The organism is Flavimaribacter sediminis (assembly GCF_019492055.1).
GTDB classification, from domain to species: domain Bacteria; phylum Pseudomonadota; class Alphaproteobacteria; order Rhizobiales; family Rhizobiaceae; genus Flavimaribacter; species Flavimaribacter sediminis.
The window spans coordinates 225,833-282,649 of sequence record NZ_JAICBX010000004.1 but is presented as its reverse complement, the minus strand read 5'-3'; the positions used below and the strand labels follow the sequence as shown (position 1 = coordinate 282,649).

The following is a 56,817-nucleotide window of genomic DNA, read 5'->3' as shown; positions in this document are numbered from 1 at the left end:
TCGACCCGCTTTTCGGAACGCCGGGCGCCCGCGTCGAGCATCATGGCCTGGTGGACCGGTTGTCCAAGGTTGCGAGAATCATCGATGAGCCCGACCTGATGTCCAATCTGAGGGTCTGCGATTATTCGGTCGACAATTGCGGAGTGTGCGAGGACTGCACCTTCATGCTGATGGCGCTCGACGTGCTCGATGGATTTGACCGCGCGCCCACCTTCAGCCGGGCGCCGGTCGATCCGGCGCGGGTGCGCGTAACGGGGGAAGGATCGATATCCGATCTGACCAAGCTCCGGCAGGCGTTCATCGCGCGAAAACCTTCCTCGCCCGCGGTGGACTATCTGACGAAGGCCTTTGCGCGATACGACCGGGAAAAGCTGACCCGGCGATGGGCGCCTTATGATGAATGGCGGAGAAAACTCAAACGCGTGAAGCGACAGCAGCGCTATCGTGCGGCCAGTCGCGGAGGAGACGGCAAGGCGTGACCCAGTCATCGGAATCAAGAATGCGGCGTATCTTCGGCGAGGACGTGTTCATCGCGCCGAGGCTTATGGAGGAGATGAGCGAGTGGGTGATCGATGATCTGAACACGATCGAGTTCATGACGGCGGGCCTTGTGGCCGTGGCGGGCGACATGCCGATGCTGGTTCATGAATCGACCATGTCGCCCGACAGCTTGTCCGCCATGAAAGACTGCGGTCTCAGCATCGGCGAGAACGTGATCACCTACAGGGACCGGCAGGACTATATCGGGCAGGTGACGGCGATGGCGGCTTCGGGACTGAAACCGGTTTTTCAGCACGCCAATCCGCCCGGACTGTTCGAGGATTGCGATCCGGCGATACGCGATGAAACCATCCGCTTTCTCAACGACAAATCCAATCTCGGTGAACTGGCGGGACCTCACAACGCGCCGGCGCGGAGAATCCTCGACCCATTCGACGAGGCGGCGGCGCTTGGCCTGAAGACGCCGACTGTTCTGAAAGTAGCGACAGACAAGCCGAATGGCGGCGCGACCGATGTCGCGATCTGCCGCAAGAAGCGCCACCTGCCCCGGGCCTACAAGAAATTTTCCAGCGCTGATCGCGTCATCGTCGAAGACTACATCCAGGCCTCTGCAAACTGGAGCGTGCGCTATGAAATCTTGCGCGCCGAACCGCCCCGATCCTCCGGCCACAGCACGCAGATCTGCATGAGGAACGGCGTCCATGTCGGCAATCTGGTTCGCGCCGAGGATGCTCCCCCGGCCACCGTTCTCGACCTTGCGCGCACCATCGCCGAGGCGGGCCGTGAACGCGGCTATTTCGGTTTGGCCGGTTTCGACATACTGGTCGATCGCAACAGTCGCGCCTGGGCGATCGACCTGAACTTCCGGATGACGTCGAGTTCGGCCTTCGGCTATCTTTTCGACGCGTTGGCCGAGCCGCGCGCCATGACCTGCGGCAGGCTCGCATTCTGTTTCATCGATCACGGTCTGTCGTCCTTTCTTGTCCGGTGCCGCCCGGCGTTCGAAGCCGGCTGGCTGGTTCCCGTCTCGACATTCGACCCGGAATTCGGAGTAGCTGATCCCGGCCAGGCGCGATGCCGGATGATGATCATGGGTCGCGACGAAGACGACCTGGTTCGCAACGAACGCCGGCTGGAAGCCCTGGGCGCCGAACTTCACCCGCTGCGAAAGCCGCCGTTCTGGCGCGCCTTTTTGCCCTCCTCCCTGTTCGGCGCAGCGTCTTTCTGATAGCCAAGTGACAATGCGACTCACCCTCGAAATCATCCGAAGCCAGCAAGCGCTGGAGGCGCTTCGTCCGGAATGGGACGCCCTCCACGCCCGCTGTGACGCCAAGGCGTTTTTCAACGATCACCGCGCGGTGATGCTGAACTGGGCGCGCCACCGGGAGGCGCGATCGAATTCGCTCCACATCGTCACCATGCGACAGTCGGGCGAACTCGTCTTTGCAGCCCCGATGATACAGCAGCGCGACCGGATCGGCACCTCGACGCTGAAATGGCTGACGTCTCTGACGCCGCTCTATGACGACGTGCTCATCGCGCCTGAGGCGGATGTCGACGTGATCGCCGGTCAGTTCGCCAGGCATGTTCGCTCCATACCGTTTGCACGCAAGCTGAAAGCCTCGATTGTTCGGGAAGATTCCAGTCTCAACGCGATCCTTTCCGGTATGGGGCCCGTCGATTCCAGCGAGCATCCGGCGCTTGAAGCCGATCTCACCGGATACGCCGACCGGGACGCCTATTTCGCCAGCAAACCGGCCAAAAGCCGCAAAAGATTCCGCCTGTATTTCAACAGGTTGTCTCAAATCGGCGAAACAAAATTCAACCTCATTGGCGCTGACTCCGACCTGAAACCGGAGATTTCCTGGATATTCGACGTCAAGCGCGACTGGGCCTTGGAACGCTCCGGAGACAAGGGCTGGATCTCCCAGCCTGAAACGGAGCAATGGTTTCAGTCCTTCAGCGAGGAACTGACCCAGAAGTCCAAGGTTCTGACGCTCACATGCGGCGACAAGCGGGTCGTTTCAGCGCTGTTCTTCATCCACCAGGATACGCTTTTCGGCTCGAAAATCGCCTATGATCCGGAGTTCTCCCATGCCTCGCCGGGCCTGCTTCTCATGGTCGAGCTCTGTCGCGTCGCGATCGATCTCGGAATGCGCCGCGTCGATATCATGACAGGCGATTCGAGCTGGAAGCGACGCTTTGCGACCTTTTCGGTTCCCATCAACAGCTATCGCCTGTCTCTTGATCCATGGCGGCTGCACGGCAAGAAATGGGTCTAGAACCCTTCCCCGCCTGCAGGACAGCAAGGAAATTTCGACCGATCAGACGAAGCGGCTGGTCGTGATGCTGAACCAGCCGAGAAACTGTTCCGGCGCCTTGCGGATGCCATCCAGCAGGCAGTCGCGGGCCTTCAGCGCCAGTATCGCCATCGCCTCATTGTCACGCCCTTTTCCGGGACGGGCCGGAGCCGCCAGTTCGTTCAGCGCCGGGCTGAAATCGACGCGATAGCTTTGAAAGGGCTCTGTCTCCACAATATTCATGACGTGAAGCGGCGTTCCGCGCCGCGTCGCCATGGAAAGCGCAGTCGTCGACATGCTCACATAGGTGTCTCCGGCTGCGGGAACTTCCACGAAACTACTGCCCGCAAACGTGTTGTTGCCGATAATGATCAGCGCGCCATCATCCAGCCGTTTCAGTACTTTCCGGGTGACCGCCGCGCCGTCGTCCTTCTCGAATATCAGGCGTTCGCCCAGATACCGGTCTTCCGCCGCCAGGACGACTTTGTTGACAGTGTTTATCCCAAAAGATGAGTTGGAGAAGCCGTGCTGCTCGACGCTGATCTGCACGGGCTTGAAGCCTTCGTTCCACAGCACGCGTTTGCCGAAAAGCGTCTGTGACGCGAACTGATTGGCCCATAGAATCGCTCCCTTGCCGGCCTTGAGCGACGATTTGACGTGTTCCAGCCCCTGTGCCGACAAGTCGACAGGTCGCTTGCCGCGGGTGTATTCTGCTGCAATTGTGAGCCGTCGGCGCATCTGATGGGCGCGCCAATCTTCATGAAGTTTCCTGACCTGATCCGCATCGCGCATTTCCAGGATCGCCGCCGCCCGTGTAGAGAGAGCCTCCAGTTGCTTGCGTCTCGCCTTTGCCAGGCGAAATCGCGCGGCGCCGTCGCAGTAGGCGCGCCAGGTGGATTGCGGAGCAAGGGCGGACACCGCGAATGCGCCGCCCATTGACAGAATTTCCCTGACGTCGCTTTCGGCGAAACGTCTGCGATGCGCTTCAGCCTCTGTCGTCCTGACAAAGAAATCTGCTTTCTCGCCATTCTCCCCCGCATCGACGGAAGCAATCTTTTTAAAACTGAAATAATCGGATTTCCGTGTTTCCTGCGTCACTCAAAATTTCCTTCGTGGTCAACAGGCGTGGCTAGTGGACAATTGGTCCGGCATTATTGCGGCAGTCGTCCAATAACCGACTTTCGCCAACCGGATTTAAGTCAGAATCGTTAAATTTGATAATTTGTTTCTTTCCAGTGGTCGTGAATCCGGGGATCGCCATGCGCTTCCCGCACGTTCAGACCATTCTGCTCCACCAAAGAGATGCGATATTCCAGATGGCTGTCGCTGCTTGTCGGTCAGTTGCCACAGCGTGATCATGACAACACATCGCGTCATGCTCGCCGGGCGAAGGGCCGGAAAAGCGTCTTTCCTTCGACACCACATTGCCGGGAAGCCGGATGTCGTTCGCGGCCGAACGGTTAATCCCTTCTATAGTATTGTTATATTTGAAAATTGTTGAAATTCCAGCGAATCTGGCTTCGTTTCGGGAATCGGCCTTTTCCGGCGCATTGGCGCTCTGGCTTTGTTTCGGGAATCCGGGATTTTGCGGCCCGTCGGGCGTGACCGGCGGCGGGGTTTCTGCTTCAGCGGGGCATTTGATCCAGGCGGCGAAGGCCTTTTTGCGCCGTGCGCGGGCCTCGTTGCGGTAGCGCCGGAGAAGCCGGGCGGGATCTTCCATGCGGCGCGCGGCCCGCGGGTCGAGGAGAGCGTTGAAAAGGCTCATCACCCTGCGGTCTTCCAATCGGGTGAGGCTTTCGCCGGCAAGCGCGCGCTTCATCAGCTCCGCATCGTCGCAATGGTCCGGACAGGGATCGTCCGTGTTCGCGCCGGCCTCGAAATTGGCGAGCGCCCGTTCGCAGGCTTCAAGCCGCGCCTCGGCCTCGGCGAGCGCCAGGGCGCGGAAGCTGCGCTCGTCGCAGGGGATGAACTCCACGAGGGTCAGATCGGGTCGGCCGAGAATGATGCGCAGCCACAGGCCGACGCGCGCCGGCTGAGGCTTCCCGGCCGCGCCGTGCTTGCGGGCGTTGCCTGCTGCGGCGGCCTTGCCGGCCGGCGTTCTGGGGCCTGTGCTTTTGCCGGCGTTCGCCCGGTTGCGCTGGATGATGTGGTCGGCTGTCACAGGGCTAGCCGATCAAGGCCGGGCGCCTGGTGTGACACGGTTTGAAGACTGCAAATCACTGTGTCGCCTTGTCGTGATTTTGGGGGCGCTTCATAGCACGGATAGCGCGAAAATGCAAGGATTTGTTCTTTTTTTGTTCCAATTTGGAAGCTTGGCCTTGGTAGGTTGATGTAGAAACGATGTCTGCAAACTCCACACCTTATAACCCACTTCCAACAGCAGCTTTCCATCTCTGCATATTTTTCTATTTCGTAAAATTGCCAATTTGATCATTTAATTCTTTTTGAGCCGCCAAAAAATATATTTTAAAAAGAATTAACTTTACATCTGCTTTCTCTTTTTTACTGCATGAATCTAGAAATCCAAGATTCTTAAACATATTGAATCTTAATTTATTTTCCTTTCCGGCTTTTTCTTCAATAATCACGTCGGGTTCAAACTGTTCACTAGCGGCATTGACAATCCCCAAATCCACGGCGTGTAAGTAATCTTCTTTGTCTATTGTCCCTCTATCTAGTTTAAGTTTGATGTAGGTGGTTTTATACGCCTTCCATCTGTTTGGTCCATACTTTCTGGCTCTTTCAATAAACTCGACTATGTCGCTATCTTTAAACCGAAATTCCAAACCTTGACGAGCAGCGTCCTCATTAGAATCCTTTGTCAACTGCGAGATAAACTCTTCCTCCGTCTGCATCTCCTCGGCCGTGAGGTTAGCTTCCACCCTGTCGAGGATTTTGGAACGAATAATTTCAGGGTCGAATGACGTCTCGGCTATTCGCTCCAGTGTTTCCACCGCTTCCGGTCTCTGAAAGGGTTCGAGTTTAAGCAACCGATCCATAAAATCGGATTTGAGCAGCGGGAATACGGTCTCCATCCCTGCTACCGTCAGGTATTCATCTGCTGCCGCTCTGGCAGAGGTGTCCTGCGCCGATGCGGGGAGAGAAAAAACACATACAAAAATCAAGAAAGCAGCAATGCGTTGAACCATGATTTTTGATGTCCTCGGTCAATTGATCTGATGGCAATCCTACTTGCTAATTTGAAGGTCTGTAGTGGCTCCGCAAAACGGCCGAACCGGATGGGACCGGCTTCGTGACTCTCTACTTGGAGGTTTTGTACGAAGTTTCAGGATCAAGGTCTGTCTGCGCGTAAACCTCAGTAAGGAACTCTTCCAGTTGCACGTTGGCAACCTCGTCTAGTGCGTTGTAAAAAACATCGGAAACCATGCGGTTTCCTTTCAGAATGTCCAAATATCTTTGCAAATCTTCAGTGGATGCGGAGCGATAGGTAAACAGGTAGTCTGCCAGCAATAGTTTGAGGAGGTTCGGCTGCTCCTTAGCAATTGCTTCATCTATCTTGGATGCAACCACATCCATAGGAGGGCGTTGTTCGGCAGGAACGCTTTTCATTCTGACGCCAATGACAGTCAGCGCCGCTGTCTTTGCTGTCTTTGTTGTCCTCTCAAGCGTCTCTGTAACATCCATGATTTCCAGCACAGCATCGGTTTTTTCAGGATCAGTGTCGTATTTCTCCAGAATTTGCTTCCAGTGTTGGGTCAGATACCGCCGAGTTTCCACAGTGCTTGCGGCCTTCTCCATCGCAACCATCTTTTGTCCGAACTCGGTTTTATTATCGTCGATAGCCGGCTGTATCTCCTCAGCCGTGAGGTCGGCTTCCACCCTGTCGAGGATTTTGGAACGAATAATTTCAGGGTCGAATGACGTCTCGGCTATTCGCTCCAGTGTATCCCTCGCTTCCGGTCTCTGAAAGGGTTCGAGTTGAAGCATCCGATCCAGAATTTCGGATTTGAGCCGCGGGAATACGGTCTCCGTTCCTACTACCGTCAGGTATTCATCTGCCGCCGCTCTGGCAGAGGTGTCCTGCGCGGATGCGGGAAGAGAAAAAACAAATACGACGATCAGTAAAGCAGCAATGCGTTGAACCATGATTATTGATATCCTCGGTCAATTGATCTGATGGCAATCCTACTCGCCAATTTAACGATCCAACTTTTTTCTACAACCGAGAGAATACTTTTGCAGATCACATCTGGATGCAAATCCGTGAGGTTTTTGCTGGCAAGGGCGCGCTTCATCAGCTCCGCATCGTCGCAATGGTCCGGACAAGGATCGTCCGTGTTCGCGCCGGCCTCGAAATTGGCGAGCGCCCGTTCGCAGGCTTCAAGCCGGGCCTCGGCTTCGGCCAGCGCCATGGCGCGGAAGCTGTGCTCATCGCAGGGGATGAAATCCGCGAGGGTCAAATCGGGTCGGCCGAGAATGATCCGGAGCCACAGGCCGACGCGCGCCCGATCGGGTTGCTGTTGCGCCATGACGACGCGCGTTGGCGGACGCGGCCGCCTTGCCGGCCGGCGTTTTGGGGCCCGTGCTTTTGCCGGCGTTCGCCCGGTTGCGCCGGATGATGTGGTCGGCTGTCACAGGGCTAGCCGATCACGGCCGGGCGCCTGGTGTGACAGGGTTTGAAGACTGCAAATCGCTGTGTCGCCTTGTCGTGATTTTGGGGGCGCTTCATAGCACGGATAGCGCGAAAATGCAAGGATTTGTTCTTTTTTTGTTCTCGTCGGCGAACCATCGGCTTGGAAAAACGAGGCCGATATGCCAACTTCAAAGCATCAAATTATCCCATTTGTAATATGTCGGGTAAGAACTATTGAAACGCATCACCAGTCCTGTGTCGAAGACTTAACCATTCAAGCAACAAATGGAACACAAAATGCTCAGTTACTTTAAAATTCTTGGCCTATTTTTGATCGCCGTGTTGATCGCATCGCCTGCGGCTGCGGAATTTCGTAAATGCACCGTGAAATTGATGGTGTCGGCAAGAGACATGCCTGAAAAGGAAGTGGACGGCGCACGGTTTGTCGCCTGGGGCAGATCGCAAAACTACGCATCAGCAGCATGGAACCGCGTCAACGATGCCGCCAAGGCATGCGCCCAGCAATTGATTGCGCGCGACACGAACTCGGCGCCAAGCGCCTGTGCCGCCAATCAGACGCAGCTTGATAACTCGGCATACTACGATGTCTCTGGCATAACCGGACTGCAGACGACGCATGTCAAGACTTTGCTGAAGCAGGCGATCTGCCGTCACCACCCCCGTCCGGTTTCCGGTAAGGAAGACTATTATAAAACCAGGGAAGTCCACGGTCTCTATGTCACCGTCAGACATACTGGCCCGGTCGGGGCCTGCAAGACGCAACGGGTCTCGGGACCCAATTACGTCAAAATCCGCTGCGCTCGCAGCGACGCGGCGGACACCGAAGCAATGTGGCATTTGAAATGAATGCCATTCCGGGTCGCCACTCTGTTGGCGGCCCGTGGCGTTGTTCAATTCTCAAAGCGCAGGCCTGACAACAACCCACGCAATGCCGACCGGGGGAAGTCCCGGAAAAGCCTCTCTTTCGTCAACGCATCGCGGGCTGACTTCGACTTCTACCGTAGTGAGCCGCCACCAAGCCCTTCGTCAGTCTATTACGGTGACAGTTTACTCAATCACCAAATTCCGTTCTGGCCTCCTTCATGACACGTAGTGCGCGTATGCTCATCCCGGTTTTTAATCTTGAATGCCAATCTTCCTACGCGCCGCAGACGCGGCGCCGACTGGATTCCGGCTCAAGGCCGGAATGAGGAGTGGGGGAGGTTCCTGCGCTAAAGCCCCTCCGGAATTCGTGGCTCGTGATTGCTTCGAGCCGGGCGGGTGCTGATTTTGCTCTGACACCGGTCAGCCGCGTAAGAAAGCTGGCGATTTGACATTGAGGTCATTGTCGCCTGAATGGAAGACGACCACTCTCAGGCAGCGTCTCTTAGCTGAATACCGTATTTGTACTCACCATGTTTGCACATGCAGAGGCTGCAAATTCAAATCTCATTGTCCGAGATACGACAACCAGAGAAGAACGCCCATCGGAACAATCAACGTATTCGCAAGCCAAGAAACTTAAGAAGACAAATTCTATGTGCAGCATTATATGGCTGCATAATATGTACAATATATCATGCTTACAGTGTCGTCTTTCGAGATTCCAAACTCATATAACGCACCGCTTTCACCATTTATGATAGCAGTTCCGCTAATCACTTTGTCTGGAAGTGACATAATTCTGTATTTTGTTATTTCCAATTTCTTCCCATCAGCGCTTTTTAGTATATTTCTATCAATTACTTCATACTTTATATTGTATTTATCAAAAATATGAATTAATTTTTCTTCTTTCATTCCCAAAAATACTTCAGAGCAACTAAACTCATTGGATGCAGATGTCGCCTTTGAAAGGGTCAAAATAACTAAAACAGCTACGAGAAGGCATGTGAGCTTATTCATATTCCTAACCTTTGTTTGCAACCGTTTCTGAGGTGTCAATTCCAAGGTGTCATTTCCACTACTGGAACCAGATCAGGCGACACCGGAACCTGATTACGGTGACAGTCCACTCAATCCCTGGAATCCGTTCTAGCCTCCTTCATGACACGTAAGGCGCGCATGGTCATCCCGGCTTAGAAATCTCATAGATCATTCTCCGCGCCGCGGACGCGGCGCCGGCTGGATTCCGGCTCAAGGCCGGAATGAGGAGTGGGGGAGGTTCGGTTGCTGCAACACCTTCAGTCGTTGCAGGTCCGCTGGAGCGGCGGAGCGGACGCGCCCTGGCATCGTCTGACGCAGGCCGACCGCGGAAACGCAACGGCGGCGGCGGATTGACCAAACGGTCCTCGGATTTCCCAAGCTGGACCGAGACTGAACTTGCTCCTCTGGACCGCCGTTGACAACGCCGCCAGCACACGGCATTGGGGCGGCTTCAACCTTCCTGACCGGTGTTTCCTATGCTGACCCTGGCGTCTCTTGGCGAGCGTATTGTTGTGCTTGGCCCGTCCAACGCCGGTAAATCGACCCTGGCTGTGGCGTTGTCGAAGAAGCTTGATCTTACTGCTGTGCACCTGGACCAGCTTCACCACATACCCAACACCTTCTGGCAGGCGCGTCCGGAGGCGGAATTCACCAAGCTTCATGACGACGCCATCCTGGGGGAGCGCTGGGTGATGGAGGGCAATTACAGTCGACTGTTTCCGCAGCGCCTGGCCCGCGCCACCGGCGCCATCCTGATCACGTCAAATCGCTGGCTGCGTGTTTCGCGGTATGTCAGGCGAACTCTGGTCAATCGCTCTGATCGCGCCGGACATCTCGAGGGCGCCCGGGACAGGCTCAAGTGGGACATGATCAACTGGATACTTGTCGAGACGCGAAACAGCGCTGACGCCTATTCCGCCATACTTCGCGCTTCGGACCTGCCCTATGTCGAATGCCGCTCGGCAAAGGCGCTCAGGGACATCTATCGGACCTGGGAGCTTCCGTTTCCACACTGAAGCTTCCAGGCCATGTCTCGCCATTTTGACGTCGTTCCTGGCGCTTATCGCGCATGTTGTCACGCCCGGTCTATTCAACGCCAGATTACAGTGACAGTTTACTCAATCACCAAATTCCGTTCTGGCCTCCTTCATCACACGTAGTGCGCGTATGCTCATCCCGGTTTTTAATCTCGAATGCCAATCTTCCTACGCGCCGCAGACGCGGCGCCGACTGGATTCCGGCTCAAGGCCGGAATGAGGTGTGGGGAGGTTCTGACGTATAACGCTTTGAGTGTTTATGGCCCGGCTGGGGCTTCTGGCAGGATGCATCCTGAAATAGTCTGATGACGGTCAACCCCGGAATACGGCTAAGGACTTCGGATCGAGTGAACTGCCACCGGAACCGGGAAACAAGCCGGCTGATCGAACCGCTGAAAGCTGTGGTTTCGGCCGATTGCCCTTCCCCACACCTATTGTCGTCAATATCCGTAGCTAACAGCTGATTTGTCCGTTAATACGGCGGGCGCACAATTGCCGATCCTCGATATTCGGATTCAAATCAGAATGGCCAATACTGACAATTTGTTTCTTTCCAGCGCTCTTGCTTCCAACGATCATCCTGCGCTTCTGGCGCCGGAGAGACCCGCCTGCTCCCATGCAGAGTTGCGGCGTTCCTCAAAAGCGGTCGCCGATCAGCTGGCGGCTGTCGGCGTTGGTCGCGGCGACGCCGTGGCGATCATCATGCCCAACGGGCCGGAACTCGTCACAGTCCTGCTTGCCGCCATGTCCGTGGCGTCTGCGGCGCCGCTCAACCCCGCCTATACGGAATCGGAACTGCGTTTTTATCTCGAGGATTTGACCGCGAAACTGCTGATCTGCCCGGCGACGGGGTTTGAGGCCGCGCGGTTGGTCGCTTCGTCGCTTGAAATTCCGGTCATGACGGTGGATTTCGATGTCGCTTCGGCCTGCGGCGTCGTGTCGATGACGGCGCCGAATCATGCGGCGGCGACTGAAAAGAGTGCGCATAACGAAGCGGACGACGTCATTCTGCTGCTGCACACATCCGGAACCACGGCGAAGCCGAAACTTGTAGGCCTGTCGCGCGGCAACATCGAGGCGTCGATGGCCAATATCCGGTCGGGCCTCGAACTTGGTCCGGAAGACACCGGCCTCTGCATCATGCCGCTGTTTCATATTCACGGCATTGTCGCGACCGTGCTCGCGCCGCTGAGCGCAGGCGGATCGATCGTCTGCACGCCCGGCTTCAACGCCTTGCAGTTTTTCCGATGGGCCGACGCTTTCAGGCCAAGCTGGTATTCGGCGGTGCCGTCCATGCACCAGGCGATTGCAGCGCGCGCATCGCGCAACACGGAGATCGTGGGACGCCTGCAGCTGCGGTTCGTTCGCTGCTCTTCCGCCGCCATGCCGATCGTGACGCTGGAAGCGCTGGAACAGATTTTCCGCTGTCCGGTCATCGAAGCCTACGGCATGACGGAAGCCGCTCACCAGATCACCAGCAACCGGCTGCCGCCCGGCGACCGGAAGCCGGGCAGCGTCGGGTGGTCGGCGACCACCCGCGTCGCCATCATGGATGACGCCGGGCGCTTGCTCGGTAATGGCGAGACGGGCGAGATCGTCATTGCGGGCGAAAACATTCACGCCGGCTATATCGATGCGCCGGAGGCCAATCGCGCGTCCTTTGCCGACGGCTGGTTTCGCACCGGCGACCAGGGGCGTCTTGACGAGGACGGCTGCCTGACGATCACCGGCCGCCTCAAGGAAATCATCAATCGCGGCGGCGAGAAAATCGCGCCTCTGGAGCTCGACAATATCCTGTTGCGACACCCCGACATCGTGGAAGCGATCGCCTTTGCAGCGCCGCATGCGCAACTCGGCGAGGATATCGCCGCGGCGATCGTTCGCCTGGAAAATTCCCGGCTCGGCGAAGACGAGGTGCGCGCCTATCTGGCCGACGAGGTCGCCGCCTTCAAGATTCCCCGGACCATCCTGTTCGTGGATGAAATTCCGAAGGGCGCGACGGGGAAGATACAGCGCCTGAATTTGGCGAAGCAGATGGGCTTGAGCGATTAGCAACGTTATTGTCTCAATGAGCATTACGCTCGACAATTCCGATCGTTACTGTTTGTACGATAGCAACAGTCGCCATTTATTCGGGTAAATTCGCCCCGTTCTATTGCTATTTGCGGCATCCGCCAGTAACCGAAACCTCCCTGCAAGATATGCTGCTAGACGACCAAGATCGGGAGGATTTCAGATCCAGGCAATGGCTCGCAACCTGTTTCAATCTGTGAAAAATGCTGTCGGCGGCAAGAACAGCGTCGCGCGCAAGACCGTCCGTTATGTCCGCAAGGACTGGCGCCGGACCGCCGGCAAGATCCGCAGGCGCTATATCGACTATGACGCGATTGTCGGCATAACCGGAAGCGCCGGAAAGTCGACCACGGCGCGCCTGGTCGGCGCGATCCTGCAGTCGCAGGCGCCGACGCGAACCGCTTTCGGGGTGAACACCTATCGCGGCATCGTGAAACGCTTTTCACGCGCCAATCGCCGAGAACGCTACTGGGTGCAGGAGTTGAGCGGTCATGAGCGGGTGGACCTTTCAAAACAGATCAAATTCGTCAGGCCGACCGTTGGCATCGTCACCACTATCGGAATGGATCACATATCGACCCATCGCAGCCAGGACGAGATCGCCAATGTGAAGGCGCAACTCGTCGAGTGGCTCAAGCCGGAAGACATCGCCATTCTGAACGCCGATGACGAACGGATCATCGCCATGGCCGGGAAGACAAATGCGCGCGTTGTGACGTATGGGCGAGCGGAATCAGCGGATATAAGGCTGATTTCGGCGCAAAGCGGTTTACCACGCCGACTGAGCCTGACGGTGAGTGTTGGCGACCGGACGATCGACGTCGAAACGCAGTTTCCCGGCGATCGCTGGATCACCTGCATTCTGGCGGCCATCGCCTGCGGCCACGCCATGGGCGTTCCGCTGGAACAATGCGCGGAGGCGATCGCGGGCGTGGCGCCGGAACTCTACAAGGACTCCATCCACGAAAAAAACGGCGTGACCGTCGTCCTCGACACGTTCAAGGCTCCCAACTGGAGCATCCCGACGAGTATGGAAATCGTGAAGGCTGCGCAAGCGCCGCACAAGATCGCCGTGATCGGCACGATATCCGACTACCAGGGGACGTCGCGAACGCGCTATCGCAGGGCTGCGGAAGCCGCGCTCGACTCCGCCGACGAGGTGATCTTCTACGGCCCCCAGAGCGACAGGATACGGCGGCTGTTGCCACAATATCCCGGTCGCCTTTTCGCCATCACCGAATTCGAGGAACTGCGCAGCGATCTCGAAAGCCGCCTCGGACGCGGATCGCTGCTGTACATAAAGTCCTCCGGCGCCGACCATCTGGAGCGCATCTGGCACGCCTTCGACAGCCCGATCTCGTGTGGACTGACCAAGTGCAAGCAGCTTTATACCTGCATCGATTGCAAACGCCTGCGCGCCAAGGGCAAGCCGGCGACGATCACGCTTGCGCCGGTCGGGGAACCGGCGACGGCCGAACAGGTCTGACAACGAATTGACGATACGCGGCAAATTGTCGTGAAACTGCGGTCTCTTCTGGTGCTGTCGCGCGCAGCAGCATAAATTCACTTGTGAACCGTATTGTGGTTCGAAAATATATTCTTCGGTGTGACAATGGCCAATCCAAAGACCCGCGTCCCGAATGCCGAACATAGCGTGCCCTGGTTCTGGCCGATGGCGGCGGGAATCGAAATGGGCGAGGCCGGACTGGACCTGTTCCGCAGGAACCTCGAATTCTTCACCGAGGCGGAAGAAATCGACGCGCCGCCGGCGCCCGAGTGGGCCACGGAAAACACGATCCTTCTCGATCTCGACACGATGCGCCTGCGCGACTTTTCCGGCGGCGGGTCACGCGACGACGCGACGCCTGTGATCATCGACGCGCCCTTTGCCGGGCACAGCTCCACCATCGCCGATTACGCGCCCGGGCAGAGCCTGACGGAGGTGCTGCTGGCAAGGGGCCTCGGCCGGGTGCTGGTCACCGACTGGAAGAGCGCGACGCCGGAAATGCGCGACTTCGACATCGACAAGTATCTCGCCGAGATCAACATCGTGGTCGACGACCTTGGCGGCCGCGTCAACCTGGTGGGCCTGTGCCAGGGCGGCTGGATGTCGTCCATGTACGCAGCGCGTTTTCCCGGGAAGGTCGCGTCGCTGGTGCTGGCGGGCTCGCCGATCGACACCGACGCCGGCGACGGCCCTATCCGCAAGATGGCGCACGAGACGCCGCTTTCCTTCTACGAGGAACTGGTGGCGTCCGGCGACGGGCGCATGCTCGGACAATTCATGCTGGCCGGGTGGAAGAACATGCATCCCGCCAGGCAATATGTCGAAAAGTATATCGACCTCTACGCCCATATCGAAGACAGGAACTACGTCGAGCGGACGGAGCGTTTCGAAAGCTGGTACGAAAACCCCGTCGACCTTCCGGGACGATATTACCTGCAGGCGATCGAACTGCTGTTCAAGGAAAACCGCTTCGCCAGGGGCGAATTCGTCGGGCTGGGCCAGACCCTGAAACTGTCCGATATTTCCTGCCCGGCCTTTCTTCTTGCCGGTGAAAGTGATGATATTACAACGCGGGAGCAGGTGTTCGCCGCGAGCGAACTCCTCGGCGCGCCTGCAGGAGATATCGAACAGAAGCTCGTTCCCGGCGGTCATATCGGGCTGTTCATGGGGTCGCATACGCTGGAAGACGCATGGCCGGGCATTGCAGACTGGATCAAGGCTAAAGGGAGCGCCTGATGAAGACGACGGGTAAAGCGAAAGACGCCGAGGACTTCTCCAAACTTCCTTTACCCGAACTGGAAAAAAAGCTCGACGCCACGGCCGACGGCCTGAGCGAAGCCGAAGCCGCGAAACGGCTCGACCGCTACGGCGCGAACGAGATTCCTGAAAAGACCGTCAGCCCGCTCATGAAGTTCCTGAGCTATTTCTGGGGGCCTATCCCCTGGATGATCGAAATCGCCGTCGTGCTGTCGGCGATCGACGGGCACTGGCCGGATTTCTTCATCATTCTCCTCCTGCTCTTCGCCAACGCGCTGGTCGGCTTTTTCGAGGAACACCAGGCCGGCAACGCCATCGCCGCGCTGAAGAGCCAGCTCGCTGCACGGGCAAGGGTGCGTCGCGACGGCGACTGGAAGGACGCCGAAGCCCGCAAACTGGTTCCCGGCGACGTGGTCCACCTGCGTCTCGGCGACATCGTGCCGGCCGACGTGCGCATCCTGAACGGCAAGGAGGCCGAGCTCGACCAGTCGGCGCTGACGGGAGAATCGCTTCCCGTCACGCGGCAGGAAGGCGACGCCGCCTATTCCGGATCGATCATCCGCACCGGCGAATTCGACGGTCTGGTCTACGCCACGGGCGCCAACACCTATTTCGGCCACACCGCGCAGCTGGTGCAGGAGTCGGGCGGCAAGAGCCATTTCCAGCGCGCTGTTCAGCAGATCGGCAACTATCTCATCGTGCTCGCCCTTGCGCTGGTCGCCGTCATCATCCTGATCTCGCTGTTCCGCGGCGACCCGCTGCTCGGCACGCTGCAATTCGCCCTCGTGCTGACCGTGGCGGCGATCCCGGTCGCGTTGCCGACGGTGCTGTCTGTGACCATGGCCGTGGGCGCCAAATTGCTGGCGGACCGAAAGGCGATCGTAAGCAGGCTCGCGGCGATCGAGGAACTGGCCGGCGCGGACGTGCTGTGTTCGGACAAGACCGGCACGCTGACCATGAACAAGCTGACGCTGGGCGAGCCCTTTTGCCTCGGCGACATCGACAAGGAGGCGGTGATCCTGGCAGGCGCCCTCGCCTCTCGCGCGGACGGCGCCGACGCTATCGACACGGCCGTGCTGGGCGGCCTGACAGATCCCGCGGCCGCGAAGGCCTACACGGTGAAGACCTTTAAGCCCTTCGACCCCGTCAGCAAGGATACCGAAGCCGAACTGGCCGGCCCCGACGGCGCGGTGATCCGCGCGGCCAAGGGCGCGCCGCAGGTCATCATGGCTATGTCGAGCCTCTCCGACGCCCAGACCGCGGACGTCAATACGGCCGTCGACGGCTTCGCGCAGAAAGGCTACCGCTCGCTCGGCGTCGCACGGGCCGAAGGCGACGGGCCATGGACGTTCCTCGGCGTCCTGCCGCTCTTCGACCCGCCGCGCGACACCGCGAAGGACACGATCGAGCGCGCCCGCGCCATGGGCATCGACGTCAAGATGGTGACCGGCGACCAGCTCGCCATCGCGCGCGAGACGTCACGCGTACTGGGGCTTGGAGGCAATATTCTCGACGCCGCGACGCTGGGCGACGCGAAGCACCATGAAGGCGTCCGCGCCGACGACGCGATCGAAAACGCAGACGGCTTCGCGCAGGTCTTTCCCGAGCACAAATATCACATCGTTTCGGTGCTGCAGGACAACGACCATATCGTCGCCATGACCGGCGACGGGGTCAACGACGCGCCCGCCCTGAAGAAGGCCGATTGCGGCATCGCCGTCTCGGGCGCAACGGACGCGGCCCGCAGCGCCGCCGACATGGTTCTGACCACGCCCGGCCTCTCCGTCATCATCGAGGCGGTCGACGAGGCCCGCAAGATCTTCCAGCGCATGAACAACTACGCGATCTACCGGATTGCCGAGACGCTGACCGTGCTTTTGTTCATGGCGGCCTCGATCATGATCTTCAACTTCTACCCGATGACAGCTGTGATGATCGTCATGCTGGCGTTGCTGAACGACGGCGCCATCCTGTCGATCGCCTATGACAATGTGAAGGGCAGCGAGACGCCGGAACGCTGGAACATGCACCGCGTTCTCGGCATTTCGACGCTTCTCGGGCTCATCGGCCCCGTCGCCGCCTTCGGCCTTTTCTACATTGCCGACCGGATCGAGCAGATGCCGCACGACCAGATCCAGACGCTGATGTATCTGTTTCTGTCCGTATCCGGACACCTCACCGTGTTCATCGCGCGCACACGAGGACCTTTCTGGTCGTCGCGGCCGGCCAATATTCTTCTGTTGGCGGTTTTCGGCACGCAATTGCTGGCGACGATGATCGCTGTCTTCGGCCTGTTCATGACGTCGATCCCCCTGAGCTGGGCTCTCATCGTCTGGGGATATGCGCTCGCCTGGTTCGTCGTCACCGACGGCTTCAAGGTGCTGGCGTATCGGCATCTGGTGACGCCGGTCAACTCGACGCCGGGCTGATCTCGCCCTGCCCCTCGAGGCAGGTTTTGACCGCCGACAGCGCGAGGACGCGTTCGTGGCAGCGTCTGATTGCGGGCGACGCCGACAGCAATGCGTCGACCGGCTGATGCCAGGTGACGAGCATGGTCATGAATATGTCGAGGATCGTGGGTTCGCCGCCGACGAAGTACGGGCCGTTTTTTGAAAGGTGGCTGTCAACGAGCGCCCATCGGTCCTTCAGATCGATGATCGCCTGCGCGTTGACCGAGGCCTTGAGCGCCGGGTCATGTACATAGCGCTCGGGGTAGAAGTACCGCTTGTAGGCCTCCTGGATGGAAGTTGCGAGATACAACATCCACCGCAGGAATTCAGGACGATCCGGGTGATCGGGCGCCGGCGACAGCTTTGACTGCGGATGCAGGTCGGCGAGACAAAGGCAGATCGCAGCCGCCTCCGTCATGATCCCGCCATCCGGCAGGCGCAGGGCCGGAACCCTGCCGGCCGGATTGAGCGCCAGATAATCCTTCGTGCGGTGCATGCCCTTCAGGATGTCCGTTTCGACAAGCCTGTAGGGCAGTTGCAGCGTCTCCAGAACGATGTGCGGGGCAAGGCAGGCTGTTCCCGAGGAATAGTAGAGTTCGTACAACTGCCTGCTTTCCTCAGTGGTTGTCCCGCGGCACGCCTCTGGATGCTATCTTCTGGTATTTGACGGCGGGTTTGAGAACCATGCCGTCCGAAAGCTGATCGACGACGGCGCGCTGCAACTCCTGCCAGGGCGTCTGGGACTCCGGATACTTGTAGCCGCCCTCCGCCTCCAGCTCGGCGCGGCGCTCTGCGATCTCGGCGTCGTCCACGAGAATGTCCGCACTGCCCTTTCGCAGATCGATGCGCACGCGGTCGCCGGTCTTCAGCAGCGCGAGATTGCCGCCGGCGGCGGCTTCCGGCGAGGCGTTGAGGATCGAGGGCGAGCCGGAAGTGCCCGACTGGCGGCCGTCGCCGATGCAGGGCAGCTCCGTTATGCCCTTCTTGATGAGATAATCGGGCGCGCGCATGTTGACGACCTCGGCCGCGCCGGGATAGCCGATCGGCCCTGTGCCGCGAATAAAGAGCAGGCAGCGCTCATCGATCTCCAGCGCCGGATCGTCGATCCGGTGGTGATAGTCTTCCGGCCCGTCGAAGACGATCGCCCTTCCCTCGAAGGCGTCCGGGTCTTGCGGGTCCGACAGGTAGCGCCTGCGGAAATCGTCCGAGATCACGCTGAGCTTCATGATCGCGGAATCGAAGATATTGCCGCGCATGACCTTGAAGCCGGCCTTCTTCGTGAGCGCCGTGTCGAAGTCGCGAATGACGTCGGCATTGGTGATCTTCGCCTCGCGGCAATTGTCGCCCATGGGCTTGCCGTTCGCGGTGACGGCGCCTTCGTTGATCAGGCCGTGTTTCATGAGTTCGGCGACCACGGCGCGCACGCCGCCGGCGCGGTGAAAATCCTCGCTGAGATATTTTCCGGCCGGCTGCAGGTTGACGAGCAGCGGCACGTCAAGGCCGTGCGTCTCCCAGTCGGCGAGGTTCAGATCGACGCCGATGTGCCGGGCGATGGCGTTGATGTGGATCGGCGCGTTGGTGGAGCCGCCGATCGCCGAATTGACGACGATGACGTTCTCGAAGGCCTCGCGCGTCATGATGTCGGAGGGTTTCAGATCCTCATGCACCATCTCGACGATGCGCTTGCCCGTGCGGTAGGCCATCTGGCCGCGCTCGCGGTAGGGCGCGGGAATCGACGCGCAGCCGGGCAGCGACATGCCCAGCGCCTCGGCGAGCGAATTCATGGTGGAGGCCGTGCCCATCGTGTTGCAATAGCCGGCCGACGGCGCGGATTCGGCCACCATGCCGATGAACTGCTCGTCGTCGATGGTTCCGGCCGAAAGCAGCTTGCGCGCTTCCCAGACGATGGTGCCGGACCCGCAGCGATCGCCGTTGAACCAGCCGTTCAGCATCGGTCCGCCGGACAGGACGATCGCAGGAATGTCGACCGTGGCGGCCGCCATCAGGCAGGCCGGCGTGGTCTTGTCGCAGCCGGTTGTCAGCACCACGCCGTCGATCGGGTAGCCATAGAGAAGTTCGACGAGCCCGAGATAGGCGAGATTGCGGTCGAGCGACGCGGTCGGGCGCTTGCCGGTCTCCTGGATCGGATGAACCGGAAACTCTATGGCGATGCCGCCAGCCTCGCGAATGCCCTCGCGCACCCGCTTGGCGAGCTCCAGATGCGGACGGTTGCAGGGCGAAAGATCGGAGCCGGTCTGTGCTATGCCAATGATCGGCCTGCCGCTGCGCAGCTCTTCCGGCGTCAGTCCGAAATTGAGATAGCGCTCAAGATAGATCGCCGTCATGCCCGGATTGTCCGTGTTGTCGAACCATTCCTGGGAACGCAGCTTCAGATTCTTTGTTTTCGGTGTGTCCGCCATGTCTCGATGCCTGTCCAGTTTCGGGTAAACTTCCATAGCAGGCATCGATGGGACGGTCCATTTCGCTGATCGGCAATCTCGCCTACTCGTGCCGCAGGACCAGTTTTTCCACGGCGACGACAATCAGGAACAACGCAATCGACAGACCGGAGGACAGAACGATTGCGCCATAGAGCCGGTCGGACTGATAGTTGTAGGTCGCCTGGATAATCAGGGCTCCCAGCCCCTTGTCCGAACCGATCCACTCGCCGACGATGGCGCCGATGACGGCGGTCGCCGTGGCGATCCGCAGCGATGAAAACAGCATCGGCAGGGATCTGGGCAACCGCAGGCGCCAGAAATTGTCCCACGGCGTGGCCGACAGGATGTGCAGCAGTTCGCGCTCGTTCGAAGAGGCCGAATCAAGCCCGCGGATCATGTTGACGAGCGTCGGGAAGAAGCAGATCACGGCGGCGACGATGATCTTCGGCGTCAGTCCCAGTCCGAAGATGAGAATGATGATCGGCGCGAGCGCCAGGACCGGAATCGTGTTGAAGAACAGCACCACCGGGAAATAGGCCGCCCGGATCGGCGCGCTGTAAACGAAGACAACCGCCATCAGAACCGCGGCCAGATTGCCGATCAGAAAGCCGGCGATCGCCTCGATGACCGTCGTCCACACATTGTCGGCGAACAGCGGCCACTGGTTAGCGAGCGCGCCGGCGATGCCTGTCGGCGTCGGCAGGATGTAGGGCGGGATACCGGCGATCGGCACCAGGTACTGCCAGGCGAGAATGATCGAGAGCGGGCCGAAAACGGGGGCTATGACCGAGCGGAGAAGACTGTTCACGAGACCTGCTCCAGCGTCTTGCGCAATTCCGACATGAGATTGACGATAGCCGGGTCTTCCCGCGCGCAGCGATTGTCCGGCGTCTTTTGACCCTTGAGGTCGCGCAGCGCCATGACGCGGCCCGGATTGGCGCCAAGCACCATCACCCGCTGGCCGAGATAAACCGCTTCCATGATGGAGTGGGTGACAAAGAGGATCGTCGTGCCGGTGCGCCGCCAGACGTCCAGCAATTCCTCGTTGAGACGGTCCCGGGTGATTTCGTCGAGGGCGCCGAAGGGTTCGTCCATGAGCAGGATGCGCGGCTCGCTGAAGAGCGCCCGCGCGATCGCCACGCGCTGACGCTGGCCGCCTGACAACTGTTTCGGATAGCGCTTTTCAAGCCCGGCTATTCCCAGCATTTCCAGCAGGTCTTTCACACGCTTGCGGTCGCTGTCGCGCACCCCTGTGCGGCCTCGGCCCACTTGCACGGGCAGTTCGATGTTCGCTTCGACGGTCCGCCAGGGCAGCAGCGTCGATTCCTGAAAGACGAAGCCCACCTGCCGCCGGCTGCGGATGACGGACGGGTCTTCGCCCAGCACGCTGATATCCCCGGCAAGCGGCTCCAGCAGATCGGCGACGACCCGAAGCAATGTCGATTTCCCGCAACCGGAAGGCCCGAGAATGGTCAGGAATTCGCCGTCAGCAATCGACAGGTCGACGCCCGAAAGAACGGTTTGATCGCCTTTCGGGCCTCGATAGCCGATGTTTAGCGCTTTTGTCTCGATCGCATTCACGGTTATGCGATCAGCCGATCTTGGGACGCACGTCAGCGGTCATTTCCAGGATCTTCGTCGTATAGACGTCCTCGAGCTTTGGCCGTCCGTTCGGATACTGGCCAATCCTGTCGTAGAGAGAAAGTTGCTCCTCGAGAGAAGCCGGATCGAACGTAGCCCAGCCGTTTTCCGCCGTGGCGGCGTCGAAGCTCAGCTCCATGATCTTGTCGATGGTTTTCATTTCCCACTCCAGGCTCAGCGCCGGATAGGCTTCGACCATCTGCTTGACGGCTTCCTGCGGGTTCTCGTAGGTCCAGCCCCAGCCCTTGGCCGCAGCGCCAATGTAGCCAGCCAGGACATCGGCGTTCTCCTCGATCGCGTCGTCCGTGGCGAAATAGACATTGGCGTATGACGGCAGGCCAAGGTCGCTCGCCAGCAGGTCGATGCGGTCATCGCCGATAATGCTGAGGGCTTCCGTGTTGGTGATCCACCCGCCAATGGCGTCCACTTCTCCGCGCAGAAGCGGCGCCTTGTCGAAACCGACATTGACGGCGGTGACCGAAGACGGGTCCATCTCGTTCTTGGCGAGGATGGCGTCGAGCAGGAAACGTCCCGTGGGCTGGATGCCGATCCTCATGCCCGGCAGATCGTCGATCGAGCGCAACGGCTTTTTCGGCAGCGAGGCGAAGGCGTATGGTCCGGTGCGGAAACCACAGGCGAGGATCTTGACCGGCACGCCGCTGGCGCGCGCATTGAAGAGCTGGGGCGTCTCGGAAAACTGGCCGAGAGCGGCGGCGCCCGATATGACCGGAGGCACGGTCGCGGAGTTCGGTCCGCCCGGGGCGAATTCAACTTCGTACCCGGCCTCTTCGAAAAAACCGTGCTTCAACGCCATGACGTCGCCGATCTGTCCGTTGGACATTAGCCAGTCCAGCTTGATGACGATTTTGGTCTTGTCCGCAGCCCGCGCGGGCGCGACGAGACTCATGCCCGGCCCAACGGCGAGTACGCCGAGGCCAAGGCCGGCGGATTTCAGGAAGCGTCTTCTGTCGATACCGTTCTGTCTTGTCATTTTGATTCCCCTTTTGCGGATAGAGTGCTGTTTTATTGATATGTTTCGTGCCAGGAGTCCGGTCCGCCCTCAAGCCATGCGTAGAGTTCCCAGAGCATCCCGTCGGGATCTGTGAAGTAGGCGCAGCGGGCGTTCCATTCATAATTTTCCGGAGGACCCTGAAACTTGACGCCCTTGGCGGAGAGGTCTGCGTACATCGCGTCGATGTCTTCCGGCTTGTCCAGATTCATGGCGATGCAGCCCTTCAGCGCGCCTTCCGGCGCGCGCAGATTGCTGACCCCGGTGTGCCTGGAAATGTGGTCGAGCTCCCAGGCTGCGAGGATCACGTTTTTTGCCTCGAAATCGGCGAATCCTTCCGCCTTGCGTCGGAGGCGAAAGCCCATCACGTCCGTGTAAAAGGCGATGGAGCGCTCGACATCCTCGACGAGGACGCAGACGTCCGTGATGGTCTTTTTCGGCTGGCTCATGATGCAGCGATTCCTTCTGCGGCGTTGCTCTGCTCGTTTCTGAAAATGACGCCGATGCGGCGACCGGCCTCCGTGATGTGATTCACCATGGCGACCCGGGCGGCCTCCGGGTCTCCGGCTTTCAACGCGTCGAGGATGACGACGTGCTCGCCGACATTGACCTCGACGAGCTGCTCGATCTGGTTGGCGTAGCGCGCCATGTGGATGGACCGCCGGATCTGATCGCAGATGAAGCAGACAAAGGTGTGGATGTAGGCGTTGCCGGTGGCCCTGGCGATCGCGCGGTGGAAGACCAGATCGGCCTCGATGCTGCCTTCAGACCACTTCTCGTCGCCGCGCATGTCTTCCAGCGCCGCCGATATTTCGGCAAGGTCATCGTCAGTGCGGCGCATGGCGGCAAGGCGCGCGGCCTCCCCTTCGAGCAGCGCCCTCAATTCGAACAGGCCCTCCATGCCCTGGATATTCTCGAGATCCGTTGGATCGAGCCGGATAGCGAGCCGTTCTTCCGGCGCCATCACGAAGGCTCCTGCCCCCTGACGCGCCCGCACCAGTCCGTCCGCGCGCAACTGGGCGATCGCTTCGCGCACCACGTTGCGGCTGATGCCCAGGGATTCGGCAATCTGGTGTTCGGTCGGCAGGCGGTCTCCAGGTTTCAGGCGTCCGGAACTGATTTCCTGGCTCAGGATGCTGGCCACCCGGCTTGGAAGCGGCTGCGCCGGCGCAAGCTTGCGGGATAGATTGTTGATAGTGTCCGCCAAGCGGCCGTCCCCGATCCTTGTTCAAGCCGATAGTTGAAAACCTTCCACCTGCGTCGTTTCAGAGGGATTCGATATCACAATCAAATTTGTCCTACAACCCTACGACAGGATGTTTGAGCACAATTCGAATGGCCGCGCAGCGCCGCTCGATCCGGATCGAATTGATGGTCCACTCAGTGTACGATTGAAAAACGGGCGGCGTCAGCCGATCCGGCGGGCTTTTTCGTAAGCAGCATCAAGGCCTTTGGCGATACTGATATCCAGATCGGAGTCCTGCATTGCGAGAAGGCCCGCGGCGGTCGTGCCGGCATAGTCGATCATTTCAGTCACATGATCCGCGGGCGACATCGGACCGTCCGCCATCATCACGCCCGCGGCGTGAAAAAGCTGCCGCACGGCCCGTTCGGCCGTCTTCGGATCGACGCCTCTTGCCGACGAGTAATCGACCATGCTCACGGCAAACTGCGCGACGAAGCCGGGCACAGGTCCGGTGACGGCGGTGAACAGGTCGATCTGATCCTCGTCCGGCAATTCGTCCGTGGCGCCGACTGCCGCGAAAACTGTACGGGCAAGGGACTTGTCGGCGTCTGTGGCCGCAGGCGACGCGCACCAGGGCGAGTAAGCGAGCCGCAGGGAGGCGGCCGGGCTGGACATGGCGCGGATGACGCAATCGGTTCCGGTTTGATCGATGATGCGCGCAATGGAGATACCCGCCATTACCGATGAGACGAGGGATTTTCCTGCTTCAAAACGGACATCCGAGAAATTCGCCGGTGGAACCGACAGAAGGATGAAATCGGAAGCGTCGGCCAGCGCCTGGTTATCTGTGAACGACCTGACGCCGCCGTGACCGAGTTCAGGCAGATTGCCGGACCGGCTCGAGATCCCCAGTTGCTCCGGCTTGATAACGCCGGAATCGAGCAGTCCCCTGGCGATTGCGCTGCCCAGCATGCCGTTTCCGCCGATAATTCCGACCGTGAATTCCGCTTGTGTCATAGCCGTTTTCCCTTGCTGTTCGTTCAAGGAGTAACATGGATACCGGTTATTCAGTCGCGAATTTTCCCGAGGTGACGCGCCATGAAGGCCTCCACTGCGGCGACCTCATCGTCGCTCATGCGAATACCCAGTTTGGTGCGCCGGAAAAGCGCATCCTGCGCATTTCTCGCCCATTCGCACTCGATCAGGTAGCGCAGTTCCGCTTCGTAAAGCCCGTGACCGAAATCCTGGCCGAGATCGGCGAGACTCTCGCAACCCGCCAGCACCTGGTCGACGTCCGTGCCGTAGAAGCGCACGAGGCGGGCGATGACAGACTTTTCCACAAACGGGAACAGGTTCGCGGTTTTTCCGACCAGGTCGTCGTATCCGTCGACCGGAAAATCGCCGCCCGGAAGCGGCGCCTTGCAGGTCCAGGCCTTGCCGCGTTTGCCGAGCGTGTGCTCCACCTCCTCGACGACGGATTCCGAAAGGCGGCGAAAGGTCGTGATCTTGCCTCCGAAGATGTTGATCAGCGTGCCGTGCCCCAGTTTCGGGTCGCGGCGAACGACATAGTCCCGCGTCGCCGACTGGGCGGACGACGCGCCGTCGTCATAGAGCGGCCGCACGCCGGAATAGGTCCAAACAATATCTTCGGCGCGCACCGGCTCTTCGAAATATTCGCTCGCCATCCGGCACAGATACGCGGTTTCGCCGTCCGTGATTTCGGGTCGCACGTTCATTCCGGGATGATCGGCGTCCGTGGTTCCGATCAGCGTGTAATCGTCCTGGAACGGGATTGCGAAAATGATGCGGCCATCCGCGTTCTGGAAGAAATAGCAGCGGTCGTGATCGTATTTGCGGGGCACCACGATATGGCTCCCGCGTACGAGCCGGACATTGTGCGCGTCATTTTGGCCGAAGACCGATTTCAGCACGTCGTCGACCCAGGGACCGGAAGCGTTGATGATCATGGAGGCGGTGATCGTGCGCACGGCGCCGTGTTCGGTGTCGGACAGCGTGACCGTCCACCGGCCATCGGCGAAGTTCGCGCGGGTGACCCGGTTGTGCGGGTTGATCTCGGCGCCGAGCCGCTGCGCGTCGCGCAGATTGAGGATCACCAGCCGGGAGTCCTCCACCCAGCCGTCGGAATATTCAAACGCCTTGCGGAAATCCGGTTTCAGCGGCTTGCCGGCCTTGTCGCTTGAAAGATCGAGCGTGCGCGTCGGCGGCAGTATGCGGCGGCCGCCGAGATTGTCGTAGAGAAACAGGCCGAGCCTGATAAGCCAGTTCGGCCTGCGGCCCTTCATCCATGGCATGACGACGGAGAGCAGACGGGATGTCGGCGTATCACTGTCGAACCGCATGTCGTCGTGACAGGGCAACACGAAGCGCATCGGCCAACTGATGTGGGGCATCGCGACGAGCAGGTTTTCCCGCTCGATCAGCGCTTCGCGCACCAGCCGCAATTCGAAATATTCGAGATAGCGCAGGCCGCCATGAAGCAGCTTGGTTGACGCAGACGACGTCCCGCCTCCGAAATCTCCGGCTTCGCAGAGGCAGACCGAATAGCCCCGGCCCGCGGCGTCGCGCGCAATGCCCGCGCCGTTTACCCCGCCGCCGATAATCAACAGGTCGAAATCCGATTGCGCCTCGGCGCCGGCGGTGTCAGTCGCTTGCTGCATCATCCGTAGACCAGTTCCGACTGCAGCGGCTCTGCGACTGTCACCGAAACGCCGGCGACCTCGCACAATTCGGCGATCCCGTCCGGCGGCGGCGCGTCTGTGACGAAACAATCCATCTCCGAGATATGGCCGATCTGGACGGGCGCCCGGCGCTCGAACTTCGTCGCGTCGGCGACCAGGATCTTCTTGCGCGCCTGGGCGAGGATCGCCTGGGCGACCCGCACCTCGCGATAGTCGAAATCCAGAAGCGCGCCCTCCTCGTCGATCGCTGAGGCGCCGATGATCGCGTAATCCACCTTGAACTGGCGGATCAGGTCGATGGCGGCCGCGCCGACGATGCCGCGATCGCTCTTGCGGACCATGCCGCCGGAAATCACCAGTTCCACGCCGGGCGCTTCCGAAAGGATCATCGCCACATTCAGGTTGTTGGTGATGACCATCAGCCCTTCATGACGCGTCAGGGCGCTGGCGACGGCTTCCGTTGTGGTGCCGATATTGAGGATAAGCGAAGCATTGTCGGGGATCAGTTCAGCGACTTTTTCGCCAATCCGAACCTTGCCGCCGGCGGCGATTTCGCGCCGCGACTGGTAGGCGAGGTTGACCGTGTTGGACGGAAACACCGCCCCGCCATGCACGCGGTGCAGAATTTCCCTGTCGCACAAGTCATTGAGATCCTTGCGAATTGTCTGCGGCGTCACGTCAAACCGGTTCGCCAGAGAATCCACCGTCACACGGCCTTCGCGACGGGCAGTCTCGAGAATATCCATCTGACGGGGCGGTAGTAACGGTTGCATAGTATCTCCTGAACGACTTTCGGATAATTGCGATATTTTTCGATAATTTCAATAAAAGACTCTATTGACTTTCGTTAATTTTCGCATTTTGGTTGCGTTTGGATGATTGACGGTTGCGGACGCCCGCGCCGACAGGTCCAAATTTTGGGAGGAGCACTTATGAGAAAGTTTCTCATGGCCTCGGCGGCTGCCGTGGCCTTAAACTATTGGGCGTTGCCCGCGCAAGCCGACATGGCCGCTGCGGAAAAATGGGTCAATGACGAATTCCAGCCTTCGGTCCTGTCCGTGGACGAACAGATGGCCGAAATGGAATGGTTCATGAAGGCCGCCGAACCCTTCGCCGGCATGGAAATCAACGTATTGTCGGAAGGCATTCCGACCCATGATTACGAATCCAAGGTCCTGACCAAGGCCTTCGAGGAAATCACTGGCATCAAGGTCAACCACCAGATTCTCGGCGAAGGCGAAGTGGTGCAGGCCGTGCAGACGCAGATGCAGACCGGTCGAAACCTCTATGACGCCTATGTCAACGATTCCGATCTGATCGGCACGCATTCCCGGCTGCAACTGGCCGTCAACCTGTCCGACTGGATGATCGGCGACGGCAAGGACGTCACCAATCCTGGCCTCGATCTCGAGGATTTCATGGGCATCAGCTTCACGACCGGCCCGGACGGCGATCTCTACCAGTTGCCCGACCAGCAATTCGCCAATCTCTACTGGTTCCGCAAGGACTGGTTCGACCGGCAGGATCTGAAGGACCAGTTCAAGGCGAAATACGGCTACGATCTCGGCGTTCCGGTCAACTGGTCCGCCTATGAGGACATCGCCGAATTCTTCTCCGAAGACGTCAAGGAAGTCGACGGCGTCACCATCTACGGCCACATGGACTACGGCAAGCGCGCGCCCGACCTTGGCTGGCGCATGACCGACGCCTGGCTGTCCATGGCGGGAACGGGAAGCAAGGGCGAGCCGAACGGCGTGCCGATCGACGAATGGGGCATCCGCATGGAGGCCGGATCCTGCAACCCGCAGGGCGCAAGCGTGTCGCGCGGCGGCGAAACCAACGGCCCAGCCTCCGTTTACGCGATCAGGAAGTGGGACGAGTGGCTCCGCAAATACGCGCCTCCCGGCGCCGCGGATTACGACTTCTACCAGTCGCTTCCGGCTCTGGCGCAGGGCAACGTCGCCCAGCAGATCTTCTGGTACACGGCGTTTACGGCCGATATGGTCGCCCCGAAAAGCGACGGCAACAACACGGTGGACGACGAAGGCAATCCGCTGTGGCGCATGGCCCCCTCGCCGCACGGCCCCTACTGGAAAGACGGCCAGAAGGTCGGCTACCAGGACGTGGGGTCCTGGACGATCCTGAAATCCACGCCGACCGATCGCGCCAAGGCGGCCTGGCTCTACGCGCAGTTCGTCGTCTCCAAGACCGTGGACACGAAGAAATCGCATGTGGGCCTGACCTTCATCCGCGATTCCACGGTTCGCGGACCGAGCTTCACCGAGCGCGCTCCGAAGCTGGGTGGTCTCGTCGAGTTCTATCGCTCGCCGGACCGTGTGCGCTGGTCGCCCACAGGCATTAACGTGCCCGACTATCCGAAGCTCGCCCAGATCTGGTGGCAGCAGATCGGTGACGTGAACTCCGGCGCCTTCACGCCGCAGGAAGCGATGGACCGCCTCGCCGAGGAAATGGACGTCACCATGGCCCGCATGCAGCGCGCCGACGAGCAGGGCAACGTCTATGGCGGCTGCGGACCAAGGCTCAACGAGCCGAAGGATCCGTCCGAATGGCTCGGCAAGCCGGATGGCCCGAAGGCCAAGCTGGAGAACGAGAAGCCGCAGGGCGAAACAGTCAGCTACGACGAGCTCGTCGCACGCTGGAAAGAGCAGTAGTTACCCCTCATCCGGTAATTGCGCGCTCGGGTCCGGCGTCTCCTCCCCTTGGATCGCGCCGGGCCCGCTTTGTCTGTCAGGAGGATCATTTGGTGCGGAAGCGTTGCATGCGAGGCGTATATGACGCTTGAGTTGCGAAATGTATCGAAACGGGTCGCGGGCGACGACTGGATCTACCCGATCGACCTCGTGCTGGAGAGCGGTCGCTTCAACATGCTGCTCGGCACGACGCTCGCCGGCAAGACCACCCTCATGCATCTGATGGCAGGACTGGAAAAGCCGACGGAAGGCGAGATCTGGTTCAAGGGCGCCGACGTCACCGGCGTGCCGGTGCAGGCCCGCAACGTCTCGATGGTCTACCAGCAATTCATCAACTATCCGAACATGAGCGTCTTCGACAATATCGCCTCGCCGCTCCGGGTCGCCGGCGAAAGCCGCGACGAGATCAAGCGGCGCGTGGGCGAGATGGCGGAACTGCTCAGGATCTCGGCGATGCTCGATCGCCGCCCCTCGGAACTCTCGGGCGGTCAGCAGCAGCGCACAGCAATGGCGAGGGCGCTCGTCAAGGATTCCGAACTGATCCTGCTCGACGAACCGCTCGCCAATCTCGATTTCAAGCTGCGCGAGGAATTGCGCGACGAGCTGCCGCGGATCTTCGCCAACCGCGACTGCGTGATTGTCTACGCCACCACCGAGCCTTCGGAAGCCCTCCTTCTCGGCGGCTTCACCGCAGCGCTCGACAAGGGCCGCCTCGTCGATTCGGGGCCAACAGGCTCGATCTATCGCCACCCCGCCAACATCACCAGCGCCAGGGTGTTCTCGGAACCGCCGATGAACACGGCCAGGGTGACGAAGAGCGGCGGGCGCGTGACCTGGACGGACGGGGTGAGCTGGCCGGCGGGCGGCGACTTGCCCGACGGGGATTATACGTTCGGCATTCGTCCGCATTACGTCCTGCCGTTCCGGAAAAACGAGAACGCCGTCCCGATCGAAGGTCAGATCGTCGTCGCCGAATTGAGCGGATCGGAGAGCATGGTTCATTTCGAGGTCTTCGGAAACGACTGGGTGTCGCTCTCTCACGGCGTCCATCCCTTTGAGACCGGCGCGACGGCGACGCTTTACGCCGAACCCGAACACGGCATGTATTTCGACGCGGACGGGCGGCTTGTCGGCGCAACCGGGCTGGCGGGCTGAGATCATGGCGCGCATTACGCTTTCAAACCTCGCCCACAGCTACCGGCCCGACCCCGTGTCGGACGCCGACTGGGCGCTGAAGGAACTCAATCTCGAATGGGACGACGGCGGCGCCTATGCGTTGCTCGGACCGTCGGGATGCGGCAAGACCACACTCCTCAACATCATTTCGGGATTGCTGACGCCGACGCATGGCAGCGTGCACTTCGGCGACGAGGATGTGACCCAATTGCCGACCGAAAAGCGCCATATCGCGCAGGTGTTCCAGTTTCCCGTCGTCTACGACACCATGACAGTCTACGACAATCTGGCCTTCCCGCTGCGCAACCGCCATGTCGACGAGGCGACGGTGCGCGCGAAGGTGGCCGAGATCGCCGAAATGACGGATCTGACCTCGATGCTGGACCGGCGCGCCTCCGGCCTGACGGCGGACGGCAAGCAGAAGATATCGCTGGGGCGCGGCCTCGTGCGCACCGACGTCAACGCGATCCTGTTCGACGAACCGCTGACGGTCATCGATCCGCATCTGAAATTCCAGCTGCGCTCCAAGCTGAAGGAGTTGCACAATCGCATCGCCAACACGATGATCTACGTGACGCACGACCAGACGGAAGCCCTGACATTCGCCGACAAGGTGGTCGTCATGAATGTTGGCGAAGTGGTGCAGATCGGCACGCCCGAAGAACTGTTCGAAACGCCGCAGCACGTCTTCGTAGGGCATTTCATCGGCTCGCCCGGAATGAACGTCATCCCGTGCGACGTAAAGGACGGCGCCGCTTTCATCGACGGCGTGCGCGTCGCGACCGCGAACGAAGCCGACGCGGCGGTGACGAAAGGCGAACTCGGCGTGCGGCCGGAATTCGTCACGTTCTCGGATGACGGCCTGGAGGCGAAAGTGGTCAAGGTGTCGGACGCCGGGCGGTTCTCGATCGTCGAGACCGTGTGTCACGGCAAACCGGTCAAGCTGGTGGCGCCGGAAGGCGCCCCCATCCCATCGGAGACGACCAGGATTGCCTTCAAGCCCGACAACACACGCATATATGTCGACGGCTGGCTCGCCGGCGCCAGGGGGGCGGCATGAACAAGACTGTCAATCACAAGGCCTGGTTCTTCGTCCTTCCCGTGTTGCTGCTGGTGGCCTTCAACGCCATCGTTCCGCTGATCACGGTCGTCAATTATTCGGTGCAGGAAACCTTCGGCGACAACGTCTTCTTCTGGTCGGGCATCACCTGGTTCGAGGACGTGCTGCAATCGCCGCGTTTCCATGCGGCGCTCGGGCGGCAACTGGCCTTCACCTTCACGATCCTCGTGATCGAGGTTCCGCTGGGCGTGGCGATCGCGCTCGCCATGCCGCGCAAGGGCATATGGGTCTCGGTCTGTCTCGTGCTGATGGCGATGCCCCTGTTGATCCCCTGGAACGTCGTCGGCGCAATGTGGAACATCTTCGCGCTGCCGGAGATCGGGCTGCTCGGCAAGACGCTGAACTCGCTGGGTTTCGACTACAATTACACGCGCCAGCCAGGGGCCGCATGGTTCACCCTCGTGATGATGGACGTCTGGCACTGGACCTCGCTTGTCGTGCTGCTCGCCTATGCCGGCCTTGTTTCCATACCGGACGCCTACTACCAGGCGGCGCGCATCGACGGGGCAAGTCCCTTCGCGATCTTCCGCTACATCCAGTTGCCGAAGATGAAGCGGGTGCTGACGATCGCGATCCTGCTGCGGTTCATGGACTCCTTTAACATCTATACGGAGCCATCCGTGCTGACCGGCGGCGGCCCCGGAAACTCGACGACGCTGCTTTCGATCGATCTCGTCAAGATCGCGCTCGGGCAGTTCGACCTCGGACCGGCGGCGGCCATGTCGCTGGTCTATTTCCTGGTGATCCTGCTGATGAGCTGGATCTTCTACACCCTGATGACCCGGAACGAGGAGAATTGACGCGATGAGACGTTTCTCCTGGCTGGTCCCGACGATCTACATCCTGTTTCTGATGCTGCCGATCTACTGGCTCGTCTCGATGTCCTTCAAGACGACCAACGAGATCCTTGGCTCGTTTACGCTGTGGCCCCAGCAATTCACGCTCGCCAATTACCGCGTGATCCTGACCGATCCGACCTGGTATATGGGCTACGTCAATTCGCTCATCTACGTGACCTTGAACACGGTGCTGTCGGTCGGCGCAGCCCTGCCCGCGGCCTACGCCTTCTCGCGCTATCGGTTCCTTGGCGACAAGCACCTTTTCTTCTGGCTTCTGACAAACCGGATGGCGCCGGCGGCGGTGTTCGCCCTGCCCTTCTTCCAGCTCTATTCGGCCGTGGGTCTGTTCGACACGCATCTCGCTGTTGCGCTCGCCCACACGCTTTTCAACATTCCGCTGGCCGTGTGGATCCTAGAAGGTTTCATGTCCGGCGTGCCGAAACAGCTCGACGACACGGCCTATGTGGACGGCTACTCGTTTCCGCGTTTCTTCGTGCGGATCTTCATTCCGACGATCGCGTCCGGGATCGGCGTCGCCGCCTTCTTCTGCTTCATGTTTTCCTGGGTGGAGCTGCTGCTCGCCAAGACGCTGACCGCCGTCGCCGCCAAGCCGATCGCGGCGACCATGACGAAGACGGCCTCCTCATCCGGCTATGAGCTGGGGCTGCTCGCGGCGGCCGGAACGCTGACGATCATTCCGGGCGCCATCGTCATCTATTTCGTACGCAACTATATCGCCAAGGGCTTTGCCCTCGGCCGGGTGTAAGGAGCCGTCATGGAAGACGCCGTCATGTTCAGCGTTCAGTGGTGGACCGAACCGCTCGGCACGTGGATGGCCTGGACCCGCGCCACAATCGCCTTCTTCCTGTTTGTTTTCGGTTGCATCGCCCTGATGGGCGCCTGGGAATATTTCAGCCCCGGCGGCAATCCGCGGCGCGGCGTCTTCGCGCTGGAGACGACCCGCGGCGACCGGCTGTTCATCACACTGATCGGCTGCGCCTTCATCTTTATCGGCTGGCTCTATTTCTTCGGCGCGCCCCTGTGGTGGCCGCTTGGTGTGTGCGTGCTGTGGGCGCTTTTTGTTTTCAGCCTTGTGTGAGTGCAGCTGAAGGGGAAAATTCAGGTTGCATATTCACGTCCGGTAGCGAAACTGGCGTCATTCTGCACAACGACAATTGCCAAGAATGATAGACCAACCCGTATTTTCCAGCACCATCGACAAGACCTATGAAGACGATCTCCGGATGGTCCACATCGCCGGCCGACATGTTCGCAACAGCCCTGCCTTCAAGGCGTCCAGGATCTCTATTATTGCAGCCATGCTCGCCGGGTTTGTTTTGCTGACCCACTGGCTAAATGACCTGGTCTCGCACTTTCTGAAAACTGACGATCTCGCGCTGCTGGTAGTTATTGTTTCGGCGATTCCCATCACCTTCGTTTTCACCAAACTGATGCGGTTTCAATTCGTGCACGCCGGAGCGCGAAACTTGCGCAATATTCGCGCCGAGAAGCCGGAGACCTATGAGATCGGGCCGTCGGGCGTCCGCGTCGAAGGCGCAGGACTGTCCATGACCGCCGAGTGGCGCAGCATCTTCTCGATCGTCGAGCGCCCCGAATTTGTGGCCGTGCTGCTTGGATGTTCCGCCATCGCCATTCCTGCCCGCGCGTTCGCCGACGCCGCCGAGCGACGGATGGTGATCGACTACATGCTGGACAAGCTTCCCGAGGATGCGCGGAAGAGATCGATATGCCGGAAACCAGCCTGAACAAGGATGTCGTCGGAAAGACGATCGAACTGCTGATCGGCGAACCGTGGGATTTTCACGATCCTGCCTCGCCCGATAGGGAAGTCCGGGGATCATATCCGTTCTACGCGACTCTGGTTGAGATCATCCACGCTGACGGCGACCAGCCGGCCTTCCTGATAAAAACAACAAAGCCTTTCCATGCGAACGGCAAGGCCATTCAACATCTGAGAGCGGTCAATCGATATTCCCCTGAAGACCAGGACATCATTGCGGATTTAAGGGCCGGCCGACCTGTGTCGATGAATTTCGTCTACAGACAAGACGGCGCCGACTTTTCCGCAGACGAATTGTCGATCATTCACCGGGGGCCGGACTATGGAGGCCTTGTCGGCGGCCTGGTCGCTTCGGATGGGAAAACGCCCTTTTCAACGGACCGCTAGGAACCGCCGTCACACTTTCCGCTTGGCGGCGCTTTTGATGCGTTCGCGATGCAGTGCGAACAGTCCCGCCCCGACGATCAGCACGATCCCGCAAAGAACGTTCAGCCGCAGCGCTTCGCCGAACACGAAAATCCCGATCGCCGAGGAAAAGACGAGCTGCAGGTAGGCGAAGGGCTGGATAGCCGAGGCCTCCGCCGCCTCGTAGGCCCTGATCATGAAATAGTGACCCGCCATGCCGGTCACGCAGAGACAGGCGAGAAGCATCCAGTTGAAGAGGCTCATCGGCTCCCAGAAAAACACCCCGATCGCCGTCGCCACCACGGCGCCGACCGTTCCTGTCCAGAAGAAGCTGGTCGCCGTGTCGTCCTTGCGGGCGGCGTAGCGGTTGAGCAGCCCGTAGAGCGCGAACATGAAGGCCGCCAGCAGCGGAATGGCCGCATAGGGCGAGAACGCGGCAAAGCCTGGCTGCAGGATGATGAGCACGCCGATGAAACCGACGCCGATCGCCGTCCAGCGCCGCCAGCCGACATGCTCGCCCAGCACCGGGCCTGAAAGCGCCCCGATAAGCAGCGGATACATCGCGAATATGGCGTGGCTTTCAACAAGGCCAAGATAGACGAAGGCGATCACCATGACGATGATTTCCAGCGCCAGAAGGGCGCCGCGCAAGATCTGTATGAGCGGCTGCGACGTGCGCGCAGCGGCCGCTATGGAGCCTTTCTGGCGGCGCGCGATCGCCATCACGAAAAACGCGAAGAACCAGTAGCGGACCATGACGATCATCGGCGTATTGGTCGCCTCGGCCAAATGTCGCGACAGGCCGTCCTGGGATGCAAATATCAGGGTGGTCGCCACCATCAGCCACATGCCGCGGCGTGTGTCGTTGGTGATCATGTCGGGCGGGCGCCGGACTGGAGTGAGAAGGGATGCTTCATGATACGATTACGGAAGTCTTTTTCATTTCCGCCAGCCAGGCGGAGTTGATCCGAAGCATGCACACATATCGTGGCTGATGGATAATGCAAACAAATCCGCTTGCCGGCTGGAGCATCCGCGAAGACGCTCGATCCGTCATGACAGTCGGCGTTGGACTTCAAATTCCCGTGAGTACTGACCGCGAAAGGCCTGTCAGGAGCTGCTGCGGGCCCTATGTGCTGTTTCAGTTCGCCACCGGGAAAAGGAGTCATAGCCGAATGCCTGTTACACGCCGCAACCTGATGAAATACGGATCGACGGCCGCCGTCATGATCGGAGCCTCCACAATCCTACCCTACGCCGCGTTCGCCCAGAGCGGCGCCATGGAAGAGGATATCTATGACACCGACAACGGCGAGATCGCCATCATTCCGGTCGCTCACGCGTCGTTCGTGATGAAGACCCCCTCGATGGTGATATACAACGACCCCGTCGGCGGCGCGGATACATATGCCGGCATGCCGGCGCCGGATCTGGTGCTGCTCACGCACGAGCACGGCGACCACTACAACGTTGAAACGCTGCAGGGGATCGTCGCCGACAATACGCAGATCATCGCCAACCCGGCGGTTTTCGAGATGTTGCCGGAAGACCTGAAATCGAAGGCGAGCGCCATCGCGAATGGCGACAGCACAACGGTGGGCGACATGCCGATCGACGCCATTCCGGCGTACAACATCACCGAGGATCGCCTGAAATACCATCCGCAAGGCCGCGACAACGGATATGTTCTCAACATAGACGGCGTTCGGGTCTATGTCGCGGGAGACACCGAGGACATCCCCGAAATGCGGGCGCTCACCGATATCGACATCGCGTTCGTTCCGATGAACCTCCCCTACACGATGGACGAAGAGCAGGCGGCGTCCGCCATCAACGCTTTCAAGCCGACCTACGTTTATCCCTACCACTACAGGGATTCGGATATCGACAAGTTCGCCGGCCTCGTCGGCGACGGCGTCGAGGTCAAACGCGGACCCTGGTACGAAGGCTGACAGTTCGACGCCTATCGTCAATCCGGAGCCGGGCACGGGCCCGGCTTCTTCCTATCTGGCGACCGAAAGCCCTTGCGCCGCGCAATCGGCGAACCATTCTTCCAGGATCGCATTCACCGTTTCCGGCTTTTCCAGCGGCGGACAATGTCCGCAATTATCCAGAATAACGAGGCGTGACCCGGCGATCGCCCGGTGGATTTCCTCCGAACAGTCGGGCGGCGTGACCTTGTCGTTGTCTCCAACGATGACAAGCGTCGGACAGCGCACGCCGGCGATCACCGGACGGCTGTCGTCACGGTTGATGATGGCGTGCTGCTGCGCGCCGTAGGCCTTCACGCCAAGCTTAACGGCAGCGTCCTGCACCGCCTTCAAGCGATCCGGCGGAACGGCGTCAATATCCTGGCAACTGAAAGCCATGGTCTTGATGTTGGCGGCAAGCATGCCATCGCGTTCCGCGACCGCAAGGTTTTCGAGACGGCGTCGGGTGCTGTCGGGGTTTTCCGGTCTGGCGGAGGTCGCGATGCAGACCAGGCTCGATATCCGGTCTGCCATGTCGGCCAGCATCCGGAATCCGATGTAGCCGCCCATCGACCAGACGACCAGATGAAATCGCTCCGGCAGCTGCGGCTCGATCGCCGCCGCCATGGCGTCGATCGTGACGTTGTCGTGATAGCCCGACGGCACCACGACGTTGTATCGATCGCCGAAATGCTCCGTCTGGTAACTCCATGACGGATAGTCGGATTGCAATCCGGGCAACAGCACCACTGATTCTTTCATCTCAAAATTTCTCACGCGACATTCATGTTCAGGGAGGATGCGATCGTCTCGGCCTTGTGGCAGGCGACCATGTGCGGGCTGTCCGCAGGACGAAGTACCGGGACCTTTGACGAGCATTCATCTCCGGCGAAGGCGCAGCGGGTGCGAAAATGGCATCCGGACGGCGGATCAATGGGGCTGGGCAATTCGCCACTGACGGCGGCGCGCGCGTGGCGTTTCGCCGGCGTGGGCTGCGGCACGGCCTCGAGCAGCATGCGCGTATAGGGGTGCCGCGGATTGCGAAACAGGCTTTCCGTGCGGCCGATTTCCACGATCCTGCCGAGATACATGACCGCGACGCGGTCGGCGACGTGCGAGACGACCGACAAGTCATGCGAAATGAAAACCATGGTCAGGTCCAGTTGCTGACGCAGACGGCCAATGAGGTTGAGGATCTGCGCCTGTATCGACACGTCGAGGGCCGACACGGGTTCGTCTGCGATGATCAGTCCGGGATCGAGCGCAATCGCCCGCGCTATGCCAATGCGCTGGCACTGGCCGCCGGATAACTGATGCGGATAACGGTCGAGATGAAAATCGCCAAGGCCGACGAGCGCGGCCAGTTCGTCAACGCGCTGCGATGACGCTTTCCCGTAGTTCCCGAGTATCTCGCCAATGATCGCGCGCGCTTTCATCCGCGGATTGAGCGACGCCTGCGGGTCCTGGAAGATCATCTGGAAATTGCGGCGCGCCTGCTTGAGAGCCGGACCGCGCAGCCTGGAATGGTCGACGCCGTCGATCACGACGCGGCCGCCCGTCGGAACCTCTAGATGCATGATCAGCTTGGCGAGCGTGGATTTGCCGCAGCCGCTCTCGCCGACAAGTCCCAGCGTCTCTCCCCGCGCGACCTCGAGGCTCACGCCGTCAACCGCATGGACATGACGCACTGCGCCGCCAATCTTCGACGGCTTCAGCGTATATGTCTTGCCGACGTTATCGAGAACAAGATAACCGGTCATGCCCACGCCCTTACAATGTCGTTGTCGCTCATGGCCTCGCAGACCGCGTCGGCGTGGATGCACCGGGTCCAGTGCCCCTGCGCCCGCTCCTGTGCCCGCGGCAGCGGCGCCAGGCAGGATTGGGAAGAAAATTCACAGCGCGGCGCAAAAACGCATCCCTCGATTTTGCGGTCCAGCCGCGGAACGGAGCCCGGAATTTCACGCAACTCGTCGTGCATGCGGGCATTGACGCCAGGCAGCGAACGCATGAGACCTGCGGTGTAGCCATGCGCCGGATCCGCGAAGAGCTTCTCCGTCGGGCCCTGTTCGACGATGCGGCCGGCGTACATGACCATCATCCGGTCGGCGACGCCGGCGACCACTCCGAGATCGTGAGTGATGAGGACGACGCTCATGCCGATATCGCGTCGAAGGTCGGCGATCAGGTCGAGCACCTGCGCCTGGACGGTGACATCCAGGGCTGTCGTCGGCTCGTCGGCAATCAGCAGTTCCGGGTCGCAGGCGAGCGCCATGGCGATCATCACCCGCTGCCGCATGCCGCCGGAGAGTTCGTGCGGATAGGCGCGCAGCCGGCTCGCAGCATCCGGAATGCGTACCAGGTCGAGCATTTCCAGCGCCCGCTTTTCCGCCGCTCTGCGACTGACGCGGCGGTGTTTGCGGATCGTTTCGGAAATCTGCATGCCCACTGTATGAACGGGGTTGAGGGAGGTCATCGGATCCTGGAAGATCATGCCGATCCGGTCGCCGCGAATCCGGCGCATCTCCCTTTCGCTCGTCTGCAGCAGATCCCTGCCCCGCAACAGCGCAGATCCGCTGGTCACCCGCGCGCCGTGTTTGGGCAAGAGCCCCATGATCGTCATCGCCGTCACGCTCTTGCCGCAACCGGATTCGCCGACGAGGCTGACGATCTCGCCCTCGCCGACGGAAAACGAAACGGCGTCGAGCGCAAAGGTCACCTTGTCCCTGTCCGCGAATTCGAGGCTGAGGTTTCGAACGTCGAGAACCGGATCGGCGACGGGAGCGCGGGAGGTCATGTCGTTCATACCGAGCCCCTCACCATCTTGCGGGGATCCAGCGCGTCGCTCAGCCGGTCGCCCAGCACGTTGACAACGAGAACCAGCAGCGACAGCAGCACGCCCGGATAGACCATCAGTTCGGGATGAATGCGGAAGAACGAGCGCGCATCGGCCATCATGCCGCCCCAGCTCGGCACTTCCGGCGACGTGCCGACGCCAAGAAAACTCAGGACCGCTGACGTGATGATCGCGGAGGCGCAGGCGTAGGTCGCCTGCACGAGCACCGGCCCCAGCGTGTTCGGCAGAATATGACGCCAGACCAGCGGCAATCCGCCGGTGCCGATGGATATCGCCGCCGCGACATAGGGCTGCTGCCGGACGCCGAGCACCACCGATCGCACGAGCCGCACCATGCGGGGAATTTCCGGTATGGAGATTGCGATGATGACCGTGAGAATTCCCGCATCCATGAGGGCTGCGAAGGCGATGGCGAGCAGAATGGCGGGGATCGCCATCATCGCGTCCACCAGCCGCATCGCTATGGCGCCGCCGACTCGCGACATTCCGGCGTAGATTCCGATCGCGACGCCGAACACGGTGGCGATCGCGGCGACCGAAAAGCCGACGAGCAAGGACATGCGCGACCCGTAAACCGCGCGCGCGAACACGTCGCGCCCCAGGTGATCGCGCCCCCAATGGGCGCTCGCCGAAGGGCCGGTCAGCCGCTCAGCCGGATCGATCTTCACCGGGTCGCCGGCGATCAGCGGCGCGAAGACAGCCATCAGGACGAAAATCAGCAGGACGCCGAAGCAGATGGCCGTCGCGGGGTTTGCGGCCAGATAGCCGGCCGCCGCCGAAATCCGGCCGCCATGCCTGCCGCGAGTGGCTGAAACCTGGTCGTACACGCTCATGATCAGCCCTTCACCCGCGGGTCGAACAGCGCGTAGCTCAGATCGATCAGGAGATTGATGAGAATAAGCAACGCGGAGAAGAACAGGATCACGCCCTGCACGACCGGATAGTCACGGCGGGTGATCGCATCCACCGTCAGGCGGCCGATGCCTGGAATGTTGAAAACCGACTCGGTGACAACGACGCCGCCGACCAGCGTCGCGAAACCGATGCCGATAACCGTGATGACGGGAATTCCGGCGCTTTTCAGCGCATGGATCACGAGGATGCGAAACGTTCCGAGCCCCTTGGCGCGCGCCGTCCGCGTGAAGTTTTCGCTGAGCGCCTCCAGCATCGCCGCGCGGGTGACGCGGGCGATCAGCGCCGCAAAGACCAGCGCGAGCGCAATCGACGGAAGCGTGACCGAATGCAGCGTCGTCAGCAGGCCATTGGAGAGCGGCTTGTAACCCTGAACCGGAAACCAGCGCAGACTGACCGCGAAGAAATAGACGAGCAGATAGGCGATCACGAAGACAGGCACCGAAAATCCGAGAACGGCGAAGGCCATGATGCCCCTGTCGATCCAGCCATTGGCGCGCCAGGCGGCGATGACGCCGAGCGGCACGGCGATCGCCACTGTCAGAAACAGGGTGACCGCCGCCAGCACGAAGGTCGGCTCGATCCTCTGGGCGATCAGCTGGGTCACGGGCTTGTTGGAATAGATCGATTCACCGAGGTCGAACTGCAAAGCGTTGCCGGCCCATATGCCGAACTGGACGATGAGCGGCTCATCGAGATGCAGCCTTTCGCGGATTTTCTCCACCTGTTGCGGATTTGCGTTGTCGCCGGCCAGAAGCACGGCGGGATCGCCGGGCGTCAAATGAACAAGCGAAAAGATGAAAATCGCGACGAGGATGAAGATGGGGATGGCGGCGAGCAACCTTCCCAAGACGTAACCCAGCATGTCGAACCCTCGGTAGCGGCCATCCGGAGCGCATCCGGATGGCCAATGTCGTTGCGGCTATTGCGTACGCTGCACTTCCCAGAAGAAGGGAACGGGACTTTCGATGAAGCCCTCGAGATTGGTCGCAATACCCTGGGAGGGGAAACTCTGGCCGAGCGGAACGTAGCTGACAAGATCGTGGGTCAGGATCTGCATCTTTTCCGCCAGCGCCTTCTTTACCTCCGGATCTTCGGCCTCGGCGAACTGCTTGCGCAGTTCCTGCAGCTCCTCCGAACAGGCCCAGCCGAACCAGCCGTTGTCGCAGTCGCCCGCGACATAGACGTTGGTCATCGGATTGGACTGATCGACGAAGCCCCAGCCTGTGAAGAACAGGTTCCAGCCGCCATCGGCCACCGGCTCCTTGCTCGCCCTGCGGGTCGCCACGGTCGCCCAGTCGGACGGCTGGTCGTCGACGACGAATCCGGCTTCCTCGAGCATCGGCTTGAGCACAGAATAATAGGCGTCGTGCGCCGGAATGTCGGTCACATGCATCAGCACGACCGGCGTGCCGTCATAGCCGGCCTCTTCCAGCAAAGCCTTCGCCTTGTCGACGTCGCGGTTCAGCACCCGTTCCGTGTTGGCGTCCGTCGCATAGGGCGTATCGCAGAAGAACACGGCCGCGCACTCCAGATAGCGGTCGGTGGCGTTGCCGTAGGCGGCTTGCAGGAAGGGCTTCTGTTCGACCGCCCACTGGAGAGCATGGCGGATCTTCGGGTCGTCAAACGGTGGGTTCAGGTGATTGACGACCAGCTGCATCGAGTTGCCCGACTGGCGCGCGGCGATCGGCTTGGCGCTGTCTGCGCCCTCGAAAAAGGCGAGCATGTCGGCCGGCACTTCCTCGATCCAGTCGATTTCGCCCGCGATCAGGGCGTCGATCGCGGTCGCCGTATCCGGGATATAGACGAGTTCCACGCGGTCGAAATGCGCGACCTTGCCTCCGGCCGCCATATCGGCCGGCTCGTCGCGCGGAACATAATCGCCGAATTTCTCGAAGACCGCGATGCTGCCAGGCACCCATTCGTCGGGAAGCAGCTTGTAAGGGCCAGACCCGATCGGGTTGGCGACCGCCTCGCTCGGATCATTCGCCGCCTGGCTCGCCGGCATGATCACCGGAACGTTGGAAGAGATCTTTCCAAGCGCAGGAATCACCTGCCCCCAGGGCTCGTTCATCGTCAGGACGACGGTCTTGTCGTCCGGAGCCTCGATCGACTGGAGCTTGGAGAACAGGATCTTGCCGAGGCCATCGACCTTTCCCCAGCGCTGGATGGAGGCGACGACGTCAGCCCCGGTGACGGGTGAACCGTCGTGGAACATCAATCCGTCGCGCAGCGTGATCGTGTAGACGCGGCCATCGTCGGAAAGCGTGTAGCCCTCGGCCATCTGCGGCTGAACTTCATAGTTCGAATCCAGCGCGAACAGCGTATCGTACATGAGATAGGCGGCGTTGCGGATCGTGAAATTCGTCGTCGAGATCGGGTCGAGCGTATTGATGTCTCCGTTCAGTCTCAGCCGCAGAACCTCCTCGGCCGAGGCGGACACGGTTCCGGCGAGCATCGCCGCCCCGATTGCCGCCGACAGAACAATGGTTTTCAATCGTCGCATTCTCTTCTCCTCCGTCCGCCGCATGGCGGCGCAAAACGTTACGTATCAATTATAAACCAGAATTCCACGCCTCGAAGCGTTGCACCCTCCCAAAACGCGAAACGTTTCGTGTTTAACGATTCCATAAATACTATGCAACCCGGTTTTAGCTTTTAACAGGGACTTTTGAGGATTTCCTGTTTGACGAAACGTTTCGCGTCGCTATTTTGGCGCATCTTGAATGCGAGGACGAGTCGGTTGGCGACAATCAAGGATGTGGCGCGACGCGCCAATGTTTCGGTGACGACCGTATCGGCGACCATCAACGGCACCGCCCCGGTCAGCGACGCCCTGAAGGCGCGCGTCTGGGCGGCGATCCGTGAAGTCGGCTACCAGCCCGATCCGATCGCCCGCAATCTGCGCAAGGGCGTATCGACGACGATTGGCCTGATCGTGCCAGACATCTCGATCCCCTGGGCTGCGCACCTTGCGAAATCGATGCAGCGCGCCTTCTCGGAAATCGGCTACAACATGCTGTTCGCCAGCAGCGAAGACGATCCGGAGCGCGAGTTCAGCGAGATCGAGGTATTCTCGGCGCATCGCGTCGCCGGGCTGGTCGTGGTCCCGACATCGCGCGGAGAGAATTACAGCGCCCGCCTCGTCGAGGGGATCCACGTGCCGACGGTGCTGGTGGACCGGGTGCTGCCGCAACGGCATTTCGATTCTGTGACCGACGACAATCTTCTCGGCGCGCAGATGATCGTGCGTTACCTGCACAAGCTCGGCCACCGCGACATCGCCTTCATGGCGGGCCGCACGGGCATATCGTCCTCAGACGAGCGGCTTGCGGGTTTCAGAAGAACCATGGACGAAACCGGCGTCGCCATCCGCGAGGAGCTCGTGCGGCAACCGGTCTATCTGCGCGATCAGGCCTATGCAACCGTCCAGCAGCTGATGACGCTGCGGGATCCGCCGACGGCCATCGTCTGTATCAATATCGCCCAGCTGCTCGGTACCATGGCCGGACTTGGCAATCTCGGCCTCAGCGCTCCGGACGACGTGTCGGTTATCAGTTTCGACGGCTTTCATCCGGCTGAAGGCTGGTCGCCGGCCATCACCTCGCTGAAGCAGGATATCGCGACCACCAGCACGAGGGCCGCGGAACTGCTGATGGCGCGCATCCGCGAGGAAAACCAGCCCGAACCGCAAGTCATCCGGGTTCCGCCGAGCCTGCAGATACGCAGTTCCTGCCGCGCCGTGGCGTGAGGCTGGCGGCTATGTCGAGCCGGCGACGGTGACGGTGACGGTGACGGTGCTGGGAACGGTGAAGATTTGATGGTAGGCTTTAGAAGCTCGATATTTCCTCACCAGACATTCTCCAATCCAGATGATCAAGAAAATTGCGATAGCACTTTCGATCCTTATTCTGGCGTTTGTCGCAGAATTATCCATTCAAGTAGCAATGAAATTTAATGACGGAGGTTATTCGATCGTAAGCAAGTTGCCGAGAGCCGTTCAAAGATTGTATTTTTCTTATACGCTACAGCCGACCTTTGGATACTTCAGAAATTGTGCACGAAAACACAGCGCATTTCGACTGATAGAAAGTGATGTTTCTGACGGCAGGAAAAATCGACTGAGTTATGATCGCCGACTACTCATTCCTTATTTATCAGACGGCTATCCCATGTTTTCAGGGGTAAATTGTCCGATACTGATGGAACCATTGCCGAGGATCGCGAAGGAGGCTCTTATCTCATCGGGCAATACAGCTGCGATTGAAGAGGCAATCGCGTTTTATCCCAAAGATGGCCGCTTTATGCCGGTGTTGAAGAATGCGATTTCAGGCGATGGGAACTGATAATCTGGCTTTCATTCCGTTCACTGACTTTGACAATCACGGTGTTGGGGATGATTACCCTTAGGCTCTATCGTTACGAATACTAGCGGCCGACTGCCGTCAAATACAATCGCGGTCGGGTCATCGATTTCCTGAAATTAATGACAACCGAATGTTGTGCGGCGGAAAGACTCGACTCGAGCGGAATAAGAAAGGAATATAGTTCCGATGCATTGTCCGGCGAAGCATCGGCCGGCGGCCCGATAGTTAAAGTATGTATTGAATATTTGGAGTAGCGGTATGGCGCCCCGTATAGTCATCCTCCCCTCTCAGACTCGCTCCCCTGCCCTGCGGGTCGCCGTTATTGCTCTCGCAGCCGCGCTTTCTGCCTGTCAGAGCGTTGAAACTGAGTATTACGACGCCGGGGGGACTACCGTCGAGCAGGCATTCCGGAGCGTTGGCAGGCACGGCCCCGATCGCGGAAGGGCAATCGGTCAGACCGAGGTGGCGATGAGCATGGATTTCTGGACACTCGAGAGCGATACGGACTGCCGGATTGTGAAGGCCGAAGTCAATCTCGAATTGAAAGTCATCCTTCCACGCTGGACCGAACTGGACAAGACCGACGCGGCCAACCGCGCCAACCTCAAGAACCTCGCCAAATATGTCAAGGATCACGAACACACGCATGTCCAGATCGCCAAGCGTTTCCAGCGCCAGATCCAGAGGGATGTAAACAGGATTCCGCCAGCGAAGACCTGTAAAATCGTCGAAAACGAAGCCAGGAAGGTTTTCAGGCAAGGTATGCGCGTTCACGATAGCGCCCAAATCCAGTTCGACGCCAATACATCATAAGCGCCATATTGCCGACGCCAAAGAGACTTTTTCGATAGCCTCTGGTTGATCTCGATACTTGTTCGTCAACTTAAACTATTCATCCCCTTTTTACTTGATGGCGACAGAAAACTGTGGCCCTTTTGAACTTGAGTCATGAACGGGATTGGGGGCGATCGTGATCAAATCAATTCGTATCTTGTTACTGGTGGCGTTTTCTTTCTTCAGCGCCTGCGCGATGGCCCAGACCGGTTCCGGCGAACCCTCCGGAGCCAGCGTCGAGGAGCTGGTCGCCAAGCTGACGCCGGAGCAACGGCAGGTTCTGGGGCAATTGCTCGAAACACTGGCGAGCGAAGTTGAGGACAACGCGGCCGACGCAGCCGCGCCGCGCGATTTCCGCGCCGAGCTGGGGCTGGCCTGGCAAAGCTACAAGGCCTTTCTATGGTCAAACATCACGGGGTTTCCCGACGCTGTCATAGGCGTCGGCAAAACGATCCACCGGATCGTCACGGGCGACGGACCCGGCCTCAATCTTCGCTTTCTGGCTGGCCTCGGCATAACGATCCTGTTTGCCTGGCTTGTGGAAACCGTCGTCGAACGCTTCGTGCGCACAAGCCGCGAAGCCGGCACGCACAAGGGCGCCGGCACCTATGCCGGCGCGGACAATCTCGGCGAACAGCTCAGCATATTGCTGCGCGCGCTCGGGCGTGATCTCACCGGGCAGATTTCATTTTCCATCGCCGCCCTGATCGCGATCCAGTTCGCATTTTCCGATCCGACCAACGGCTATGTGGCGACGATCTTCATCTTCTATGCAATTCTGGTCTATCGCTTCTCGGCCGCCATCCTCCGTTTCATTCTGGCGCCGTTCGAACCGCAGTACAGACTGGTGACGACAGACGACTGGACCGCGAAATTCATCTATTATCACCTGGTCACGATCGCGACGTTCACCGGCATCGTGCTGTTTCTGATCTCCGCCATGCAGCGGCTTTCCATCACCGGCTTTGCGCCGCTGGCGTTCGTATCCGGCATTATCGTTTATGGCGGCATCATCTATGTCTCCTGGCGGGCGAGAGACGGATTGACGACAATCCTGCGCGGAGGCGACAATGACGTCTCGCCCGGGCTGGCGCGCATGGCGACGTGGTGGCCGCCGCTCTCCATCGCCCTCATCATTTTCCAGTATTTCGCCGCGCAAATCGCAGGCGCGACCGGGTCGCTGGACATATCCGCCGGCGCTGCCGTCACCGTGCTGGCGATCATCGTTTCCGCGCCGTTCCTCGACACGATGATGCGCGGCCTCGTGCGCCATCTCGTGCCGAACATGCAGGGCGAAGGACCGATTGCGGAGGCCGCGTACAACGAAACCCGCCACAGCTATGTGCGGATCGGCAGGGTCATCCTTTTCGTCATTCTGATACTTATTTCCGCGCGGCTCCTGGGCATCAGCATTCGCAGCTTCGCCGAAACCGGTTTCGGCGTGCAGTTCGCCGCCAAGGGCTTCGGTTTCCTGATGATCCTGGCAGTCGGCTATCTCGTCTGGGAATTTATCAACCTGTTCGTCAATCGCCGGCTGGTGACGGACATCTGGGAAGCGGCGACCGGCGAGAGCGCGGAACAGGGCGAAGGCTACGGGGCTGGAAAATCGCGCATGGCGACGGTCCTGCCGCTGGTTCGCATGGCGCTGCAGGCCGTCACCATCACCCTGACGGTTCTGCTGGCGCTGGCGCAGCTTGGCGTGAACATCACGCCGCTTCTGGCCGGCGCAGGCGTACTGGGCCTCGCCGTCGGCTTCGGCGCGCAAACGCTGGTCAAGGACGTCGTCTCGGGGATCTTCTTCCTGCTTGACGACGCGTTTCGCGTCGGGGAATTCATCGACACCGGCGGCATCCAGGGCTCGGTAGAGCGGATTTCGGTGCGTTCGCTGCAACTGCGCCATCCCAACGGTCCCGTTCATATCGTTCCCTATGGCGAAATCTCGAAGCTGACGAATCACAGCCGCGACTACGTCATCATGAAACTGAAATTCACCGTCCCCTTCGACACGGACATCGAGAAGGTGCGCAAGCTCTTCAAGAAGATCGGGCAGGAGATGATGGAAGACCCGGCGATGGCGGATGATTTCATCCAGCCGTTCAAGTCGCAGGGCGTCGCAGCCGTCAACGACGTCGGCATCGTTCTGCGCGGCAAGTTCATGGCCAAGCCCGGAACCCAATGGGTGATTCGCAAGCAGGTCTACGCAAAAGTGCAGAAGGCGTTCGACGAAAACGGCATCCACTTCGCGCGCCGCGAGGTTCGCGTCCAGATGAGCCCGGGCGGCGAAATGGAAATCGACGAGGATCAGGCGCAAGCCCTGGCCGCCGCCGCAGCCGTCGCTGCCGACGGCGATACGAAGTCCTGATGATGGCTTGTAATGAACAAAGGCGTCGGGCTGTCATCGCGCGACGCCAATATGTTCAATCATTCCAGCCACTTGGTGGCGGAGAGGAAGGGATTCGAACCCTCGATACCATCTCTGGTATACTCCCTTAGCAGGGGAGCGCCTTCAGCCGCTCGGCCACCTCTCCGGAAGGCCCGACTTAGCCCGTAATACCTTTGTTTGCAAGGACTTTAGGGACGTTTTGGTCCATTTTTTGTCTCGTAGATACGTGCAGGCAAAAACAGAACGAAACGGGATCAAACGTCAGTTTGCGCCAATTTGTGGCACAGATTCGGCACAAGTCGATCGCGGTTTGTTCCGGTCAACGCCATGTCGCGCCAATAGGCGCTAAAGTCAGTCTTGCTACCGGTTGCGACACCCGTTTCATTTGATCTTCAAGGTGGTAAAGGCCGGAAATCACATGTGGCCGAATCTCCGTCCAATCACTGTCGTCCACACTTTCCGCGGGCTTGCGGACGATCCTGATCAGTGACTGAATTCCGGAATGCTACGCGGACTCGTTTTCGCTCTATGGCTATCATTTCGACGGGGTGAGAAACGTGTTGAACCACTCCCTCACCAACGCGTCGAGCTACCACACCGACGATACGGGCGGCTGTGTTTTGCTCTCGACAGGCTCCTCGCTGTTTGCGACCGGCAACGTGTTCCGTTCGTCCAGCGCCGCCAACAGGATCTCGAAGGAGTTTGACGGCGACACCTCCAGCCTGATCGCCGACTCCAACCAGACGCAGAACATCGTCTCGGTTTTCGGAGATCAGGGCGTTGGCAAGACGGAGGCCTATGTGGCCTTCACGACGAACACCGTCGCGGATCCCACGATCGAGACCGGGACGAACATCAACGGCGTCACCCGCAACAGCGATACGGACTTCTCGATCACCTTCAATCGGCAGATGGCGAGCACGGCCTTTCAGGTCGTCGTGGAAGCGACGCCGTCATCCTATCCGGGGATCGTCATTCCGGTCATCCGTGACAAGTCAGTCTGGATGGCGCGCGTGCAGTTCCTCGACGAGACCGGCGCGTTCGTTGAGCCGGCGACGGTGACGGTGGCGGTGAATGGGACGGTGAGGATCTGATCAGGCCCGCAGTTGGCTCCAACCACGGGCCGGGACATTTGATTCGATCAGGCCTTGTCTACCGCCTTTTTGGCGGCATCTTTTGCTTCGCCCTTGGTTTGCTGGAGTTTGCCCTTCGTTTCCTGGGCTTTTCCCTTGTTTTTCATTGATTTATCGTCGGTGGCTTCACCAACTCCCTGCCGCACTTTGCCGGCGACTTCGTTGGCTTTGCCTTTGGCCTTGTCTTCTGTGCTACTCATGGGTGCGTCTCCTGAAGCGACATGATCGTCGCTCCTAATGAACGTTGTTGCAGTGGAAACGTTCCTCCAGCGAAAAATAGTGATCTCGGCCCGATCTGCGGACAGATTTCGGCTGAGCAGGACACGTTCGGTCCCTCTCACATTACCAGCGTGATGGTCCCTCACAATCGACCCCGAGATTTCAGGAAGCGATTAAGGGCGCCATGACGATTTCCAAGGCCGATCGATTCAACATCTGCCATGCGATCACCGCGAAGTTGGAGGGCGGCGGGTCCAACCACGCCGCCGATCCCGGCGGCAAGACGATGTACGGCGTGACCGAGGCGACGGCATGGCTGGCGAAGCGAAAGCTGCCGATGAAGCCCGTCAGCAAGATCACCTATGCGGAGGCGTTGCGGCTTTACCGTGACGAATACTGGCAGCCGACGGCGATCAAATACAATCTGGTTCCGGGCGTCGACCTTGCCGTTTACGATGCGGCGGTCAATTCCAGCGTGTCGCGCGGCCTCAAATGGCTGAAGGCGAGCGTCGGCTCCAGCGATCATACGGTGACGGCGCGCGATCTGCCGCAAGCGGCTTTCTTCCATGCAGAGCCTGAAGATCTGGCAGACCTTCGGCAAGGGAGCGCCTTCAGCCGCTCGGCCATCTCTCCGGAACGCCAGACTTGGCCCGAAATTCCTTTGTTTACAAGGACTTTTGGGAGATTTTTGCCGGAAATAAAACTCGTAGAAACGTGCACGAAACTGCAGAATGAAGCATGATTAAACCGGAAACTGCGCCAAAAAGCGGCACAAATACGGCACAGTGTTTTCCGGTTTGTTTCGGTCCCTAGCCTGCTCGCGACGCAGCTGCGCGATCAACCGGCCTTGCCGGCGAAGTCCGCGATCGACTTTTTCAGGGCCTCCCAATTGGTCAATTCCTGATCCTGATCGGGTTCCTGGACCGGCCTGCCAGGCAGAACCTGGTCCTGCAGGATCATTTCCTCGTAGTAGCCGTAGGAATCGTGCTTGATCGCGCCCGACACCAGCAGATAGTCGTCGGGACGCCAGTCGAGTTCCTCGCAGAAATCTTTCACATACCCTTCCGCCTCGGCGAGCGTCTTTTCAAACGCCGCCGACAAGCTTACCGACAAAAGAAGGGATTTCTTCGCGTCGATGGTTTTCCTGTGAGCCGCGATGAAGGCGCCCAGCATTTCCTGGTGCCGGTTGGCGTGCACCGAGCCGGCCAGTATGACCGCGTCAAAATCTGCGGGGTCCTGACCTCCGAGATAGGCGTCCGCGTCTTGCGACGAGGCCGTGTGCCCCAGCTCCTTCAATTCGGCGACGACAAATTTTGCAATCTTGGCCGTATGCCCCTCGGTAGTCGCGAATATGACGAGTATGTTCATGGAGAACTTCCAATCCTGGGACGTTTTCCGGACGGTACATGCTTCGGTTCAATCGCGGCATTGATTCAGGTCAAGCCAGCAAGAGACCACGCATTGAGTAGAAGTTCGCTCAGGCGCTGCCGGGCCCAAGAATTTTCACATGACGCGCATCGCCCTGTCCGAAGTCCTGCAGGAAGCCGGCGACAGCTTCCGGATCCATCGGCTCGCCAACCAGATAGCCCTGGATGATGCTGCCGCCCACGCTGGCGAGGGACTGCGCCTCTTCCTGCGTCTCGACGCCCTCGAAAACGCATGCCATGCCCAGACTTTCGGCCAGCTCGATCATGGCGCGAACGAGTTTCAGCGCGGCAGGATCTTCGCCCAATCCGTCCAGGAACGACTTGTCGACCTTGAGCTTGGTGATCGGCAATTGCTTCAGATAGCTGAAATTGGAATAGCCGACGCCGAAATCGTCAAGCGCGACCGGATGACCGCATTCTGCAAACCTGCGGAGATTGCCGCGCGCGAGCCTAAAGTCATGCATGAGCGCGGTCTCGGTGATCTCGAACTCGATTCGTCCCGGAGCGACCCCGGAGCGCTCGACAACCTCGCAGATCCGGTCGATCGTGGTCGTCGAAACCAGGTCGAGCGCCGAGAGGTTGAACGAGACGGGAAGCGCCTCTGGCCAGGCCTTCGCATGGGCGAGCGCCTTTTCGAGCAACGCCGGGCTGAGTTTTGAAATGAACCCGGACGTTTCCGCGATCCGAATGAACACTGAAGGCGGCGTCTCGCCGAGCGTCGGACTGTTCCAACGCGCAAGCGCTTCGAAGCCGGTCGCCTCTCCGCTCGACAGATCGACCTGTGGCTGAAACCTGACCGAGAATTCCCGACCAATATCGGAGGCCCGCAACGCCCGCTCCAAGGCGAACCAGTTCTCCCTTTCCTCGGCAATCCCTGTTGATGCGTCCCCTTCTCCTCCAGGACGATCTTTTGCCATGGAAAGGGCGAACTCGGCCCGCTCCACGACGGCCGTCGTCGTCAGATTCGGGATAGAGCACACATAGTGTCCGCTCGACGCCGACAGGTTCACCGTGTCAGGATCGAGATGATACTCGCCGCTCAGAGCAGTCCGCAAACGCAGCGCGAAAGATTCGGGATCTGCAACGGTTTCCGGATCATCGCTGATGACGGCGAATGCGCCTTGCCCCATGCGAGCGCAGAAATTTTGGCCGCCGGCGGCCAATTGCAGGTTCGAGGCCACCTGTTTGAAAAGGCCTGCGCCCGAGCGATGCCCGATACCGTCATCTTTCAGGTCCAAGCCGTCCAGGGCCAGGATTGCGAGCAGGAACGCCTGGCCGCCCTGTTTCAAACCGTTCATTCTCTTATCGAGTTCATGAAACAGCCGCGCCCGATTGGGAAGCCCTGTCATAGTGTCGGCATCGGCCTGCAGCCGCGCTTCCTTTTCCAGCCTTTCGGCTTTTTCCTGCTGTTGTCTCGCGGTGCTGCGGGTGGCGATGACCTGCAGGAGCGCCTGTCTGGTGAGCCACCAGACGCCGATGGAAGCAACCGCCGCGCCGAGACCGACATACTCCAGAAAAAAGCCGAGGCCATGCCCGTTGCAAACAATCTGGTAGGCCATGCCGCCGAGCGTGACAGCGACGCTGACCATGATCTGGCGCAAACTGACGCCGACCGAGGCGAATATCATCGCCGCCACGATGAAATAGACCAGTTTCGTGGGATCAAAGGTCAGTTCGATCGCGATCCAGATATTTGCAATGATCGCAAGATTGGCGATGAGCCCCCATAGTTCGAGCGTGCCGAAAGCCGGCGTGCGGCGGCACTGCAGAAAGCCGACCGCCGCCAGAGCCGCCGCCACGGCTGCGCCGGCCAAGAAAGGCCACTCGACGCCGTTGCGGTAGAAGAGATGCGCAGGCGTGAGCAGACAGTAATAGATACTCGTCGCCGCCAGATAAGAACGCACAATGGGAAGATACACGACCGCAATATCGGACGGTTTAATGTTATGAATCTCTTTGCCCCCGAAAATCAGTCGAACGAAATGCGCCATACAACGGGCGCAGATCTATCACCATGAATCAATTTGCGTTTATGCGAGTTTCACTCGTCTGCAAAAACCGGCTTGCAGCTTTAGCTTGCACGCCATTCTCATCAATCGCAAGTTCCCTGCAAGGCTTGACGACGAGAAACCCCGGTTTGATTCCGGGCCTTCAAATTATTTGCGAAGTCGTCACGGAACATTACGCCAGGTCTTGTTTCCGACACAGTTTTTTGCCATATAGCGGTCATCGAACTTTCGGCCGATTGACTATGGCCCGCGTTATCCGCGCTTGCTTTGTCTCTTCTACCCTGATTTCGACGAAACCGTTCAGGGCTGCGCCCGGCGCACTCAGGAACACGACAAGCACTTGCATAAAGGAACAACGCAATGGCTACAGGAACCGTCAAATGGTTTAACACCACCAAAGGCTTTGGCTTCATTCAGCCGGACGCCGGTGGCAACGATGTCTTCGTGCATATCTCCGCAGTAGAACGCTCGGGAATGCAGTCTCTGGCTGAAGGCCAGAAGGTCAATTTCGAAGTCGTCAAGGATCAACGTTCGGGCAAGTCGGCTGCCGACAATCTCAGCGCCGCCTGAACGCAACCACTGTCCGCGCCTGTCGAGTCACGGATGTACTGGCAGGCAGGCGACAGGCAGACGCGCCGCGTGAGCGGCGCAATCCGGGAGGCGGGCTCGTTCCCGCCTTTTCCGTTTTCGGGGCCTGGGGCATTACGCTCCGATTGACGTCAACGCCCCGTTTTCATTCCGGCAATGCAATGTTGCGGGGGACTTGTGCGGGGCAAGGGTCGACGGTCGGCTTTCGCCTCAGGCAACGCAAACGAAAGGAGACATTTTGCAAATCCACGTCAGAGACAACAATATCGAGCAGGCCCTGCGCGCGCTTAAGAAGAAGATGCAGCGCGAGGGAATCTTCAGGGAGATGAAATCCCGCAGCGCATACGAGAAGCCATCCGAGAAGCGCGCGAGAGAAAAAGCCGAAGCCGTTCGCCGGCATCGCAAACTCACCAGAAAACTGGCGCAGCGCGAAGGTCTCCTTCCGGGACGCCGCAAGGCCCGCGCCCGGTAACGATAAAAACCGGCGTGAGATTGTCTGCACAACAAGCCGCGACGGCTTCAGTCGACAATCTCACAAGCCCGATACATGACTGGCGCGTTAGCGCGAATCGATCGCACCGCGCCTCTCTGATCGCTCTCTCTTATAAAGTAGCGATCCTCTTGAGCCGGTCTTCTCGCCTGCGGGTGATTGCAAGACGCCAGACCGGACATCCTTTCCCACCCTCTCTTTTTATATCGGCATGCTGAGAATTCAGCCGCTCCTGCCAAACGGAAGCGGTCTTCGGGGATTCGCTGCGCCGCCCTCCCCTGCGCACAGCGTTCTTTCTCCCCGTCATCCTGTTTGCGATGCTCTGCTCTGCGAATCTTTCAATGCGGACAACCCTGAAATATCGGGGGAATCAGCCGTCCAGCCAGGCAGAGGTCGCGCGATTGACCTGACGATCGGAACGACTCAATTGCCCGAAAACCGCATTTCGCCGGCTGCGGCGCCGATTCCAATGGCTGATTCATTAAACATTTTTTAAGAGTCCCAGCGCCTGCCGGATCAAATCGTGTCTTTTTTGCAACAGAAAGAATTCATCGACAGGGATTGCCGCCCGGCTAAGCACATAGCTGTTGCGTGCAGAATGGGGATGGGTATCTTCGGATTCGGAAGAGAGGCGGGTAGCCGTGGTTCTTCTTTGAGTTGGGGATGGGAAAGATAACGCTGCCCGACAGCATTTTACCCAAACCGAAATTAAAATTTGACTGGAGGTCAGAAAATGAAAATCAAGAGCCTGCTTCTCGGCTCCGCTGCAGCACTGTTTGCAGCCTCTGGCGCATCCGCAGCCGATGCCATCATCGCTGCCGAGCCTGAGCCCGTTGAATATGTCCGCGTCTGCGACGCGTTCGGCAACGGCTACTTCTACATCCCGGGCACCGAAACCTGCCTTCGCATCAGTGGTTATGTCTGGTTCCAGGTTGGCGCGACTGACGTCAGTTGGGATTCGGCTTACAGTGATACTTGGGAAAACAGCACACGTGCACGTGTCAACATCGACGCGCGTTCGGACACGGAATGGGGTGAACTGGCTTCCCGTATCCGTCTTCAGGGCACCTGGGGTAATAACGTCGACGGCAACACTACTGTCGACCAGGCTTGGATCCGTCTCGGCGGCCTGTTCATGGGTTACTCGGAATCCTACTGGGTGAACGCCTACAACACCGGCCCGACGAACTTCGGTTCGCACTCCTGGGACGGCATGGGTTACGGCTATCAGCAGCGTCACCAGATCGGTTACACCTTCAACACCGGCAACTTCTACATAGCTGCTTCGGTGGAAGACAACTCGCAGCTTGAGCCTAACGGTTTCGGCGGTGTTTCGCCGAGTTGGACTCCTGACTTCGTCGGTAAAATCGGCGGTCAGATTGGTTCGTTTAACATCTTTGCCAAGGCTGGTTATGATGCCTTCACCGGCAATGCCGGTTACGGTGCAGGCTTGGTTACGGATGTTGGCTCAGCGGGTAACTTCATCCTTTATGGTTATTGGGCTCCGGATGGCTCGACGAGCTACGGCGGCAACAAGAGCTTTGCTGTAGACACCGGTACGGGCAATTGTCTGTTTGGTGGCATCGTGTATAGCGCCTTTGGAAGCTGTCAGGTCACGCCTGAGTGGTCTGTCCTCGGTTCATTCCGCTGGCAGTTCACGCCTGAGTTCTCCGCTTCTATCGGCGCTCAGTACTTCGGTGACTTCTACTATCCGACAGGCACTGGCCTCGGTGACTTCAGCACCGGTATCGATGCTTGGCAGGCCGAACTTGAACTGGTCTGGACTCCGGTTACGGACTTCGAAATCCGCGCCTACATCCAGTACTTCGACGCTGATCAGATCGGCGATGTCACGACCGGCTTCCTGCGCTTCACCCGCAGCTTCTAAGTCAGTCTGAACCACAGTCAAAGAAGCCCGGTAGCTCTGCTACCGGGCTTATTTTTTGCAATGTGTTATTTGTGAAACCGGCCTTGTCCCCTGTGGACAAGGCCGGATTCTTTTTAGTGGGTCATGTTGTTGAGCGCGTCTGCGCACACATCCAGATGCCTTGGCGACAGATGGGCGTAGCGCAAAGTCATGCTGAGCGTCCTGTGTCCCAGGAATTCCTGGATCCTCTTGATATCGACGCCAGACTGAGCGAGCCGTGACGCGCAGGTGTGCCGCAGCACGTGGGGCACGACTTGCGGATCATTGCGCATCGTGGTCCGGCTCTTGGCCAAATTCCAGCCGTCACGAAATTTTGGATAGGGGATGTCCTGAAACGGTCCGCACTGCGCGCGCTCCTGATCCCTCACGTCCTGAACGACACCCTGAGCCCTGCGGCTGAGTGGAATGGTTCTCGGACGATGGGACTTTGTTTCCCAGAAAGTCGTATATCCAGGTTCGATGTCGGCCCAGTTGAGTTTCAGGGCTTCGCCGATACGTGCGCCTGTTTCAGCCAGGAAGCGTGAAAGCTGCGCATATTTTTTGTTTTCTCTCTCCAGTTCGCACAGAAGATCTGCTTCTTCCTCCCGTGTCAGAAACCGAACCCGGCCATTGCGCTCCGGTAATTTCTGGAAATCCGGAAGGTTGACGAGAAAACCGTTCTTTTGGTGCTATCGCAGCAATTTCGAAAGACTGGCAAATTTGCGATTGATGGTCGAGTTCCTGTTTCCTTTTTTACGGAACTCGATCGTCAAGGAGTCAAGAAGCTCGTTATCGAACTTCCTCTGATTATTGAGAATCATAAATCGATGCATCTCGTCGATATAGGCTCGGCAAGCCTCTTTGTGCTTGCCGGGTTCCCACAGCAAATCGCCGTAGCGCTCCCATAGATCGAGAAGATGATAATCCATATGCATTTACACACTCCGCGCCTGTTAAATTAACGACCAAGGCAATAACTTAATTAGCGGTTGTGTAAAATATGGATGCGTATATTTAGTTGTAAAAAGTCACATCTGGAGACCCGGCAGTTC

The 56,817-nt window shown here is 59.5% G+C and carries 55 protein-coding genes and 1 tRNA gene (1 of these 56 running past the window's edge); 27 read left to right on the top strand and 29 right to left on the bottom strand.

Annotated elements, in window-relative coordinates; translation table 11 throughout:
- The 3 genes in view from K1W69_RS20365 to K1W69_RS20355 are tightly spaced (at most 20 nt apart) and all read left to right on the top strand, a layout consistent with a single transcriptional unit that may run on beyond the window.
- A protein-coding gene (locus K1W69_RS20365; protein ID WP_220230281.1) for a hypothetical protein crosses the window boundary here: on the top strand, positions 1–479 show its end. 685 nt of this gene lie to the left of the window's left edge; 479 of the gene's 1,164 nt are visible here — the last part of the coding sequence; its start codon lies off the left edge, out of view; the stop codon is at positions 477–479.
- 20 nt (positions 480–499) lie between these two features.
- Positions 500–1,729, top strand: a complete 1,230-nt coding sequence (locus K1W69_RS20360) for an ATP-grasp domain-containing protein (protein WP_220230280.1) — start codon at positions 500–502, stop codon at positions 1,727–1,729.
- A 13-nt stretch (positions 1,730–1,742) separates the two neighbouring features.
- Positions 1,743–2,783 (top strand): GNAT family N-acetyltransferase, encoded by a 1,041-nt coding sequence (locus tag K1W69_RS20355; protein ID WP_258571270.1) that lies wholly within the window; start codon positions 1,743–1,745, stop codon positions 2,781–2,783.
- A gap of 42 nt (positions 2,784–2,825) precedes the next feature.
- Here the strand turns inward: K1W69_RS20355 and K1W69_RS20350 are convergent, their stop codons facing one another.
- From K1W69_RS20350 to K1W69_RS20330, 5 genes are all read right to left on the bottom strand, one after another.
- Complete coding sequence (locus K1W69_RS20350; protein ID WP_220230278.1) at positions 2,826–3,899, bottom strand: lysophospholipid acyltransferase family protein; 1,074 nt, start codon at positions 3,897–3,899, stop codon at positions 2,826–2,828.
- Positions 3,900–4,077: 178 nt separating this feature from the next.
- The gene (locus tag K1W69_RS20345; RefSeq protein ID WP_220230277.1) at positions 4,078–4,962 is read right to left on the bottom strand and encodes a hypothetical protein; all 885 of its coding nucleotides are present in this window, start codon (positions 4,960–4,962) and stop codon (positions 4,078–4,080) included.
- 244 nt (positions 4,963–5,206) lie between these two features.
- The gene (locus K1W69_RS20340; RefSeq protein WP_220230276.1) at positions 5,207–5,950 is read right to left on the bottom strand and encodes a DUF2059 domain-containing protein; all 744 of its coding nucleotides are present in this window, start codon (positions 5,948–5,950) and stop codon (positions 5,207–5,209) included.
- Positions 5,951–6,062: 112 nt separating this feature from the next.
- Positions 6,063–6,908 carry a DUF2059 domain-containing protein gene (locus K1W69_RS20335; RefSeq protein ID WP_220230275.1) on the bottom strand — a complete coding sequence of 282 codons (846 nt, stop codon included), beginning with the start codon at positions 6,906–6,908 and terminating at the stop codon, positions 6,063–6,065.
- A gap of 2 nt (positions 6,909–6,910) precedes the next feature.
- Positions 6,911–7,291, bottom strand: coding sequence for a hypothetical protein (locus tag K1W69_RS20330; RefSeq protein WP_220230274.1), 381 nt, complete (start codon positions 7,289–7,291; stop codon positions 6,911–6,913).
- Between the two features lie 389 nt (positions 7,292–7,680).
- Between K1W69_RS20330 and K1W69_RS20325 the strand changes: the two genes are divergently transcribed.
- On the top strand, positions 7,681–8,262 hold the full coding sequence (locus tag K1W69_RS20325) for a hypothetical protein (RefSeq protein WP_220230273.1): 582 nt from the start codon (positions 7,681–7,683) through the stop codon (positions 8,260–8,262).
- Positions 8,263–8,943: 681 nt separating this feature from the next.
- Here K1W69_RS20325 and K1W69_RS20320 read toward each other — a convergent pair.
- A complete protein-coding gene (locus tag K1W69_RS20320; RefSeq protein WP_220230272.1) occupies positions 8,944–9,300 on the bottom strand; it encodes a hypothetical protein in 357 nt (118 codons plus the stop codon).
- 497 nt (positions 9,301–9,797) lie between these two features.
- Here K1W69_RS20320 and K1W69_RS20315 point away from each other — a divergent pair, with 497 nt between their 5' ends.
- The 5 genes from K1W69_RS20315 to K1W69_RS20295 all read left to right on the top strand — a co-directional run bounded on the left by K1W69_RS20315 (position 9,798) and on the right by K1W69_RS20295 (position 17,624).
- Positions 9,798–10,337: a P-loop NTPase family protein gene (locus K1W69_RS20315; RefSeq protein ID WP_220230271.1), complete on the top strand. Its 540-nt coding sequence runs from the start codon at positions 9,798–9,800 to the stop codon at positions 10,335–10,337.
- Positions 10,338–10,883: 546 nt separating this feature from the next.
- Positions 10,884–12,410, top strand: coding sequence for an acyl--CoA ligase (locus K1W69_RS20310; RefSeq protein ID WP_220230270.1), 1,527 nt, complete (start codon positions 10,884–10,886; stop codon positions 12,408–12,410).
- Between the two features lie 193 nt (positions 12,411–12,603).
- Positions 12,604–13,917: a Mur ligase family protein gene (locus K1W69_RS20305; protein ID WP_220230269.1), complete on the top strand. Its 1,314-nt coding sequence runs from the start codon at positions 12,604–12,606 to the stop codon at positions 13,915–13,917.
- A 126-nt stretch (positions 13,918–14,043) separates the two neighbouring features.
- On the top strand, positions 14,044–15,174 hold the full coding sequence (locus K1W69_RS20300; RefSeq protein ID WP_220230268.1) for an alpha/beta fold hydrolase: 1,131 nt from the start codon (positions 14,044–14,046) through the stop codon (positions 15,172–15,174).
- Positions 15,174–17,624 (top strand): plasma-membrane proton-efflux P-type ATPase, encoded by a 2,451-nt coding sequence (locus K1W69_RS20295; RefSeq protein WP_220230267.1) that lies wholly within the window; start codon positions 15,174–15,176, stop codon positions 17,622–17,624. Before K1W69_RS20300 ends, K1W69_RS20295 begins: the two co-directional genes overlap by 1 nt.
- On the opposite strand, the gene K1W69_RS20290 is transcribed toward K1W69_RS20295, so the two are convergent.
- From K1W69_RS20290 to K1W69_RS20245, 10 genes are all read right to left on the bottom strand, one after another.
- Positions 17,605–18,249, bottom strand: a complete 645-nt coding sequence (locus tag K1W69_RS20290; protein ID WP_220230266.1) for a glutathione S-transferase family protein — start codon at positions 18,247–18,249, stop codon at positions 17,605–17,607. The genes K1W69_RS20295 and K1W69_RS20290 overlap by 20 nt on opposite strands.
- Before the next feature lie 13 nt (positions 18,250–18,262).
- Entirely contained in the window at positions 18,263–20,065 is a 1,803-nt protein-coding gene (locus K1W69_RS20285) for an IlvD/Edd family dehydratase (protein WP_220230265.1), read from the bottom strand.
- 82 nt (positions 20,066–20,147) lie between these two features.
- Positions 20,148–20,894, bottom strand: a complete 747-nt coding sequence (locus K1W69_RS20280) for an ABC transporter permease (protein ID WP_220230264.1) — start codon at positions 20,892–20,894, stop codon at positions 20,148–20,150.
- A complete protein-coding gene (locus K1W69_RS20275) occupies positions 20,891–21,667 on the bottom strand; it encodes an ABC transporter ATP-binding protein (RefSeq protein WP_370688280.1) in 777 nt (258 codons plus the stop codon). The genes K1W69_RS20280 and K1W69_RS20275 overlap by 4 nt, the downstream gene beginning before the upstream one ends.
- A 10-nt stretch (positions 21,668–21,677) precedes the next feature.
- Entirely contained in the window at positions 21,678–22,718 is a 1,041-nt protein-coding gene (locus K1W69_RS20270) for an ABC transporter substrate-binding protein (protein ID WP_220230263.1), read from the bottom strand.
- Positions 22,719–22,750: 32 nt separating this feature from the next.
- Positions 22,751–23,185: a VOC family protein gene (locus tag K1W69_RS20265; RefSeq protein ID WP_220230262.1), complete on the bottom strand. Its 435-nt coding sequence runs from the start codon at positions 23,183–23,185 to the stop codon at positions 22,751–22,753.
- Positions 23,182–23,943 (bottom strand): FadR/GntR family transcriptional regulator, encoded by a 762-nt coding sequence (locus tag K1W69_RS20260; protein WP_258571234.1) that lies wholly within the window; start codon positions 23,941–23,943, stop codon positions 23,182–23,184. Before K1W69_RS20260 ends, K1W69_RS20265 begins: the two co-directional genes overlap by 4 nt.
- Positions 23,944–24,144: 201 nt before the next feature.
- Positions 24,145–24,939 carry a pyrroline-5-carboxylate reductase family protein gene (locus tag K1W69_RS20255; RefSeq protein ID WP_220230261.1) on the bottom strand — a complete coding sequence of 265 codons (795 nt, stop codon included), beginning with the start codon at positions 24,937–24,939 and terminating at the stop codon, positions 24,145–24,147.
- A gap of 50 nt (positions 24,940–24,989) precedes the next feature.
- Positions 24,990–26,603 carry a glycerol-3-phosphate dehydrogenase gene (gene glpD, locus K1W69_RS20250; RefSeq protein ID WP_258571233.1) on the bottom strand — a complete coding sequence of 538 codons (1,614 nt, stop codon included), beginning with the start codon at positions 26,601–26,603 and terminating at the stop codon, positions 24,990–24,992.
- Positions 26,600–27,394 carry a DeoR/GlpR family DNA-binding transcription regulator gene (locus K1W69_RS20245; protein WP_220230260.1) on the bottom strand — a complete coding sequence of 265 codons (795 nt, stop codon included), beginning with the start codon at positions 27,392–27,394 and terminating at the stop codon, positions 26,600–26,602. Before K1W69_RS20245 ends, glpD begins: the two co-directional genes overlap by 4 nt.
- A 159-nt stretch (positions 27,395–27,553) precedes the next feature.
- Here K1W69_RS20245 and K1W69_RS20240 point away from each other — a divergent pair, with 159 nt between their 5' ends.
- From K1W69_RS20240 to K1W69_RS20205, 8 genes are all read left to right on the top strand, one after another.
- The gene (locus K1W69_RS20240; protein WP_220230259.1) at positions 27,554–29,293 is read left to right on the top strand and encodes an ABC transporter substrate-binding protein; all 1,740 of its coding nucleotides are present in this window, start codon (positions 27,554–27,556) and stop codon (positions 29,291–29,293) included.
- 120 nt (positions 29,294–29,413) lie between these two features.
- Complete coding sequence (locus K1W69_RS20235) at positions 29,414–30,487, top strand: ABC transporter ATP-binding protein (RefSeq protein WP_220230258.1); 1,074 nt, start codon at positions 29,414–29,416, stop codon at positions 30,485–30,487.
- Positions 30,488–30,491: 4 nt separating this feature from the next.
- A complete protein-coding gene (locus K1W69_RS20230; protein ID WP_220230587.1) occupies positions 30,492–31,568 on the top strand; it encodes an ABC transporter ATP-binding protein in 1,077 nt (358 codons plus the stop codon).
- Positions 31,565–32,428 (top strand): carbohydrate ABC transporter permease, encoded by an 864-nt coding sequence (locus K1W69_RS20225; protein ID WP_220230257.1) that lies wholly within the window; start codon positions 31,565–31,567, stop codon positions 32,426–32,428. Before K1W69_RS20230 ends, K1W69_RS20225 begins: the two co-directional genes overlap by 4 nt.
- A 4-nt stretch (positions 32,429–32,432) precedes the next feature.
- Positions 32,433–33,233: a carbohydrate ABC transporter permease gene (locus K1W69_RS20220; protein WP_220230256.1), complete on the top strand. Its 801-nt coding sequence runs from the start codon at positions 32,433–32,435 to the stop codon at positions 33,231–33,233.
- Between the two features lie 9 nt (positions 33,234–33,242).
- Complete coding sequence (locus K1W69_RS20215) at positions 33,243–33,566, top strand: DUF2160 domain-containing protein (RefSeq protein WP_220230255.1); 324 nt, start codon at positions 33,243–33,245, stop codon at positions 33,564–33,566.
- 85 nt (positions 33,567–33,651) lie between these two features.
- Positions 33,652–34,233 carry a hypothetical protein gene (locus tag K1W69_RS20210; RefSeq protein WP_220230253.1) on the top strand — a complete coding sequence of 194 codons (582 nt, stop codon included), beginning with the start codon at positions 33,652–33,654 and terminating at the stop codon, positions 34,231–34,233.
- The gene (locus K1W69_RS20205) at positions 34,215–34,655 is read left to right on the top strand and encodes a hypothetical protein (protein WP_220230252.1); all 441 of its coding nucleotides are present in this window, start codon (positions 34,215–34,217) and stop codon (positions 34,653–34,655) included. The genes K1W69_RS20210 and K1W69_RS20205 overlap by 19 nt, the downstream gene beginning before the upstream one ends.
- 9 nt (positions 34,656–34,664) lie before the next feature.
- Here K1W69_RS20205 and K1W69_RS20200 read toward each other — a convergent pair whose 3' ends face one another.
- Positions 34,665–35,549, bottom strand: coding sequence for a DMT family transporter (locus K1W69_RS20200; RefSeq protein WP_220230251.1), 885 nt, complete (start codon positions 35,547–35,549; stop codon positions 34,665–34,667).
- Between the two features lie 299 nt (positions 35,550–35,848).
- Here K1W69_RS20200 and K1W69_RS20195 point away from each other — a divergent pair, with 299 nt between their 5' ends.
- Complete coding sequence (locus tag K1W69_RS20195; protein ID WP_220230250.1) at positions 35,849–36,625, top strand: MBL fold metallo-hydrolase; 777 nt, start codon at positions 35,849–35,851, stop codon at positions 36,623–36,625.
- Between the two features lie 51 nt (positions 36,626–36,676).
- Here K1W69_RS20195 and K1W69_RS20190 read toward each other — a convergent pair whose 3' ends face one another.
- The 6 genes from K1W69_RS20190 to K1W69_RS20165 are packed head-to-tail and all read right to left on the bottom strand — an operon-like array spanning position 36,677 to position 42,915.
- The gene (locus K1W69_RS20190; protein ID WP_220230249.1) at positions 36,677–37,405 is read right to left on the bottom strand and encodes an alpha/beta fold hydrolase; all 729 of its coding nucleotides are present in this window, start codon (positions 37,403–37,405) and stop codon (positions 36,677–36,679) included.
- A gap of 11 nt (positions 37,406–37,416) precedes the next feature.
- Positions 37,417–38,403, bottom strand: a complete 987-nt coding sequence (locus K1W69_RS20185) for an ABC transporter ATP-binding protein (protein ID WP_220230248.1) — start codon at positions 38,401–38,403, stop codon at positions 37,417–37,419.
- Positions 38,400–39,446, bottom strand: coding sequence for an ABC transporter ATP-binding protein (locus K1W69_RS20180; RefSeq protein WP_258571232.1), 1,047 nt, complete (start codon positions 39,444–39,446; stop codon positions 38,400–38,402). The genes K1W69_RS20185 and K1W69_RS20180 overlap by 4 nt, the downstream gene beginning before the upstream one ends.
- On the bottom strand, positions 39,443–40,330 hold the full coding sequence (locus tag K1W69_RS20175) for an ABC transporter permease (protein ID WP_220230247.1): 888 nt from the start codon (positions 40,328–40,330) through the stop codon (positions 39,443–39,445). The genes K1W69_RS20180 and K1W69_RS20175 overlap by 4 nt, the downstream gene beginning before the upstream one ends.
- A 2-nt stretch (positions 40,331–40,332) precedes the next feature.
- Complete coding sequence (locus tag K1W69_RS20170; RefSeq protein ID WP_220230246.1) at positions 40,333–41,274, bottom strand: ABC transporter permease; 942 nt, start codon at positions 41,272–41,274, stop codon at positions 40,333–40,335.
- Positions 41,275–41,331: 57 nt separating this feature from the next.
- Positions 41,332–42,915, bottom strand: a complete 1,584-nt coding sequence (locus tag K1W69_RS20165) for an ABC transporter substrate-binding protein (RefSeq protein WP_220230245.1) — start codon at positions 42,913–42,915, stop codon at positions 41,332–41,334.
- 237 nt (positions 42,916–43,152) lie between these two features.
- On the opposite strand from K1W69_RS20165, the gene K1W69_RS20160 reads away from it, so the two are divergent.
- The 4 genes from K1W69_RS20160 (at position 43,153) to K1W69_RS27335 (ending at position 47,972) form a co-directional block, all read left to right on the top strand.
- A complete protein-coding gene (locus K1W69_RS20160; RefSeq protein ID WP_220230244.1) occupies positions 43,153–44,160 on the top strand; it encodes a LacI family DNA-binding transcriptional regulator in 1,008 nt (335 codons plus the stop codon).
- Positions 44,161–44,281: 121 nt separating this feature from the next.
- A complete protein-coding gene (locus tag K1W69_RS20155) occupies positions 44,282–44,755 on the top strand; it encodes a hypothetical protein (RefSeq protein WP_220230243.1) in 474 nt (157 codons plus the stop codon).
- Between the two features lie 279 nt (positions 44,756–45,034).
- A complete protein-coding gene (locus tag K1W69_RS20150; RefSeq protein WP_220230242.1) occupies positions 45,035–45,589 on the top strand; it encodes a DUF922 domain-containing protein in 555 nt (184 codons plus the stop codon).
- 157 nt (positions 45,590–45,746) lie between these two features.
- Positions 45,747–47,972 (top strand): mechanosensitive ion channel family protein, encoded by a 2,226-nt coding sequence (locus K1W69_RS27335; RefSeq protein ID WP_220230241.1) that lies wholly within the window; start codon positions 45,747–45,749, stop codon positions 47,970–47,972.
- A 76-nt stretch (positions 47,973–48,048) separates the two neighbouring features.
- On the opposite strand, the gene K1W69_RS20140 is transcribed toward K1W69_RS27335, so the two are convergent.
- Positions 48,049–48,138, bottom strand: a tRNA-Ser gene (locus K1W69_RS20140).
- A gap of 412 nt (positions 48,139–48,550) precedes the next feature.
- On the opposite strand from K1W69_RS20140, the gene K1W69_RS20135 reads away from it, so the two are divergent.
- Entirely contained in the window at positions 48,551–49,087 is a 537-nt protein-coding gene (locus tag K1W69_RS20135; protein ID WP_220230240.1) for a hypothetical protein, read from the top strand.
- Positions 49,088–49,134: 47 nt separating this feature from the next.
- Here K1W69_RS20135 and K1W69_RS20130 read toward each other — a convergent pair whose 3' ends face one another.
- On the bottom strand, positions 49,135–49,326 hold the full coding sequence (locus K1W69_RS20130) for a CsbD family protein (RefSeq protein WP_220230239.1): 192 nt from the start codon (positions 49,324–49,326) through the stop codon (positions 49,135–49,137).
- Between the two features lie 203 nt (positions 49,327–49,529).
- On the opposite strand from K1W69_RS20130, the gene K1W69_RS20125 reads away from it, so the two are divergent.
- Positions 49,530–50,087 (top strand): glycosyl hydrolase 108 family protein, encoded by a 558-nt coding sequence (locus tag K1W69_RS20125; RefSeq protein WP_258571231.1) that lies wholly within the window; start codon positions 49,530–49,532, stop codon positions 50,085–50,087.
- A 95-nt stretch (positions 50,088–50,182) separates the two neighbouring features.
- Here K1W69_RS20125 and K1W69_RS20120 read toward each other — a convergent pair whose 3' ends face one another.
- Together K1W69_RS20120 and K1W69_RS20115 are read right to left on the bottom strand one after the other, a co-directional pair.
- A complete protein-coding gene (locus tag K1W69_RS20120) occupies positions 50,183–50,713 on the bottom strand; it encodes a flavodoxin domain-containing protein (RefSeq protein WP_220230238.1) in 531 nt (176 codons plus the stop codon).
- A 109-nt stretch (positions 50,714–50,822) separates the two neighbouring features.
- Positions 50,823–52,691 (bottom strand): putative bifunctional diguanylate cyclase/phosphodiesterase, encoded by a 1,869-nt coding sequence (locus tag K1W69_RS20115; protein WP_220230237.1) that lies wholly within the window; start codon positions 52,689–52,691, stop codon positions 50,823–50,825.
- Positions 52,692–53,141: 450 nt separating this feature from the next.
- Here K1W69_RS20115 and K1W69_RS20110 point away from each other — a divergent pair, with 450 nt between their 5' ends.
- The 3 genes from K1W69_RS20110 to K1W69_RS20100 all read left to right on the top strand — a co-directional run bounded on the left by K1W69_RS20110 (position 53,142) and on the right by K1W69_RS20100 (position 55,747).
- On the top strand, positions 53,142–53,351 hold the full coding sequence (locus K1W69_RS20110; protein ID WP_220230236.1) for a cold-shock protein: 210 nt from the start codon (positions 53,142–53,144) through the stop codon (positions 53,349–53,351).
- Positions 53,352–53,607: 256 nt separating this feature from the next.
- Positions 53,608–53,841, top strand: a complete 234-nt coding sequence (rpsU, locus tag K1W69_RS20105) for a 30S ribosomal protein S21 (RefSeq protein ID WP_220230235.1) — start codon at positions 53,608–53,610, stop codon at positions 53,839–53,841.
- A 751-nt stretch (positions 53,842–54,592) separates the two neighbouring features.
- Positions 54,593–55,747 (top strand): porin, encoded by a 1,155-nt coding sequence (locus K1W69_RS20100; protein ID WP_220230234.1) that lies wholly within the window; start codon positions 54,593–54,595, stop codon positions 55,745–55,747.
- Positions 55,748–55,860: 113 nt separating this feature from the next.
- Here K1W69_RS20100 and K1W69_RS20095 read toward each other — a convergent pair whose 3' ends face one another.
- Complete coding sequence (locus K1W69_RS20095) at positions 55,861–56,379, bottom strand: site-specific integrase (protein WP_220230585.1); 519 nt, start codon at positions 56,377–56,379, stop codon at positions 55,861–55,863.
- A 75-nt stretch (positions 56,380–56,454) separates the two neighbouring features.
- Positions 56,455–56,700 carry a hypothetical protein gene (locus K1W69_RS20090; RefSeq protein ID WP_220230233.1) on the bottom strand — a complete coding sequence of 82 codons (246 nt, stop codon included), beginning with the start codon at positions 56,698–56,700 and terminating at the stop codon, positions 56,455–56,457.
- Positions 56,701–56,817 lie beyond the last annotated feature (117 nt).

What these genes read in the sequence shown, in the direction of transcription:
- K1W69_RS20360 (WP_220230280.1), top strand. Translation starts at nt 500, where the DNA reads ATGCGGCGTATCTTCGGCGAGGACGTGTTCATCGCGCCGAGGCTTATG.
- K1W69_RS20355 (WP_258571270.1), top strand. Translation starts at nt 1,743, where the DNA reads ATGCGACTCACCCTCGAAATCATCCGAAGCCAGCAAGCGCTGGAGGCG.
- K1W69_RS20340 (WP_220230276.1), bottom strand. Translation starts at nt 5,950, where the DNA reads ATGGTTCAACGCATTGCTGCTTTCTTGATTTTTGTATGTGTTTTTTCT.
- K1W69_RS20335 (WP_220230275.1), bottom strand. Translation starts at nt 6,908, where the DNA reads ATGGTTCAACGCATTGCTGCTTTACTGATCGTCGTATTTGTTTTTTCT.
- K1W69_RS20330 (WP_220230274.1), bottom strand. Translation starts at nt 7,291, where the DNA reads ATGGCGCAACAGCAACCCGATCGGGCGCGCGTCGGCCTGTGGCTCCGG.
- K1W69_RS20325 (WP_220230273.1), top strand. Translation starts at nt 7,681, where the DNA reads ATGGAACACAAAATGCTCAGTTACTTTAAAATTCTTGGCCTATTTTTG.
- K1W69_RS20320 (WP_220230272.1), bottom strand. Translation starts at nt 9,300, where the DNA reads ATGAATAAGCTCACATGCCTTCTCGTAGCTGTTTTAGTTATTTTGACC.
- K1W69_RS20315 (WP_220230271.1), top strand. Translation starts at nt 9,798, where the DNA reads ATGCTGACCCTGGCGTCTCTTGGCGAGCGTATTGTTGTGCTTGGCCCG.
- K1W69_RS20310 (WP_220230270.1), top strand. Translation starts at nt 10,884, where the DNA reads ATGGCCAATACTGACAATTTGTTTCTTTCCAGCGCTCTTGCTTCCAAC.
- K1W69_RS20305 (WP_220230269.1), top strand. Translation starts at nt 12,604, where the DNA reads ATGGCTCGCAACCTGTTTCAATCTGTGAAAAATGCTGTCGGCGGCAAG.
- K1W69_RS20300 (WP_220230268.1), top strand. Translation starts at nt 14,044, where the DNA reads ATGGCCAATCCAAAGACCCGCGTCCCGAATGCCGAACATAGCGTGCCC.
- K1W69_RS20295 (WP_220230267.1), top strand. Translation starts at nt 15,174, where the DNA reads ATGAAGACGACGGGTAAAGCGAAAGACGCCGAGGACTTCTCCAAACTT.
- K1W69_RS20285 (WP_220230265.1), bottom strand. Translation starts at nt 20,065, where the DNA reads ATGGCGGACACACCGAAAACAAAGAATCTGAAGCTGCGTTCCCAGGAA.
- K1W69_RS20270 (WP_220230263.1), bottom strand. Translation starts at nt 22,718, where the DNA reads ATGACAAGACAGAACGGTATCGACAGAAGACGCTTCCTGAAATCCGCC.
- K1W69_RS20265 (WP_220230262.1), bottom strand. Translation starts at nt 23,185, where the DNA reads ATGAGCCAGCCGAAAAAGACCATCACGGACGTCTGCGTCCTCGTCGAG.
- K1W69_RS20255 (WP_220230261.1), bottom strand. Translation starts at nt 24,939, where the DNA reads ATGACACAAGCGGAATTCACGGTCGGAATTATCGGCGGAAACGGCATG.
- glpD (WP_258571233.1), bottom strand. Translation starts at nt 26,603, where the DNA reads ATGATGCAGCAAGCGACTGACACCGCCGGCGCCGAGGCGCAATCGGAT.
- K1W69_RS20245 (WP_220230260.1), bottom strand. Translation starts at nt 27,394, where the DNA reads ATGCAACCGTTACTACCGCCCCGTCAGATGGATATTCTCGAGACTGCC.
- K1W69_RS20240 (WP_220230259.1), top strand. Translation starts at nt 27,554, where the DNA reads ATGAGAAAGTTTCTCATGGCCTCGGCGGCTGCCGTGGCCTTAAACTAT.
- K1W69_RS20235 (WP_220230258.1), top strand. Translation starts at nt 29,414, where the DNA reads ATGACGCTTGAGTTGCGAAATGTATCGAAACGGGTCGCGGGCGACGAC.
- K1W69_RS20230 (WP_220230587.1), top strand. Translation starts at nt 30,492, where the DNA reads ATGGCGCGCATTACGCTTTCAAACCTCGCCCACAGCTACCGGCCCGAC.
- K1W69_RS20225 (WP_220230257.1), top strand. Translation starts at nt 31,565, where the DNA reads ATGAACAAGACTGTCAATCACAAGGCCTGGTTCTTCGTCCTTCCCGTG.
- K1W69_RS20220 (WP_220230256.1), top strand. Translation starts at nt 32,433, where the DNA reads ATGAGACGTTTCTCCTGGCTGGTCCCGACGATCTACATCCTGTTTCTG.
- K1W69_RS20215 (WP_220230255.1), top strand. Translation starts at nt 33,243, where the DNA reads ATGGAAGACGCCGTCATGTTCAGCGTTCAGTGGTGGACCGAACCGCTC.
- K1W69_RS20210 (WP_220230253.1), top strand. Translation starts at nt 33,652, where the DNA reads ATGATAGACCAACCCGTATTTTCCAGCACCATCGACAAGACCTATGAA.
- K1W69_RS20205 (WP_220230252.1), top strand. Translation starts at nt 34,215, where the DNA reads ATGCCGGAAACCAGCCTGAACAAGGATGTCGTCGGAAAGACGATCGAA.
- K1W69_RS20200 (WP_220230251.1), bottom strand. Translation starts at nt 35,549, where the DNA reads ATGATCACCAACGACACACGCCGCGGCATGTGGCTGATGGTGGCGACC.
- K1W69_RS20195 (WP_220230250.1), top strand. Translation starts at nt 35,849, where the DNA reads ATGCCTGTTACACGCCGCAACCTGATGAAATACGGATCGACGGCCGCC.
- K1W69_RS20190 (WP_220230249.1), bottom strand. Translation starts at nt 37,405, where the DNA reads ATGAAAGAATCAGTGGTGCTGTTGCCCGGATTGCAATCCGACTATCCG.
- K1W69_RS20185 (WP_220230248.1), bottom strand. Translation starts at nt 38,403, where the DNA reads ATGACCGGTTATCTTGTTCTCGATAACGTCGGCAAGACATATACGCTG.
- K1W69_RS20180 (WP_258571232.1), bottom strand. Translation starts at nt 39,446, where the DNA reads ATGAACGACATGACCTCCCGCGCTCCCGTCGCCGATCCGGTTCTCGAC.
- K1W69_RS20175 (WP_220230247.1), bottom strand. Translation starts at nt 40,330, where the DNA reads ATGAGCGTGTACGACCAGGTTTCAGCCACTCGCGGCAGGCATGGCGGC.
- K1W69_RS20170 (WP_220230246.1), bottom strand. Translation starts at nt 41,274, where the DNA reads ATGCTGGGTTACGTCTTGGGAAGGTTGCTCGCCGCCATCCCCATCTTC.
- K1W69_RS20165 (WP_220230245.1), bottom strand. Translation starts at nt 42,915, where the DNA reads ATGCGACGATTGAAAACCATTGTTCTGTCGGCGGCAATCGGGGCGGCG.
- K1W69_RS20155 (WP_220230243.1), top strand. Translation starts at nt 44,282, where the DNA reads ATGATCAAGAAAATTGCGATAGCACTTTCGATCCTTATTCTGGCGTTT.
- K1W69_RS20150 (WP_220230242.1), top strand. Translation starts at nt 45,035, where the DNA reads ATGGCGCCCCGTATAGTCATCCTCCCCTCTCAGACTCGCTCCCCTGCC.
- K1W69_RS20130 (WP_220230239.1), bottom strand. Translation starts at nt 49,326, where the DNA reads ATGAGTAGCACAGAAGACAAGGCCAAAGGCAAAGCCAACGAAGTCGCC.
- K1W69_RS20125 (WP_258571231.1), top strand. Translation starts at nt 49,530, where the DNA reads ATGACGATTTCCAAGGCCGATCGATTCAACATCTGCCATGCGATCACC.
- K1W69_RS20120 (WP_220230238.1), bottom strand. Translation starts at nt 50,713, where the DNA reads ATGAACATACTCGTCATATTCGCGACTACCGAGGGGCATACGGCCAAG.
- K1W69_RS20110 (WP_220230236.1), top strand. Translation starts at nt 53,142, where the DNA reads ATGGCTACAGGAACCGTCAAATGGTTTAACACCACCAAAGGCTTTGGC.
- K1W69_RS20100 (WP_220230234.1), top strand. Translation starts at nt 54,593, where the DNA reads ATGAAAATCAAGAGCCTGCTTCTCGGCTCCGCTGCAGCACTGTTTGCA.
- K1W69_RS20090 (WP_220230233.1), bottom strand. Translation starts at nt 56,700, where the DNA reads ATGCATATGGATTATCATCTTCTCGATCTATGGGAGCGCTACGGCGAT.